50 protein-coding genes (2 of these 50 cut by a window edge) are annotated in these 57671 nt (G+C 38.7%); 36 read left to right on the top strand and 14 right to left on the bottom strand.

Translation table 11 applies throughout. From position 1 onward, the window contains the following. From OB69_RS07725 to OB69_RS07715, 3 genes are all read left to right on the top strand, one after another. Positions 1-314: the 3' end of an amidohydrolase family protein gene (locus tag OB69_RS07725; protein WP_053223133.1), read on the top strand. 2950 nt of this gene lie to the left of the window's left edge; 314 of the gene's 3264 nt are visible here — the last part of the coding sequence; its start codon lies beyond the left edge, outside the window; it ends in the stop codon at positions 312-314. A gap of 135 nt (positions 315-449) precedes the next feature. Beyond that, entirely contained in the window at positions 450-860 is a 411-nt protein-coding gene (locus tag OB69_RS07720; RefSeq protein WP_053223132.1) for an antitoxin Xre/MbcA/ParS toxin-binding domain-containing protein, read from the top strand. Continuing rightward, positions 860-1330 carry an RES family NAD+ phosphorylase gene (locus OB69_RS07715; RefSeq protein WP_053223131.1) on the top strand — a complete coding sequence of 157 codons (471 nt, stop codon included), beginning with the start codon at positions 860-862 and terminating at the stop codon, positions 1328-1330. Before OB69_RS07720 ends, OB69_RS07715 begins: the two co-directional genes overlap by 1 nt. Positions 1331-1419: 89 nt before the next feature. Here the strand turns inward: OB69_RS07715 and OB69_RS07710 are convergent, their stop codons facing one another. Continuing rightward, positions 1420-1920, bottom strand: coding sequence for a PRC-barrel domain-containing protein (locus OB69_RS07710; RefSeq protein WP_053223130.1), 501 nt, complete (start codon positions 1918-1920; stop codon positions 1420-1422). A 247-nt stretch (positions 1921-2167) separates the two neighbouring features. On the opposite strand from OB69_RS07710, the gene OB69_RS07705 reads away from it, so the two are divergent. Next, on the top strand, positions 2168-2359 hold the full coding sequence (locus tag OB69_RS07705) for a hypothetical protein (protein ID WP_053223129.1): 192 nt from the start codon (positions 2168-2170) through the stop codon (positions 2357-2359). Here the strand turns inward: OB69_RS07705 and OB69_RS07700 are convergent, their stop codons facing one another. Next, positions 2360-4774, bottom strand: coding sequence for an ABC transporter permease (locus OB69_RS07700; RefSeq protein ID WP_071426749.1), 2415 nt, complete (start codon positions 4772-4774; stop codon positions 2360-2362). It abuts the gene before it with no gap. Positions 4775-4955: 181 nt separating this feature from the next. On the opposite strand from OB69_RS07700, the gene OB69_RS07695 reads away from it, so the two are divergent. Both OB69_RS07695 and OB69_RS18945 read left to right on the top strand, forming a co-directional pair. Continuing rightward, positions 4956-6023, top strand: coding sequence for a fatty acid desaturase (locus OB69_RS07695; RefSeq protein ID WP_053223127.1), 1068 nt, complete (start codon positions 4956-4958; stop codon positions 6021-6023). A gap of 115 nt (positions 6024-6138) precedes the next feature. Then, positions 6139-8334, top strand: coding sequence for a helix-turn-helix domain-containing protein (locus OB69_RS18945; protein WP_053223126.1), 2196 nt, complete (start codon positions 6139-6141; stop codon positions 8332-8334). 51 nt (positions 8335-8385) lie between these two features. On the opposite strand, the gene OB69_RS07685 is transcribed toward OB69_RS18945, so the two are convergent. From OB69_RS07685 to OB69_RS07675, 3 genes are all read right to left on the bottom strand, one after another. Next, positions 8386-9246: a murein L,D-transpeptidase catalytic domain family protein gene (locus tag OB69_RS07685; protein ID WP_157608511.1), complete on the bottom strand. Its 861-nt coding sequence runs from the start codon at positions 9244-9246 to the stop codon at positions 8386-8388. Positions 9247-9514: 268 nt separating this feature from the next. Further along, entirely contained in the window at positions 9515-9994 is a 480-nt protein-coding gene (locus tag OB69_RS07680) for a PepSY-like domain-containing protein (protein ID WP_157608510.1), read from the bottom strand. Between the two features lie 186 nt (positions 9995-10180). Beyond that, complete coding sequence (locus OB69_RS07675; RefSeq protein WP_053223125.1) at positions 10181-11929, bottom strand: L,D-transpeptidase family protein; 1749 nt, start codon at positions 11927-11929, stop codon at positions 10181-10183. A gap of 489 nt (positions 11930-12418) precedes the next feature. Here OB69_RS07675 and OB69_RS07670 point away from each other — a divergent pair, with 489 nt between their 5' ends. From OB69_RS07670 to OB69_RS07650, 4 genes are all read left to right on the top strand, one after another. Continuing rightward, entirely contained in the window at positions 12419-13093 is a 675-nt protein-coding gene (locus tag OB69_RS07670; RefSeq protein WP_053223124.1) for an OmpA family protein, read from the top strand. Between the two features lie 92 nt (positions 13094-13185). After that, positions 13186-13416 carry a DUF3820 family protein gene (locus tag OB69_RS07665; protein ID WP_053223123.1) on the top strand — a complete coding sequence of 77 codons (231 nt, stop codon included), beginning with the start codon at positions 13186-13188 and terminating at the stop codon, positions 13414-13416. A 421-nt stretch (positions 13417-13837) separates the two neighbouring features. Next, positions 13838-14275: a hypothetical protein gene (locus OB69_RS07655; RefSeq protein ID WP_062303017.1), complete on the top strand. Its 438-nt coding sequence runs from the start codon at positions 13838-13840 to the stop codon at positions 14273-14275. A gap of 116 nt (positions 14276-14391) precedes the next feature. After that, the gene (locus OB69_RS07650; protein WP_053223120.1) at positions 14392-15600 is read left to right on the top strand and encodes a CynX/NimT family MFS transporter; all 1209 of its coding nucleotides are present in this window, start codon (positions 14392-14394) and stop codon (positions 15598-15600) included. Between the two features lie 19 nt (positions 15601-15619). Here OB69_RS07650 and OB69_RS07645 read toward each other — a convergent pair whose 3' ends face one another. After that, positions 15620-16408 carry a glycerophosphodiester phosphodiesterase gene (locus OB69_RS07645; RefSeq protein WP_053223119.1) on the bottom strand — a complete coding sequence of 263 codons (789 nt, stop codon included), beginning with the start codon at positions 16406-16408 and terminating at the stop codon, positions 15620-15622. A gap of 151 nt (positions 16409-16559) precedes the next feature. Here OB69_RS07645 and OB69_RS07640 point away from each other — a divergent pair, with 151 nt between their 5' ends. The 8 genes from OB69_RS07640 (at position 16560) to OB69_RS07605 (ending at position 31911) form a co-directional block, all read left to right on the top strand. After that, positions 16560-17228 (top strand): response regulator transcription factor, encoded by a 669-nt coding sequence (locus OB69_RS07640; protein WP_053223118.1) that lies wholly within the window; start codon positions 16560-16562, stop codon positions 17226-17228. After that, positions 17225-18610, top strand: a complete 1386-nt coding sequence (locus OB69_RS07635; RefSeq protein ID WP_053223117.1) for a sensor histidine kinase — start codon at positions 17225-17227, stop codon at positions 18608-18610. Before OB69_RS07640 ends, OB69_RS07635 begins: the two co-directional genes overlap by 4 nt. 67 nt (positions 18611-18677) lie before the next feature. After that, positions 18678-23015 carry a CusA/CzcA family heavy metal efflux RND transporter gene (locus OB69_RS07630; RefSeq protein WP_053223116.1) on the top strand — a complete coding sequence of 1446 codons (4338 nt, stop codon included), beginning with the start codon at positions 18678-18680 and terminating at the stop codon, positions 23013-23015. After that, entirely contained in the window at positions 23012-24175 is a 1164-nt protein-coding gene (locus tag OB69_RS07625) for an efflux RND transporter periplasmic adaptor subunit (protein WP_053223115.1), read from the top strand. Before OB69_RS07630 ends, OB69_RS07625 begins: the two co-directional genes overlap by 4 nt. 370 nt (positions 24176-24545) lie before the next feature. After that, positions 24546-24989, top strand: coding sequence for a response regulator (locus tag OB69_RS07620; protein ID WP_053223114.1), 444 nt, complete (start codon positions 24546-24548; stop codon positions 24987-24989). An 11-nt stretch (positions 24990-25000) separates the two neighbouring features. Continuing rightward, entirely contained in the window at positions 25001-27514 is a 2514-nt protein-coding gene (locus OB69_RS07615; protein ID WP_053223113.1) for a PAS domain S-box protein, read from the top strand. A gap of 120 nt (positions 27515-27634) precedes the next feature. Then, positions 27635-30802 carry a PAS domain S-box protein gene (locus OB69_RS07610; protein WP_053223112.1) on the top strand — a complete coding sequence of 1056 codons (3168 nt, stop codon included), beginning with the start codon at positions 27635-27637 and terminating at the stop codon, positions 30800-30802. Between the two features lie 98 nt (positions 30803-30900). Beyond that, positions 30901-31911 carry an LLM class flavin-dependent oxidoreductase gene (locus OB69_RS07605; RefSeq protein ID WP_053223111.1) on the top strand — a complete coding sequence of 337 codons (1011 nt, stop codon included), beginning with the start codon at positions 30901-30903 and terminating at the stop codon, positions 31909-31911. Positions 31912-31959: 48 nt separating this feature from the next. On the opposite strand, the gene OB69_RS07600 is transcribed toward OB69_RS07605, so the two are convergent. Together OB69_RS07600 and OB69_RS07595 are read right to left on the bottom strand one after the other, a co-directional pair. Then, positions 31960-32655 (bottom strand): hypothetical protein, encoded by a 696-nt coding sequence (locus OB69_RS07600; RefSeq protein ID WP_053223110.1) that lies wholly within the window; start codon positions 32653-32655, stop codon positions 31960-31962. Positions 32656-32746: 91 nt separating this feature from the next. Further along, the gene (locus OB69_RS07595; RefSeq protein WP_053223109.1) at positions 32747-33901 is read right to left on the bottom strand and encodes a serine hydrolase domain-containing protein; all 1155 of its coding nucleotides are present in this window, start codon (positions 33899-33901) and stop codon (positions 32747-32749) included. Between the two features lie 500 nt (positions 33902-34401). Between OB69_RS07595 and OB69_RS07590 the strand changes: the two genes are divergently transcribed. The 11 genes from OB69_RS07590 to OB69_RS07540 all read left to right on the top strand — a co-directional run bounded on the left by OB69_RS07590 (position 34402) and on the right by OB69_RS07540 (position 45450). Then, positions 34402-35082 carry a response regulator transcription factor gene (locus OB69_RS07590; RefSeq protein WP_053223108.1) on the top strand — a complete coding sequence of 227 codons (681 nt, stop codon included), beginning with the start codon at positions 34402-34404 and terminating at the stop codon, positions 35080-35082. 1 nt (position 35083) lies between these two features. Then, the gene (locus OB69_RS07585) at positions 35084-36454 is read left to right on the top strand and encodes a sensor histidine kinase (protein ID WP_053223107.1); all 1371 of its coding nucleotides are present in this window, start codon (positions 35084-35086) and stop codon (positions 36452-36454) included. Positions 36455-36584: 130 nt separating this feature from the next. Next, positions 36585-36929, top strand: a complete 345-nt coding sequence (locus OB69_RS07580) for a hypothetical protein (RefSeq protein ID WP_185096881.1) — start codon at positions 36585-36587, stop codon at positions 36927-36929. A 118-nt stretch (positions 36930-37047) separates the two neighbouring features. Then, entirely contained in the window at positions 37048-38622 is a 1575-nt protein-coding gene (locus tag OB69_RS07575; RefSeq protein ID WP_053223105.1) for a SulP family inorganic anion transporter, read from the top strand. A gap of 11 nt (positions 38623-38633) precedes the next feature. Further along, positions 38634-39230: a carbonate dehydratase gene (gene can / locus OB69_RS07570; RefSeq protein ID WP_053223104.1), complete on the top strand. Its 597-nt coding sequence runs from the start codon at positions 38634-38636 to the stop codon at positions 39228-39230. Between the two features lie 112 nt (positions 39231-39342). Beyond that, positions 39343-40158, top strand: a complete 816-nt coding sequence (locus tag OB69_RS07565) for an enoyl-ACP reductase FabI (protein ID WP_053223305.1) — start codon at positions 39343-39345, stop codon at positions 40156-40158. Between the two features lie 91 nt (positions 40159-40249). Then, positions 40250-41059: a 4-(cytidine 5'-diphospho)-2-C-methyl-D-erythritol kinase gene (gene ispE / locus OB69_RS07560; RefSeq protein ID WP_053223103.1), complete on the top strand. Its 810-nt coding sequence runs from the start codon at positions 40250-40252 to the stop codon at positions 41057-41059. Between the two features lie 84 nt (positions 41060-41143). Beyond that, a complete protein-coding gene (locus OB69_RS18920; protein ID WP_053223102.1) occupies positions 41144-41965 on the top strand; it encodes a M23 family metallopeptidase in 822 nt (273 codons plus the stop codon). Positions 41966-42018: 53 nt separating this feature from the next. Then, positions 42019-42480, top strand: coding sequence for a (2Fe-2S)-binding protein (locus OB69_RS07550; RefSeq protein ID WP_053223101.1), 462 nt, complete (start codon positions 42019-42021; stop codon positions 42478-42480). Then, the gene (locus OB69_RS07545; RefSeq protein WP_053223100.1) at positions 42473-44743 is read left to right on the top strand and encodes a xanthine dehydrogenase family protein molybdopterin-binding subunit; all 2271 of its coding nucleotides are present in this window, start codon (positions 42473-42475) and stop codon (positions 44741-44743) included. The genes OB69_RS07550 and OB69_RS07545 overlap by 8 nt, the downstream gene beginning before the upstream one ends. A gap of 8 nt (positions 44744-44751) precedes the next feature. Continuing rightward, positions 44752-45450 carry a hypothetical protein gene (locus OB69_RS07540; protein WP_157608509.1) on the top strand — a complete coding sequence of 233 codons (699 nt, stop codon included), beginning with the start codon at positions 44752-44754 and terminating at the stop codon, positions 45448-45450. Positions 45451-45492: 42 nt separating this feature from the next. Here the strand turns inward: OB69_RS07540 and OB69_RS07535 are convergent, their stop codons facing one another. From OB69_RS07535 to proC, 3 genes are read right to left on the bottom strand one after another with little or no spacing between them, the layout of a single operon-like run. Continuing rightward, positions 45493-46692, bottom strand: a complete 1200-nt coding sequence (locus OB69_RS07535) for a glutamate-5-semialdehyde dehydrogenase (protein ID WP_053223098.1) — start codon at positions 46690-46692, stop codon at positions 45493-45495. A 9-nt stretch (positions 46693-46701) separates the two neighbouring features. After that, positions 46702-47481: a glutamate 5-kinase gene (gene proB, locus OB69_RS07530; protein ID WP_053223097.1), complete on the bottom strand. Its 780-nt coding sequence runs from the start codon at positions 47479-47481 to the stop codon at positions 46702-46704. A 2-nt stretch (positions 47482-47483) separates the two neighbouring features. Next, complete coding sequence (proC, locus tag OB69_RS07525; RefSeq protein ID WP_053223096.1) at positions 47484-48311, bottom strand: pyrroline-5-carboxylate reductase; 828 nt, start codon at positions 48309-48311, stop codon at positions 47484-47486. Between the two features lie 268 nt (positions 48312-48579). On the opposite strand from proC, the gene OB69_RS07520 reads away from it, so the two are divergent. From OB69_RS07520 to OB69_RS07490, 7 genes are all read left to right on the top strand, one after another. Then, on the top strand, positions 48580-49026 hold the full coding sequence (locus OB69_RS07520; RefSeq protein ID WP_053223095.1) for a hypothetical protein: 447 nt from the start codon (positions 48580-48582) through the stop codon (positions 49024-49026). A gap of 157 nt (positions 49027-49183) precedes the next feature. After that, positions 49184-50653: a tRNA (N6-isopentenyl adenosine(37)-C2)-methylthiotransferase MiaB gene (gene miaB / locus OB69_RS07515; protein WP_053223094.1), complete on the top strand. Its 1470-nt coding sequence runs from the start codon at positions 49184-49186 to the stop codon at positions 50651-50653. 17 nt (positions 50654-50670) lie between these two features. After that, positions 50671-51948: a sigma-54 interaction domain-containing protein gene (locus tag OB69_RS07510; protein ID WP_053223093.1), complete on the top strand. Its 1278-nt coding sequence runs from the start codon at positions 50671-50673 to the stop codon at positions 51946-51948. Beyond that, positions 51935-52468, top strand: coding sequence for an LptE family protein (locus tag OB69_RS07505; RefSeq protein ID WP_053223092.1), 534 nt, complete (start codon positions 51935-51937; stop codon positions 52466-52468). Before OB69_RS07510 ends, OB69_RS07505 begins: the two co-directional genes overlap by 14 nt. 37 nt (positions 52469-52505) lie before the next feature. Then, positions 52506-53348: a hypothetical protein gene (locus OB69_RS07500; protein ID WP_157608508.1), complete on the top strand. Its 843-nt coding sequence runs from the start codon at positions 52506-52508 to the stop codon at positions 53346-53348. Continuing rightward, positions 53341-53703, top strand: a complete 363-nt coding sequence (gene secG, locus OB69_RS07495; protein ID WP_053223090.1) for a preprotein translocase subunit SecG — start codon at positions 53341-53343, stop codon at positions 53701-53703. The genes OB69_RS07500 and secG overlap by 8 nt, the downstream gene beginning before the upstream one ends. A gap of 170 nt (positions 53704-53873) precedes the next feature. Beyond that, a complete protein-coding gene (locus OB69_RS07490; protein WP_053223089.1) occupies positions 53874-55781 on the top strand; it encodes a M61 family metallopeptidase in 1908 nt (635 codons plus the stop codon). A 180-nt stretch (positions 55782-55961) separates the two neighbouring features. Here the strand turns inward: OB69_RS07490 and OB69_RS07485 are convergent, their stop codons facing one another. The 3 genes from OB69_RS07485 to OB69_RS07475 all read right to left on the bottom strand — a co-directional run. Further along, positions 55962-56486 carry a hypothetical protein gene (locus OB69_RS07485; protein ID WP_053223088.1) on the bottom strand — a complete coding sequence of 175 codons (525 nt, stop codon included), beginning with the start codon at positions 56484-56486 and terminating at the stop codon, positions 55962-55964. 89 nt (positions 56487-56575) lie between these two features. Then, positions 56576-57115 carry an ATP-dependent protease subunit HslV gene (gene hslV / locus OB69_RS07480; RefSeq protein ID WP_053223087.1) on the bottom strand — a complete coding sequence of 180 codons (540 nt, stop codon included), beginning with the start codon at positions 57113-57115 and terminating at the stop codon, positions 56576-56578. 57 nt (positions 57116-57172) lie between these two features. Beyond that, positions 57173-57671: the end of a pyruvate dehydrogenase complex dihydrolipoamide acetyltransferase gene (locus OB69_RS07475; protein WP_053223086.1), read on the bottom strand. It continues 1133 nt past the right edge of the window; 499 of the gene's 1632 nt are visible here — the last part of the coding sequence; its start codon lies beyond the right edge, outside the window; its stop codon occupies positions 57173-57175.

Below are 57671 nucleotides of genomic sequence, written 5' to 3'. Positions count from 1 at the left end.
AACTTTGGGCGATGCAGTCTGGGGGGTTGAGTGAACTGAACACACTTAAAGTGGCCACTATTTTAGGAGCAGAAGCCATTGGTTTAGACACTGACCTAGGCTCTATTGAATCGGGAAAATTAGCTGATTTGGTTATTTTGAATAGTAACCCTCTAGATAACATCAAGAACTCTAAAGACATCAGTCATGTAATGAAAAATGGCAGACTGTATGATGGAAATACGCTTGATGAACTTCACCCAACTAAAAAGCCACTTCCTAAAATGTGGTGGATGGATGTAACTCCAAAAAATTTACCAGGAGTGAAAAAATAGCCCCATAACTTAAAGCGAATTGAAAAATGGCCACAGCAGACAAATGTTGTGGCTATTTTTTTTGAATAAATGAAACTAACCCTGATGAAAAAGTGTATATTTACATGAATATTAAAGTAATTTTACACCAAACATATGAAAGAACAAACGCAAAATTCGTCCAACGTTCTCAATGAACCCGCAGTAATGTATGGGCATACAAATTACTATTCTTTGGCCGACCATGATATTTCAAAAAATTACATCAAAGCAATTCTAGACATCTCAAAACTTACTCTAAATGAGCTGATGGCTATTATTCCTATCTCCATAGATACCTACAAGCGTAAAACAGAGTTTAACCCGGCAGTTACTGAAAAAGTACTCGAGATAGAAGAGGTTTACCGAACAGGGCTCAGCGCCTTTGGCGAGGGCTTTCACACTTGGATGTCTACCGAAAACGTGGCCTTAGGGGGAGTTATTCCTAAAAAACTGCTCTCCAATAGTTTCGGAGTACGCAAACTTCTCGATGAAATTGGCCGCATGGAACACGGAGTACTTGCCTAATGCTTGTTTACAGAATTAGTAAACAAATCTATGCAAACGACCTAAGTGGAACGGGCGCTGGATTATATGGTGGTAGGTGGAATCCAAAGGGTGTCAGCCTTGTCTACACGGCAGGAAGTACTTCTCTGGCATGTTTAGAATATTTAGTACATAATTTCCATGTTATGGAAAAACAAGAAATATGTTTATCGGAAATATTCGTTGCAGACGATTCTTCAATCGAGGAAGTTTCGCTTAATGACCTTCCTGCCGACTGGCAGACGAAAAAATATACTCCTCTTTCTACACAGAAAATAGGTTTCAACTTCTTTCATAGAGCAGAAGCCTACTTACTCAAAGTACCTTCGGCAATTGTTCCCAACGAATTCAACCTCTTGCTTAATCCTTCCCACAAATTCCACCGAGAAACATATATATTTAATCAAATCACCCCTTTCAGTTTTGACGAGCGACTGTTTAGTAAAAGATAAGCAAGGTTGTTCTTCCTCCGTAATTTCCTTTAAACAAAAAACCATGGCAGAAGGCTCTACCATGGCTTAAAATTAGCAAGCGAATATTCTTAGAGTCCGTAATGCGATCTATGTCTATCTGTTACACTTTTGTGGCTACTATCGATTCTACTGGTTTTAAAACTAGCCTGTTCAATTGTAGCAGGGCCAGAATTTGTTGGTGTGTCGAGCACTACATTCGGTTCCACTTCTGTCTTAAATAAATAAGGCTGTAGGTCATAATAATTGTACATGTTCCAAATAAACTGTGTGTACTCATCAACACCCGACTTGGTACTATCAATGGAAGGAGCCTTTTTCAGTTTATCCACATCTGCATTTAATATCACCTTTTTTTCTTCGTCAGAATCTAGGTAGAAAGCTCCAAAAGGAACAGGGATATGCTTTGAATCCATTCCCCAAAAACCTGTGCTCACTTTTAATAAAACATAGGCCACTCTTTCTGAACCTTGATGAATTATAACATCCTCAATTTTACCAATATGTTCGTGGGCGGGTGTTAAAACATCGCTGTTTTTTAAATCGGTAACTGATATAAAATAATTTGCCATTTCTCTTTTGTTTAAGTCCTACATTAATTTCATAGGCCTATTAAAGCCCTTCTTACTAATAGAAGCAAAGACCATGAAAACAATTTAAAATATCGGTTTTAGCGCTGTATAGACACTTTTTCAATTTTTCATTGAAGAAAATCTGTGGAATGATGATCATTAACCGATTGTTATTGGGTAAATAATTACACAAATTAGAGCTGCAGTAGCACACAGAAACTTTTAAAAACTTCTTATATTTTATAACATGGGATTATTCTGGGACCTTATTCAACACAGTCAAATATCAGATCAACAAAGCAAAACAAGTTCACTGGAAGATCGAGTAAGTCATTTGGAACTCGAGTTGAGACACACCCAAGAACTTCTAGTGAAAACACTAAAAACTTTGGAAGAAACTATTGGCAAAGATATTAACGGAGATGGCCATGTAGGCTAATCATTCCGCATGTAAAGTATCCGCTGGGTTATTCAACGCTGCTCTAATACTGTGGTAGGAAACTGTTATTAAGGCTATTAAAATAGAACCAATAGCAACAAATACAAAAGTGTACCCATTCACATCAATGGAATAAGCAAAGTTTTGCAGCCATTCTTTCATAGCTAAATAAGCAATAGGAACAGCAATTAAATTGGCAATCAGTATAAGCTTCACAAAATCTTTTGAAAGTAACTGAACAATGCCAAAAGTAGATGCACCCAATACTTTTCGCACTCCTATTTCTTTAGTACGTTGGGTAGCTAAAAATGCAGCAAGCCCAAAGGCGCCTAGGCAAGCAATGATAATAGCTAAAACGGAAAAGGAGGTAAACACCTTTCCGCTACGCTGTTCTGCTTGATAAAGCGCTCCAAATTCTTCATTTACAAAACGGTAAGCCAATGGGCGATCAGGAATAAACTTTTTCCATTGTGCATCCATAAAATCGAGTGTTGACTTTACATTGGCCGAATTGGTTTTTACAATTATCAGGTTAGATGCTCTCGCATTCAAATTACTTGCAAAAATGGCCAGTGGGCCAATTTCTTGATGCAGAGATTCAAAATGAAAATCCTTTACCACTCCTATTACATTGTAAATTGGGCCATTAATAGGTTGTAGCTGTTTGCCAATTGGATTTTCCCATTTGAAGATTCGAGCTGCTGCTTCATTGATAATTACGGCAGAAGAGTCTGAAACCACTTCTGGATTAAAAGCTCGCCCTTCTACCACTTCTAAGCCCATGGTAGAAATTAAATCATAATCGCCACGCAAATTTGGCAAAAGAAAGCGGTCACTGGCATCACCTGTAACATCTGTAAAAGTACCGCCAACCACCTGCCTGCCTGGGATGGTATTCACTCCGCTGACTTCCAAAATATTTGGATTATTAAGCAAGGCACTTTTAAAAGGATTGCTCTGCCCTCGAAGTAAATTAGCTCGCTCAATAACGACCAATTGATCCTTATCAAAACCTAAGCTCTTCTCATTCATATATTGTAACTGCTGATAGATTACAATTGTGCCCACTACTAAAATTGCAGACACAGCAAACTGAAAAATCACCAGCCCATTTCTTAACCAAGAATTCTTTGCACCGCCCGTAAGCTTTCCTTTCAGTACCGTAACAGACTTAAAAGCAGAAAGGTAAAATGCCGGATAAAGCCCAGCCGCAACACCCAACAGCAGCGAGAACCCAAGCATTGAAAACAGAACGAGAGGAGTAAAAAAAGCATTCAACTCAATTGATTTTCCAGCCAATTCATTAAAAAAAGGAAGCAATAAGGCTGTCATTCCTACAGCTAACACCAGCGCGAGCAAACACATAATTATTGATTCGGCCAAAAACTGAAAAACGAGCTGACCTTTTAATGCTCCTAAAACCTTGCGCATACCAACTTCCTTTGCTCTATTGGCAGAACGAGCCGTAGCGAGGTTAATAAAATTTACACAAGCAATTAGTAAGATAAAAGCAGAGATACCTGCAAATAGATAAACCGTAGAAGCACTTCCGTTTGGTTCTAGCTCCCATTGCAAATTAGAGTTGAGATGTATTTCAGATAAAGGTTGAAAAAAATAGCGATGTGCATTACCGGCTTCCTCATATTGCTGCCAACTTATTCCTAAAATACTCTGAATTTGTGGCTCCATATTTCGCTGTAAAACCTCTTGTAATTTTCGTTCTACAATAGGTACCGAACTTGCTTCCATTTTTACATAATTGTAAGCAACGTATGAGCCCCAAAATTGATTGTTATATAAACTTGGAATGGTGTTAAGAGAAAAAAGAAAATCGAAATGAAAATGACTGTTGCTAGGCAATGGCTCAACAACTCCTTTTACCAGCATTTGACCTATATTTTGCATTTCTAGCTGCTTGCCAATCACATCTGTTGATCCGAAATATTTTTCAGCCATTTCTGTAGTGATTACCAACGAATTAGGTTCGTTCAAAACCGTTTCTACATCACCTAAAATTAGCTTTGCTCCAAAAAAGTCAAAGAAGTTCGAGTCGGCCGCAATTACATTTCTCTCATCAAAATACTGGTCGGCCTTTTCGATGGTTACCGAACCAAAGCTATTGTAGAGTCGAGTAGCTGCGGTGATTTCAGGTAGTTCGTTATAGAGTGTCATACCCATTGGCATAGGGCTTCGGGCGTATTGAAAACCGTTATCGGGAAACTTTCGATCCAAAGCTATTCGAAAAGTACTTTCACTGTTCGGATGAAATTTATCATAACTCAACTCATCTACCACAAAGCTCACTATCAATAGACAGCAGCACATGCCAATGGCTAAACCAAAAATATTAATAAAAGCATAAGCTTTCTGTCTGAAGATACTCCTGAGTGCTACCTTAAAATAATTCCTTAACATGTTCACATACATTTTGACCTAAAATGAAGATATGGAACAAATAAATGTAAGCAGTTACTATTATTACGAATGGTCGGATTATTTGACAGAAACGACACATTGGCCGAACTAAAATGGTGGATCGGAGTTTGTATTGAGTAGATTGCGGCCTTAAAGGTTAGCATAATTCAAACCCTTTTAAATGAAGAAAATTACAGCTGAAAAAATCACCTTAGAAAAAGAGCAAGTTTTAGCGCTTCGGAAGTACGCAGAAGAGCACAAAACCAAAGCAACCATTCAAATTATCAATTCATTTCTACCTTTTATTGGCATCTGGATTTTAATGTATTTCTCCTTAGACATTAGCTACTGGCTAACCTTTGGTTTAGGCATTATCAATGCTTTTTTCTTGGTAAGAATTTTTATTATTCAGCACGATTGCGGGCATCAATCTTTTGTGAAAAACAGAACCGCACAAAAAATTATTGGCTACGCTTGTAGCTACTTCTCTACTATTCCTTTTAACTATTGGGCTAAATCACACAGCGTACACCATAAATTAAATGGTCAGCTTGAAATGCGCGACATTGGAGACGTGACTACCTATACTGTGGCTGAATTCAAAGAGTTTAGTAAAGGCAAAAGACTAGGTTACAGAATTTACCGCTCTCCAATTGTAATGTTCCTTTTAGGGCCAATCTACTATGTTTTCATTCATAATAGATTGGCTAAGATTAAACTTCCTGCCTTTAAAAGCGCCAAGAAAGGTGTAATCGTGAACAACATACTTTTACTTACCGCCTTTACGATTTTAGGCTTCACCTTAGGTTGGGTCAAATTTCTTTTGGTTCATCTTACTATTTTAGTCATGTTTTCGATCATCGCCATTTGGTTTTTCTATGTGCAGCACCAACATGAGCACGGTTATAAGCAATGGAAAAAGAACTGGGATTATGTTACTTCGGCCTTAAAGGGAAGTACTTATTATAAAATCCCAAGGGTGTTCAATTGGTTGACTGGCAACATTGGAATTCACCATGTGCACCATTTAAACCCGTTAATTCCAAATTATAATTTAAAGAAGTGTATTAAAGAAAACCCTTGGTTAAATCAGTTTCCAACTATAATTGGATTTAGAGATAGCTTAAAACTTGCTTCGAATAAGCTTTGGGATGAAACACAACAGCGCATGATTTCTTTCCGAGAATTCTACGAAATGGAAAAGCGCGGTCTAATTCCGGTACCTATACCAAATAAGTCAAACCACTAAACAGTATTTACATTTAATAGTATAGCTCAACCTTCAGGGTTTTGCTCACAAGCACCAAATTGAACAAAATTAAAAATTTGTTTGATTTGGTGTTTTTATATAATTATTATTAATCATGAATTACGAACTGACTGGGATTGCAAAAACTACTGCGAACTATATTAACACCACCAATCAACATGTTTTTTTAACTGGTAAAGCTGGAACTGGAAAAACCACTTTCTTAAAATACATTGTTCAAAACACCCATAAAAAGGTGGTAGTGGCTGCACCAACCGGAATTGCCGCCATTAATGCAAATGGAGTGACACTCCATTCTCTTTTGCACTTGCCATTCGGTGCTTTTATTCCCGAACGAATAACACCCCCAAATACTGGTAGTCAGGTAACCACCTTACTCAACCTGTTTTCGAATGTAAGGTTTAATGCCTCAAAAAGGGCAATGATTCGTGAGGTAGAACTTTTGATTATAGATGAAGTCAGCATGCTGCGTTCCGATTTACTGGATTGCATCGATCACATGTTGCGCTACCTCAGAAAAAACAGAAATGAGCCTTTTGGTGGTCTTCAAATATTGTTCATTGGCGATTTACTTCAGCTTCCGCCCGTGGTGAAAGATTCAGAGTGGAATGTGCTTTCGGCATATTATAAAAGCAGTTATTTCTTCGATGCACATGCCCTTCGCGAAGCCCCTCCTATTCATGTAGAATTAGATAAGATTTACAGGCAAACCGATGAAAACTTTATTCAAATCTTAAATCGTTTTAGAGACAACGAACAAAATACTGAGGATTTAGCTTACCTCAATTCGTTTTATAAACCTGAAGTAAAAGAAAAGTATGAAAGTGGATATATCTACCTTACCACGCACAACAGGAAAGCCGATGAAATTAACGCCAATAGGTTGGCAAACCTACAGTCGAATTTACATGAGTACAAAGCCGACATTAGTGGCGATTTTCCTGACAATGCGTACCCTACCAACCCCAAGCTTTCACTAAAACTGGGGGCTCAGGTTATGTTTATTAAGAATGATGCTTCAGGACAAGGCCAATTTTTCAATGGGAAAATAGGAACAGTTTCACAATTGCGTTCTTCTGAAATTTGGGTAAAGTTCGAAGACGGAAATGAGGTAGAAGTAGGCAAACACACTTGGGAAAATAAACGATACAAACTCAACGAAGCTTCAAACGAAATAGAAGAAAAGATACTTGGCAAATTCGAGCAATACCCATTAAAACTGGCTTGGGCGGTTACTATTCACAAAAGTCAAGGCCTTACGTTCGAAAAAGCAATTCTGGACCTTACGGATGCTTTCACCCATGGGCAAGTATACGTAGCACTTTCAAGATTGACTTCTTTAAATGGATTAATTCTCGCTTCTAGGTTGCCTGAAGATAGTTTTGAAAGAAGTCAAAGCATGAACGCCTTTATGGCTACAAAAAGTAGTGAAGACCAACTGGCCAGCGAACTACCTAACTACCAAAAGCGATATTACGCTAAATTAGCCGATACAACCTTTGACTTTGCCGGTATTCTGTATGCCCTAAGCCAACACGTTCAAAGCTTTGACAAGGACGAAAGTAAATCGGCCAAACAAGAATTTCTGGGTTGGAATAGAAGGTTTTTAGAAAGCACCCTTCCTTTACAAAAAGTGGGCGCTACATTTATTGGCGAAGTTCAGCGAATATTGACCATGGAGGTTTACCTGCCTCATTTGGCTGAGCGAGCAGAAAAAGCAAAAGGGTACTTTAATAAGGAACTAGAAAAACTCACCGACCTTTTAGACGAACACCAAACTGATATTAAAGCAAAGGTTAGAATTACAGAATACAAAAAAGAGCTTAAGGCTTTAGAGCAACTGTATTTTAACAAAAAGGCTGAAATTCAGCGTTTTCATTTATTGGTAGGTAATGCGTTGAAAGGTAAAACCCTTACAAAGGAAGAAATGCTCAGTTCTAACTTGTATAAAGAACGAAAAGTAGAAGCCGTTTCTAAAGGCAAAAAGTCGAAAACACCTACTGCCGAAATCAGCTTTGAGTTATATCAGCAGGGGAAAACCGTTGAGGAAATTGCTGAAGCCAGAGGTTTAGTTCCGAGTACAATCGAAGGCCATTTAACGCAATATATTTCGAGTGGAGAAGTGGACATCAAACGGTTGTTAAGTGAAACAAAACTTAACAACATTCTTTCGCTTATAACTCCTGAAACCACTGGCACACAAGAAATAAAAAGTAAACTTGGAGATGATTATAGTTATGGGGAAATAAGAATGGCCTTAGCTTTTCATAATGCTTCCCATTCTAAATAAACGGTACTTTCTCCAAGTCAAATCACAAACTTAAGTCTGGCGTTTGTAAGCTTATATCGAAGTTAAAGCTTTGTGTTGACTTTCTAGCTTCTGCATCAACTTTTCAAGGTTTAAATACTTTGAGGATTTCAAATAACCATCATCTTTATAGTAGGCAAAAATCACCGTTCGATCTTTAATAACATCAATCACCTTTTTTGAAATTTCCACAGGCAGTGCAGGACAGCCTTGACTACGACCAAGCCTTCCATACTTCTTTATCCAATCATCACTTACATATTTAGCATTATGCATTACTACAGCCCGTTTTCTCATTTGGTCATTATAACCTTTATCAAGTCCATCTAAACGCATAGAGTATCCTTTGCTGCCAACATAAGTTTCTGCAGTTAGGTAAAAGCCTAAGCTACTCGCATTGCTACCTGATTTGTTTGAGAAAACACTCGATTTATTACCACCTGTTGTCCGCCCATGGCTTACAAGTGTATTAAACAGCACCTTCTTTTTAGCCAAGTCAATGGTGTAAAATCGTTTCTCAGTACTGGTTTGAGTGAAGTCTATTATTGATATTAAATCCTTGGTATTCAAAAGTCCGTCTTGTTTCAAATTATAGAAACCGATCATGGCATATCGGAATGGCTCATAATCTAAATTCATCTCCTTCAAACCAACTGCCTGATAAAGAGAGTAGAGAGAATCTTCAAAATTTATTCGATTTAGGTTTCTTTCAAAGGTTTGGTGATAGGCAGGTATTAGAGCACCTCGGCTATCGCCTTCATCGAAATTTACATTGGTAATTTGGGGCTGTGTTTGTTCTTTAAGCTTTGGGTTACTTTTTTCAACTTCTTTATCAGTGTTTTTGCACGAGCAAACAGAAAGCAGTATTGCTACTGCTAATAGATTATATCTCATAAATTTTTAAGGGGTAGTAATTGGGAATTTTTCAATACAGATTCAAATTGCTTCTTAGCTACTAATTCAGGATCTCGACACCTGAACGGAAAACTAATTAATCTTATTGCCCTTTAAAAATGTTCTTTGTGAATCTACGTTAAATCAAAAATACATGCCCCTTTATTCAATCAACCTACTGGGTAGGTTGTAGTCAAACTTTTTATCGAAAAAAGAAGCCCCTCAAACATTAAGCTTGAAGGGCTGAATTAAAAGACCTAACTGTTTTTTATTCCATTATTTTCTGTCCTGAAAAGCTGTATTCCACATCCATATTTTTGCCTTTTCGCTTAAACTCTACATCATAGAATTTACCTTTTGTTTTGTGATCAACCCATTCAATTTCTGTAATATCATCTTTGTCGTATTCTTCTTCGATCTTATTCTGAACAACTGAAGGTAAGTCGGACCACTTAACACTCTTTTCGGTCTCAATCCAATTTCCATTCAAATCGTAATCAGCCCTGTACTTCTCACCTTTCAGTTTAAAGTTCACCTCTAAGTTACCTTTGTCATCCTCCTCCCAATCGGTGTCTTTACCGTTAGGGTATTGTCTCTGAAAGGTCTCAACCGCCTCATCAAATTTGCCCTTATTACCGTTGCTAGGGGCGCAAGCCGATAAGTAGAAAAAGTAAAGCAATATCATTAATTCCGGACGGTAAATTCTTTCAAAAAACTTATATGCAGCGTGTGATTTTATATGTTCCATGGTTATGTGATCTTTGATTCAAAACCTATAATTGCAAATGATTGACCAAAAGAAAAAAGCCTCTCTGAGGCCTTTATTAATGATTTATGAATTTCACTTAGCTCAATATGTGGAAAAAATTACTCAATAAACTCTCCCTATTTACTTCAAATTTTACTCACAAATTTAGTTTTCAGAATCATCTCTTTATTGAATAGCATACAAGTGTTTCAATTTATCGGCCTGAGACTTGTCATGACCATAAATATCTTTTCTAAAGTTCATCAATCCGTTTTCATCAACGAAAGCGGTTAAATAAGTAATCTGAACATGATAGTCCTTTTCTAAGTACACCTTTTTAGGCGTATTACTGAACATAGCTTTGTTGATTTCTTCTGAAGTCCATTCGGTTTGATCACGCAACAAGTATTCAGCTAATAACTCTGGTTTTTCTACTCGAATACACCCGTGACTAAATGCTCTATCGTAGCGGTTAAAAAGATGACCGCTAGGAGTATCGTGCAAATAAATACTTAAGTCATTGGGCATTATAAACTTGACCCGCCCTAAACTATTCGACCCACCTGGCTGCTGAACCACATTAAATGGAAAATTACTTGATGAATACTCAGACCAATCTACTTTTGAAGGGTCGATCTCTGTTTCTGTACTCCAACCTCTATAAAATTTGTAATTCAGCCTTGTGTAATACGCAGGGTCTTCTTGAAGTTTAGGCAGCATTTCTTTAGACTTAATACTGAAAGGCACCGTCCAAGTTGGGCTAAACACCAAGTACTTTAAAGTATCGGAAAAAATAGGTGTAGAAGTAAATTCAGCTCCAACAATCACCTTCATTTCAAGCGATTTTTCATTGTCTTGGTATACTTTCAAACTGTAATCAGGAATATTCACTTCGGCATAATTTGCTCCATATTCACTTGGCAACCATCGCATTCGCTCAAGGTTTAGTTCAATCTGACTCAGCTTATCGGCAACAGGAATGTTTAAAGCTGCTATAGTTTCCTTCCCCAAGCGACCATCTGGAGCTAAACCGTGTCGCTGCTGAAACTGCTTTACCGATGCCTGCAAAATTTCATCATAATATTTTGCATCTAAGTCGAAGTTGTTAAGATCATAACTCATTTCAAATGAATCTGTCGGCTTAGGAGTATTAAAAAATGGATCTGTAACAGATAACCTCTCTCTAATTTGCGGAATTGCTTCATGCATTTCGCCTGGCTCAATTACTTTGGTGTCACCTATATTAATGGCTGACCAACCACCGCTGGCTTCAATCTCACGGTATTTATTTAAATGTTCTAGAAGTTCAGCATACTTATGGTGTGTAGGAAAAGTATTTTCTAATTGAGCCTTGAGTTGTTCAGGAGTTTTTATTTTAACCAAATCCCTCAAAAATCCTTTGTTCTTTTTGTCCTTATGCCAATAACCACTCATTAGCTTTTCAGGCAAACGTCCGTTTTGAATATGGAAATTGTAAAGTAGATAATTGGCCGTCATTTCAATTTCCATTTCCATAACATGCTCTTTGCTAATACCTCTTTGAAAAAGGGAATCCACATTTTTAAGCTCGTCTACTCCATAATAATGAGGACTCAAACCGTGCGTATTACCAGAATTAATTTGCCTTAAGGCCTCGTAGAATATAGGTTTAGGGCTATCAGAGTAAAACCAAATGGATTGATTATTCCGCTGGGAGTATAAATTCCTGAGCCCATCTTTTATCTCCTCATAATAGTCCGAACCTTTTATTTTATGAAAAACAGTGTTTTCAAGCTCTAGTTCTGAAGGAGCTACTTTAAATGATCTATATTCAAATTCATCTTCAAGTTCATTCTCGATTTCGGTATTTTTTGAACCCACTATTAAAGATGAAACACTGAGAAGCACCGTGGCACCCATCAAAATTGCCAATAAACTAAGTATTCTATATTTCATAACTAGTGATTTTTAAGGTTAGTAGTTGTTCACCACGGCACATCATAGAGAAATACTATACCAACTAAGAAATTGGCGCTGAAGGGCAGTTTTAAAGAAAAGTTTCAATCAAAAAGGACAAAGCTTTACACGTTTTGAGGATTTTTTTACCCAAATAAATTTGGAGGGAGCTTGATAATGGAAAAACAAAGCAGAAGATATCTATGCTTTTAAACGAGACGAAATAAGAAGGAAAACAGACTATTTATAATGTGAACAATTTGGTGAAGTACCTGCTCAAAAAATAAAGGCAATAGCAATTGGGAAGAATGAGATCAATTGTGCTCATATTTGCGCAAATACCGTCTCTATTCATTACCAAATTGAGTATTCTTTTACCCATATGGGAAAGATTGGAACAACTTCAACCTCAAAAAACGGCTTTAATTAAGCTTTTCGCAGGTGGTACAAGAATTGAATATTAACAGCCAAATCAAATAACACTAAATCATGAAATCATCATTTAAATTAATAACAGCTATTTTTCTTTCGGGCGCTCTTTTATTCGGCTGCCAAGCAAGTAACTCAGTTAAAGGTGGAGCCATTGGCGCAACTGCTGGTGGAGTAATTGGGGGAGTAATTGGAGGTAAAGACAATACCGCTCTAGGAGCAATTATTGGAGCTACTGTTGGTGGTACCGCTGGTGCTTTAATTGGACGTAGAATGGACAAACAAGCCGAAGAATTAAGGAATGATTTGGAAGGAGCAAAAGTAGAACGTGTAGGAGAAGGAATTAAAATCACATTCGATTCAGGCTTAATGTTCGCCACCAACCAATCCACTTTAAATGTAAACACTAAGGAAAACCTTAAAGATTTAGCCGCTACGCTTCAGAAATACGAAGATACAAACGTGCTTATCGAAGGTCATACTGACAATACTGGTACTGACGAATATAACATGACCCTTTCTAAGAAAAGAGCAGCTTCAGTACAAGAGTATTTAGTAAGCCTTGGTTTAGATTACCAAAGGTTGGAAATAGCAGGCTATGGCGAAAGCCAGCCAATTGCCGAAAACGACACGAATGCAGGCAGACAAGCCAACCGCAGAGTGGAAGTTGCGATTTACGCTAACGACAAAATGAAAAGAATGGCCAAAAGAGGCGAACTTGAAGGAGGTGAATAAGCCCCTTCTATTCAAAAATAAAAAAATGCTTTGTGAGAAATCGCAAAGCATTTTTTTATGCGCTAGCTTCTCTGTTTTGTTAACTTGCAACAATGGAAGGCCCTAACCCCCAACTGCTAGTCGACTTGGTGACAATGAAAATGCCTTTCGGCAAATACAAAGGCACCACCCTGTGCGATTTACCCACTTACTATTTAGAATGGTTTGCCAAAGAAGGCTTCCCAGATGGCAAACTAGGCATGCTCCTTTCCACCATCTTTGAAATCAAAATCAACGGTTTAGAAGACTTACTTAAGCCGTTGAAGAATAAGAGAAGGTTTTGAAAGAGATTTATTTTTTCCATTTTTCAACCTATACAAAATGGTTCTTGATAATTTATTGAGTTTAGAATTGATTGTTGTCTTAACCTTGTTTTGCTTTCGCAACTTCTCCAATTTCCTTATTTTCTATAAAGAAGAAAAAATCAAAATATTGAGTTCAGCCTTGACTGACAACTTTAAGTTCATAGGTATTATGTTTAAAAGTGTTTTTAAGCTCTGGTGGACTGGCGATCAATTTAAGTTTGAAAAAAAGATAGCAAATGGATTGTCTTCATTGTTCTACTTTTCAATTATAGTTCTCACTATAACATTCTTGATTGGTTACATAATTTAAAACCCGATAAATCTAAAGAACTAGCTCCCCCCCCCTCTCCCAACCTTTCCAACCTAAGGCGGGTCTAACCGAGCAGAAAACCATGAAAATATGAAAAATTTATTATTTGCTTCTGCCATCCTCCTTTTCTCCTTTTCTTCTTGTTCCGATGAGCTAGACTGCTGCGTTCTTGAAGGTAATCCACAGAAATGGGAATTGGTTGAAATGACAGGTAGTTTTTCGCCTTCCATTACCACAGGGAACGACATGGATTGGCAAGAATATTATATTTTGAATACCAACACTGGCAAATTTACCAAATCCAGAACAAGAGAAGGTGTTGAAACCTCTGCCTCTGGCACGTTCGTTTTTAATTCTACAGAAGAAGAACATTCAATCAAACTTACCTACCCAAGCGACAACGAGCTTATCGCCAATTGTACAGGCGATTTAACCGAGGTGTTAATTATAGAATCAGAAAACACATTAAAAGGCACTTGGGCTCCTTGCGATGGGCCAGGTTTGAAATACCAGAGAACGAATAATTAAAAAGAGGATAAACGCTGAAAAACAATTCAGTTATTCAGCGAACTTTTATTCGAACTTGGCCATTAGGGTATGATATGATTACTCATGCAGAGTATTTCATTCTGTAAGCGCTAATAATGTTAAAACCTAATTTAAAAGCTTCGAGTACTAATCAACCCAAGCAAGCTTTACTTATCGCTGGTATTTTATTTATTGCCATCAACTTACGCCCAGCACTGGCCAGCGTGGGTCCATTGGTAAGCACTATTAGAGAAAGTACTGGACTATCGAATTCAATGCTGGGTTTGCTTACAGCCTTACCCCTTTTGGCATTCGGAGTAGTTTCAATGCTCACCACTCTTTTTACCAAACGGTTTGGAATGGCTGCTACTTTAGCTGGCGCACTCTTATTAATTACCATCGGCATTCTGGTTCGTTCAATTGATTTTATACCCGCACTGTACATAGGAACAATTTTATCAGGCATTGGCATTGCCTTTGGCAATGTACTTTTACCCAGCTTGGTGAAAAGAAATTTTGAGTCTAATTCTGGTCTCATCACCAGTTTATACTCTGGAGTTATGGCTATTGGAGCCGCTACTGCTGCTGGCATTAGCGTCCCCCTAGCTCAAAACGAAGTCTTTGGTTGGCGAGGCGCACTGGGCGTTTGGGCTCTTCTTTCTTTCGCAGCATTTTTTATTTGGTTGCCTCAAGTTTGGCGTATTAAAAAAGCGAAAAAACATCGTAATTTCTTAAAGGCCATGAAACACCTAACGCGCTCGGCCTTGGCTTGGAAAGTGGCAATTTTCATGGGTTTACAATCCTTCGCTTTTTACGTTATTTTGGCTTGGGTACCCGATATTCTTCAAAGCCGTGGTTTTGACGCTTCCTATTCAGGATGGATGCTTTCTCTATCTCAAGGCACTGGCGTTTTAGGCTCGTTGCTAATTCCCATTTGGGCGGGAAGAAAAAAAGATCAACGAAGTATTATTCTTATTCTCGTGCTTTTAGAAGCCATCAGCCTAGTTGGACTCATGTTCCCACAAGCAGGCCTTGTTCCCATTTGGGTTTCGTTAATAGGTTTTGCTTTAGGGGGAAGTTTTGGTCTAGTATTAATGCTTATAATTTTCCGCTCAGAAGATTCTGAAACCGCGGCAGAGCTTTCGGGAATGGCGCAATCAATTGGCTATTTGATAGCCGCCACAGGGCCAATTCTATTTGGTAGCATTTTCGATTTAACTGGAAACTGGTCTTACTCCTTGGTTTTTTTACTAGTTATTGCTTTACTAAAGCTTTATATGGGTTTAGGTGCAGGAAAGCCGGGAAAAATATCGCAGGAAAACTAGACGATTATTGCATTGTAGCCTATTCCTTTAGTTTAACACCTGGCAGCTTCACCAATCGATTAGGAAAATTAGAGATAATGCCATCAACACCAACTTCAATCAGTGCTTTCATGGTTTTTTCATCATCCACAGTCCACCTCCACACTTCAAGTCCAGTTTTGTGAGCCTTTTCTATATACTCCTTTGTAATTGGATTTCCACCCCCAGCACCAATCGCTTGAGCGTTGATAGCTTTAGCCATATCAATTGATCGTTCATTGGCAGAGCCTACCAAAAATAGAATCGGAATATCTTCGTCTAGCTGACGCACTTTTTCCAATGCTTCATAATAGAATGAAAAAACAATTACTTCGTCTTTCATACCCAAGTCATTGATAATATCGAGCATCTCTTTCTCCACTCCTTTCACTTTCAGTTCAACACACACCTTGATTTTCCCTTTCGAAATGGTCAGTGCTTCTCTGAGCGTAGGCACTTTTTCACCCTTAAACTCCTCACCAAACTTAGAAGAATAGCCCACCTTCACTTTACTCAGTTCTTCATAAGTCATTTCAGCAACCTTTCCTTTCATTCCGTTAGAAGAAGTTCGGTTAACCGAAGCGTCATGAATAACCATTAAAGAATCGTCTTTAGTTTTGTGAATATCTAACTCGTAATACTCAAACTGATGATCAATGGCTTTCTGAATGGCTGCCAAAGTATTTTCTGGCGCAATACCTGAAAAACCTCGATGGGCAATTACTTTAGTTTGGGCTAGAACGTTGGTGGTGAAAAAAAGCAGAACACAGAGAAAGGTTAACTTATTCATTTTACGAATGTGTTTTTATGAAGTAAGTGCAAATATAGAAAACTCAAATTGCCTGAATATTAACTGGGGTTTATGATACAACAACCCTTTTTTAAGGAAACTTTAAGGAAGTTCAGCATGCTCTATAATTTAACAAAGCATAAATTAGAGCATGAGAATTCTGATTGTTGAAGACGAGGTCGGGATTTCCAGCTTTGTTAAGCAAGGTTTGGAAGAAGAATCCTTCGTGGTAGATACAGCGGCAGATGGCAACCAAGGACTTATTTTAGCCCTAAGCAATGATTATGACTTGCTCTTGCTCGATTGGATGCTGCCCGGCCTAAGCGGCATAGAAATTTGTAGGCAATTCAGAAAAGAAAATAGCGCTACTCCTATCATTTTTCTAACCGCCAAAGATACAGTTCAAGAAACAATTTTCGGTTTGCAATCAGGTGCCAACGATTACATTAAAAAACCCTTTCACTTTGAAGAACTCTTAGAAAGAATCAGGGTTCAACTGCGTTCCACACCAAGTTCTTCGGAAAAATTGAGCATTGGGAACATAGTTTTGGATGTGAATGCCCACCAAGTGCATAAGGGAAATGAGGAGATTTTCCTTACGAAAAAGGAGTTCGCATTATTAGAGTATTTGCTCCGAAACAAGAACAAAGTTTGCCGCAGAACGAGGATTATTGAATCGGTTTGGGACATTCATTTTGAATATAATACTGGAGTAATCGATGTATACATTAACGCGCTTCGCAACAAACTAAAATTGAGCGAAGCTGAAAACTACATCCAAACTGTAAGAGGTATAGGCTATATCGCTAAGGAATTATGAAGTTGAATTTCAAAAATAGAATTGCCCTATATTATACCGTAGCAACAGCTGTTATTACAGCATTGGCTTTTCTTATTGTATTTCTAAGCGTAAAGAAAACGGTTTTCAGTAATCTAGATAAAGAGCTTTCTTATCAGGCCCAAAAGCACTCTAAGGAAATTATTATTGAAAATGACAGCATTCATTTTATGAACAAAGCCGAATGGGCCGAAAGAGAGCATCGTGAGGTGCAGGTAAACCCGGTATTTATTCAGCTAATCAATAATCAAGGGGAGTTAATGGATAAATCGCCAAACCTTAAAGAACAGCAACTCACTTTCCTTGAAGCGGTAAACAGCAACGACCACTTTAGCACATTCCTTGTAGATAGGGCCATTAGGCAAGCACAAATTCCAATTGAAAAAAATGGAAGAAAGCAAGGCTACATCATTACAGCTATTTCAATGGAGAGTTCCACAATGGTGATTAAGAACTTACAGAACACTTTATTGATTTCCTTTCCTATTGTGCTTTTTGGGCTTTATTTAATATCAAGTTCTTTGGCAGGCCGAAGCATCACTCCGCTTCAAGCCATTATAGATACCACAAACACCATTACAAAAAACAACCTGAACGAACGGGTTCCGCTACCGCCTAACAAAGATGAAATCTTTGAGCTTTCTTCTGCCATCAACGAACTTTTACAGCGTATAGAAAACGCCATTCAGCGTGAACGACAGTTTACTTCAGATGCTTCGCACGAACTGCGCACCCCACTTTCAACGCTCAGAGGCACTTTAGAAGTACTCATTAGAAAACCACGAACACAATCAGAATATGAACAGAAAGTGCAGTATGGCTTAAACGAAATAGACCGTATGGGCAATATTGTGGAGCAACTTTTATTACTGGCTAGGTTTGATTCTAAAAGTGAAATTGAAGAAAATCACCTTATTTCATTGGTAAGTTTGGTTGATGAAGTGCTCACTAGAAATGGCAACACCATTAGTCAGAAGAATTTAAAAGTAAATTTTGAAGTAAAGGCCGAAACCGAAACTCTAGTACCTCAATATTACGCCAGTTTGATACTGGAAAACATCATTATAAATGCCATCAAATATTCGCTTGAAGGCAAAACACTATCAATAGAAATTTCAGAAGAAGGAAAATATACGCTTTGTAAAATAAGCGACCAAGGTATAGGGATTAAGCAAGAAGACCTTAGTTCGCTGTTTAATCCATTTTTTAGGTCCGATGCTTTAGAACATAAACAGATTACAGGAGCTGGCTTGGGATTATCTATTGCTAAAAAGGCAGTAGATGCTATTGGTGCGCAAATTACTGTAGAAAGTAAAATCAATAAAGGCACCACTTTTACGATTGCATTTTTAAGGAAACCTTAAGTTTCTCTTATGAGAAGCCTAAGGAAACACATTATAGATTTGAGAAGTCAATTTTAGACCAATAGTAATGTTAGAACAGATTATTCAATACAGCATTCGAAACAAACTCATTGTGATGATTTTCACCGCAATCATGGTGGGTTTTGGCATTTTTTCACTTAACAACATCCCCATTGGAGCCGTGCCCGATGTCACCAACAATCAGGTTCAGATCATCACCACATCGCGTAATCTGGCAACTCAGGATGTGGAGAAATTTCTGACCTACCCTGTAGAATTGGAAATGGCCAACTTGCCTGGGGTATTAGAAATTCGCTCTATATCTAAGTTTGGGCTTTCTGTAGTAACCGTTGTATTCGAAGATAAAATGGGCACCTACTTGCCTCGCCAGCTTATTGCGGAAAAAATTAAAAGTGCCGAAGAAAGAATTCCCGCAGAATTTGGCAAACCCTTTATGGGGCCTGTTTCTACTGGTTTAGGTGAAATCTATCAATATATAATAGATGTAGAGCCTGAATACCAAGATCAATACTCAATTACCGATTTAAGAACCATTCAGGATTGGATTGTAAAACGACAATTATCTGGAATACCTGGCGTAGTGGAAGTAAACACTTGGGGCGGCTACCTCAAGCAATACGAAGTTGCTATTAATCCAGAGCAGTTACGTGCACTAAACTTGTCACTTTCAGAAGTATTCGATGCCTTAGAAACGAACAACAGCGTAGCAGGTGGTAGTTATATCGAAAAAGGAAATGAGGCCTTTTTTATTCGTGGTGAAGGTTTAGTAAGCTCTCTTGAAGACATAGAAAACATTATAGTTACCAACAGAGATGGCAAACCCATTTTTGTACGCGATGTAGCCAAAGTCGGTTTTGGTCATGCCAATCGTTTTGGAGCAATTACTGGAAATGGCGAAGGCGAAAAGGTGCTAGGTCAAGTGATGATGCTGAAAGATGCCGATTCCAAAGCGGTAATAGAAGCAGTAAAAGAACGAGTAGAAGAAATTCAAGGTTCACTTCCTGAGGGTGTTAAAATAAATGCCTTTTTAGAGCGAAGTGAGCTGATTGGAAAAACCACTTTCACTATTGCTGAAAACCTAATCCTAGGTTGTTTAATTGTAGTTTTTGTAGTGGTGCTCTTGTTAGGGAATCTGCGTTCTGGCTTGGTAGTAGCCTCTGTAATTCCTCTCTGTTTACTTTTTGCGCTTTCATTAATGTACATTTTTGGTGTAGATGCCAACCTAATGAGTTTGGGGGCGATTGACTTCGGAATTATCATAGATGGGGCGGTGATTATAGTGGAATACATTGCTTTTAAAATTACAGCCGAAAGAACTCAAATCATGAGTTTACCAAAGTCTGAAAAGCAAAGCCTGATTGATAAAATTACATTTAGCGGTTCTACAAAAATGATGCGTTCCGCAGTTTTTGGTCAGCTCATCATCATCATTGTTTTCATTCCAATCCTCTCACTTTCTGGTGTAGAAGGCAAAATGTTTAAGCCTATGGCCATGGTGTTTTGCTTTGCTTTGATTGGCGCAATGATCCTCTGTTTCACTTATGTTCCGGTGGTTTCTTCAATCTTCCTAAAACCATCCGACCCAAATAAAAAGAATATCTCTAATCGACTAATTGGATTTTTGGACAGGATTTACACCCCTTCAATCACTTGGGCCTTGAAAAGTAAAGGAATTGTATTGGCTGCCGCTACGGCACTACTCATTGCAGTAGGTATACTATTCTCAAAAATGGGTGGAGAGTTCGTGCCTACTTTAGATGAAGGTGATTTTGTGATCCAGCCAGTGTTTAAAACAGGAACATCTTTAAGTAAAACCATAGAAGCTACAACCCAGATAGAGCAAATTCTTAAGAAATTTCCAGAGGTAGATCAGGTAGTGACCAGAATTGGTGCGGCAGAAGTACCTACCGACCCTATGTCGATGGAAGAAAGTGATGTAATCATTAAACTTAATCCAATCAAAGAATGGACTTCGGCCGAAACCAAAGATGAATTGGCCGACAAGTTTAAAGAAGCCCTTTCGGCCAAAATACCTGGGGTAGATTTTGAGTTCACTCAACCGATTGAGATGCGCTTTAACGAGCTGATCACCGGTGTTAGGGCCGATTTAGCCATCAAAGTTTTTGGGGAAGATTTAGATATTCTCTACCAAAAAGCCTTAGAAATAGAAAAGGCGATTGCCAATGTAGATGGCGCAGCAGACATTATTGTAGAGAAAGTGGCGGGTTTACCTCAAATGTCTGTGAAATTTAACCGCCAAAAGATTGCACGCTACGGGCTGAATGTAGAAGAATTAAATAATATTATTACAATGGGCTTTGCAGGAGCAACTGCAGGATCTGTTTTTGAAGGCGAAAAGCAATTCGACTTGGTGGTTCGGTATGACGCAGAGCACCGAAAAGACATTCAAGACATAGAAAGAGCATCGGTGCTTTTGCCCAACGGAAACAAAGTGCCGCTTAGTGAATTTGCCGAAATCACTTATAATAAAGGGCCAGCAAAAATATCGCGAGATGATACCAAAAGAAGAGTTGTGGTAGGTGTAAATGTTCGTGGCAGAGATTTAGAGTCAGTCGTAAACGATGTTCAGCAAATTATTAAAAGCAAGGTAAAAGTACCAGTGGGTTATAGCATCGAATACGGTGGGCAGTTCGAAAATCTAAGATCGGCCAGGGCCAGACTAATGCTAGCAGTGCCTGTTGCTTTAGTCCTTATCTTCTTCTTACTCTATTTCGCTTTCAACTCTGTAAAAGAAGCCCTCATGATTTACAGTGCTATTCCGCTATCAGCTGTGGGTGGTGTTTTACTGCTTTACTTTAGAGATATGCCCTTTAGTATTTCAGCTGGCGTAGGCTTTATCGCTCTTTTCGGAATCGCGGTACTCAACGGAATCGTATTGATTGAGCATTTTAAAGAATTGAAAAAACATGGTCATGACGATATTAATACCAGAGTGATTTTGGGTACAAAACAAAGGCTGAGACCAGTACTACTTACCGCAATGGCCGCAGCTTTGGGTTTTCTACCTATGGCCATTTCTACTTCTGCTGGTGCCGAAGTTCAAAGACCATTGGCCACAGTTGTGGTTGGTGGACTAATTTCCGCCACCATTCTTACGCTAATTGTACTGCCCGTTTTGTACTCTATTTTCGATAAAAAAGAAGCTAAAAAACCAATGAAAGCACAACCGCTTATGATTGTCATTCTGTTGATGTTTGCCTTTAATAGCAACGGAATAGCACAAACCAAACCTGTAAGTCTTAATGAAGCAATCGACATTGCGTTAAAGAACAACAGTGAATTGAAAGCTTCTTCTGCTAAAATAGATCAGAATAAATCTTTGGTAGGCAGCTCATTCAACATTGAAAAAACGCAGGTGTATTATCACTTTGACGAAAACAACATTGCCGAAAATAATCAGGCGCTCAATGTATTTGGCCTTAGTCAATCTTTCGCTTTTCCAACGGTGTATGGAAACCAGAAAAAAGTACTTCAAGGCATTACCTCCCTTTCGGAACAACAACATTTACTCGATCAGAATAGAGTTACAAAAGAGGTTTCAAAGGCCTACTACACTGTTGTTTACTGGCAGAATGTAGCCCAGAACTACGCTTATTTAGACAGCCTATACAAAGACTTTTCCAGAGCAGCTTCGCGCAAATTTGAAGAAGGGGAATCTAATTATTTGGAAAAACTAACTGCGGAAGCCAAACAGAGAGAGCTTGATTTGGCCCTAAAACAGAGCAAAGAAAGCGTTCAAAAATCTTATGCATTACTAAACCAATGGCTTCAGTCCGACTCTGAAATTGAAATAGAGCCGCAGCAAATGCAAATGCTTGAGTACAGCCCATTAGACACCGAAAACCATTTGGGTATTCAGTACTTTGAAAAGGCGGAATTACTATCTCAACAATCTTTGAAACTTGCGCAGCAGCAGCTATTGCCCGATTTACATTTTAATATTTTCAGAGGCACCAACAATGGCATAAATGCAAAAGCCTATATGGGCTTTCAGGCGGGCATTGGTATTCCCCTCTTTTTTGGAGCCGATAAGGCAAAAATAAATGCGGCCAAAATTCAGTCGCTTATTTCGGAATACGAGTCGGAGAATTACAAAACGCAGTTAAAAGCGAATTACGAAGCTCAGCGCGCTGATTTGCAACAATACCAAGAGGCCATAGGCTATTATGAAAATGCTGGAAAACAGCTTGCTCATGAACTAATCAATAATGGAACAAAAGCTTTTAAAGGTGGAGAGATCGACTTCTTACAATACATTCAGCTACTCGATAATGCTAAAGGTATTGAGATTACCTACTTAGAAAATCTCTACAATTACAACATGATCTTATTGGATATCAAATATTTAACAATTCTGAAATGAACAGTTCTAAACATACATTCAGTATCAGCTTATTTTTAGGCAGTCTTGCCCTAGTATTTAGCGTATTTTCTTGCGGCTCAGGCGCTTCTAACGAAACGATGGTAATTGAAGAAAACACTGATGAGAATATCATAAGCGTGAGTAATTCTCAATTTCAAGCTTCGGCCATGCAACTTGGTAGAATGGACACGTTCCAGTTTTCAGAAAAGGTGCATACCACAGGCATGTTTGATGTACCTCCGGGACATAAAGCTTCTGTAAGTGCCTATTTTGGTGGATATGTAAAAGAGAGTGAATTATTGCCAGGTGAAGTAGCCACGAAAGGCCAAACCTTATTCACGCTAGAAAACCCTGCTTACATTCAGGTACAACAGGATTTTCTGGAAGTTAAAAACCATATTTCCTTTTTAAAGTCAGATTACGAAAGACAGAAGAGCCTTTCTGAAGAAAATATCAGTTCTCAGAAAAAATTTCTTCAGGCAGAAACAGAATACAACAATGCTCTGACCCAATTCGAAGCCTTAAAAAAGAAGTTAGTGCTAATGAACATTGACCCAAAAAGCCTAACCGCAGAAAGCATGACCTCGGTGATTCCAGTAAAATCACCCATTAGCGGTTTTATCACCGCTATAAATGCCTCTAAAGGCATGTTTCTAAACCCTTCAGACATTGCTATTACAATTACCAATACAGAACATATGCATATGGAATTGAAGGTTTTTGAAAATGACCTTCATAAGATAAAAGTAGGGCAAAAAGTAATATTCAAGCGCCAAAACGATCCAAACAAAACATTTACCGCTACAATCAACCTCATCAATAAAGCCATAGACGAAGAAAACAGATCGGTATTAGTGCATTGCCATTTAGACAGTGAAGAAGATGAAAGGCTCTTTATTCCGGGTATGTATGTAGAAGCCGAAATATTAACCTCGAGCCAAACTCAAATGGCTTTACCAGAAGCAGCCGTGGTAGAGATTGAAGGCAATTATTATGTTTTGGTAAAAACAAACACCGAAAATGAAGCTTCAACCTTTGAAAAAAGAATGGTGAAAGTGGGAATTACGGAAGAAGGCTACACCTCCATTTTAAACCCTCAGGACTTTAAGCCGAATACTGAATTCTTGATCTCAGGGGCTTTCAATTTGATTATGGAATAAGGCAGTAGTGTTTCCAGCAAAATATTTTTCAAATATTGATTAACGGTAGTACCAACCTAAAAAGCAGTGATAATTGTAAAAAGCTGATGAAACCACTTCTGCCAGTTCATATTTAAAGTATCAGATTTTCAGATAGCTAGTCCTTTTCAACGATTATATATAGCCTTACTGCAAGAATTAGGTTCATTGTGCAGTTTTCCATTTATGGTTTAAGAGCTTTATGTAAAGACATAAAGGTCTTAGGCCATTTTTGTATAACAGATAATTTTTATTGACCTTTATTTTAAATAGGGGATAACTTCTAAAAACCGAAAGAGACTCTTTAGCCAAAAGTTTGTTCTAACTGTCATTCATTTTTTAAATAAATACTATGGGCAATGGATTTGAACTTTTACTCGCAGATGACGATCAGGATGACTGCCTTTTTTTTGAAGAGGCTTTGCTTGAACTCTCAGTATCGGCAGGCTTAACCACCGTTAATAATGGAGAAGCGCTTCTAAAACTATTGTCAGAAAACAATAGAAAGCTTCCAAACGCCCTCTTTCTAGACCTAAACATGCCTAGAAAAAATGGTGCGGATTGCTTGGTTGAAATTAGGCAATGTAACAACCTTAAAGAACTACCCATTATTATTTACTCCACATCCTATAACCCAGAAATTGCAAATATGCTTTTTGAGCAAGGAGCAAACTATTATATTAGAAAGCCAAAAACCTTTTCAAACCTAAAAAAAGTTATCCTTCGTGCAATTGAATTAGTTAAAGGAGAACACAATAGACCACCTACGAAAGATTTATTTTTAATTCAGCCGTAAAGTGATAATCAATGGGTAAAGAAACAACATATAACTTCCTTTCTGGCGGAGGTGAAATGGGTAAACTAACCCGATCAAAAGACTGGAGCAAAACCTCACTTGGCTCCCCCGACACATGGTCGCAAAGTTTGCGTACCACCTTAGGAATTATTCTTAACTCTAAATTTCCAATGTTTTTATGGTGGGGGCCTGAGTTATTATGTTTTTATAATGATGCATATAGGCCTAGTTTAGGGAATGAAGGAAAACACCCATCTATATTGGGCATGAAAGCCGAAGAGGCTTGGAGTGAAATATGGCACATTATTAAGCCATTAATTGACCAAGTTTTAGAAGGAGGACAGTCTACATGGAGTGAAGATCAGCTAATTCCAATTTATAGAAATGGCGAAATACAAGATGTATATTGGACCTTTAGTTACAGCCCTGTACATAATGAGCAAGGCAAAATTGCAGGTGTTTTAGTTACTTGTACTGAAACCACTCAAAAAGTAAACAGCCTTAAAAGTTTAAAAGACAGCAATCAGCGTTTTTGGCAGAATATTACCCAATCACCAATCGCAATGTGCATATTCAGAGGGCCAAATTACGAAGTTGAAATTGCCAACGACCTAATGCTCTCGCTATGGGGGAAAAGCGAAAAAGAAGTTCTAAAAAAACCAATTTTCGAAGGCTTACCAGAAGCTAAAGGGCAAGGGCTAGAGAAATTATTAGATCAAGTATATACTACTGGGAAAAAATTCACGGCCATAGAAAGACCCGTAGACTTACCAAGAAATGGTAAGATGCAAACCATATTTATCAACTTTGTTTATGATGCTTTAAGAGAGTCTGACGGAAGTATTTCAGGTATCGTGGCCATTGCCTCTGACGTTACAGATCAGGTATTGGCTCGAAAAACTATAGAAGAAAGTGAAAAAAGATTTAGGACTTTAGCCGACAACATGCACCAATTGGTGTGGATGGCCGATGCAAAAGGTTGGATTTATTGGTACAATCAACGTTGGTACGATTATACCGGAAGTACCTTTGAAGAAATGCAAGGATGGGGCTGGCAAAAAGTACATCACCCTGATCATGTAGATCGGGTAACCCAAAAAATTCAGCACTCATGGGACACCGGAGAAATTTGGGAAGATACTTTTCCTTTGAGAGCTAAAAATGGCGAATACAATTGGTTTTTATCACGTGCCCTACCCATTCATGATGAAAAAGGAAATATTACTCATTGGTTAGGCTCCAACACCGATATTACCTCACAAAAAATTGCTGAAGAGCAAATACAGTCTTTTGCTTCCGAGCTAGAGAAAAAAGTAGAGTTGCGTACAAAGGAATTAAGAGAATCTAATAACTCTTTGAAAAAGAGCGAAATGCGTAATCACCTTATGGTAGATGAAATTCAAGATTACGCAATCATTTACCTAGATTCCGAGGGCAACATAGAAAACTGGAACAAAGGGGCTGAAAAGATAAAAGGCTACCACGAAAAAGAGATAATCGGCAAACACTTTTCAGTATTCTACATTCAAACCGATAAAGAAAACAACGTACCACAAAAATTACTAACGCTTGCTAAAGAAAAGGGAAAAGCCGTTCAAGAAAACTGGCGAGTTCGTAAAGACGGCAGTCTGTTTTGGGCTAGTGTAGTAATAACCGCCATTAAGGATGGCAATAATAGCATAATAGGTTATTCAAAAATTACGCGTGACCTCACGGAAAAAAAGGCTGCCGATGACAAATTAAAAGCAAGTGCTAAGCAACTGAAGCTTAAAAATCAAGAGCTCAAAAAAATGAACAAAGAGCTTCAATCGTTTGCTTACGTTTCTAGCCATGATTTACAAGAACCGCTACGAAAAATTCAAACTTTTGCTTCGCGAATAGCAGATAAAGAAAAAGAGGTTTTATCAGAAAGAGGCTTAGACTATTTAAATCGCATGCAAAATGCAGCAAACCGCATGCAAATTTTGATAGACGACCTTTTGCAGTACTCCCGAACTACAACAGCCGAACATAAATTTGAGCTTACATCTTTCAATAAAATCGTTGAAGAAACTCAACAAACATTCAAAGAAGAACTAGAGCAAAAAGGAGCCAAATTTAACCTCAGTGAAGATGTCAACCTTGAGATAATCCGTTTTCAGTTTCGACAATTGCTGTCAAACCTTATTAGCAACGCGATTAAATTTGCAAAAAAAGACACATCACTCGTTGTCGACATTAAAACTAAAACAGGTATTGGAAATTCTTTCGGAATAGATAGTCTTTCGCCCAAAAAACAATACTGCAATATTACTTTTTCTGACAATGGCGTAGGTTTTGACCCTCAACATAATGAAAAAGTGTTTGAGATATTCCATCGTTTACATGGTAAATCTGAATACAATGGCACCGGTATAGGCTTGGCCATTGTTAAAAAAATTGTTAGCAACCATAACGGTATAATCATGGCAGAAGGAGTGCTTGATCAAGGGGTTACATTCAATATTTACATACCGATAAACCGCCCTAAACCAAAAGCAAGATAATGTCGATATCTAAACAAAATCACTTACTCGAAGTTTATTAATCCGGCAAACACCCCTTAAAAACACAGCCAACGATCAATAACATTTACGAACTTTCTCCATGGACAGCACGCACACTTTATGAAAACAAACACGGAATTTAGCTTTCTTCAGGGTGGTGGAGAAATGGGGAAACTCACTAGAGAAAAAGATTGGTCTAAAACCCCTCTGGGCTCACCTGATACTTGGCCCCAAAGTTTGCGTACCACTTTAAGTATTGTTATACATTCTAAATTTCCCATGTTTCTTTTTTGGGGATCCAACCTTATTTGTTTTTACAATGACTACTACCGACCAAGTTTAGGCGAACAAGGAAAACACCCAGCCATATTGGGCATGAGAGCAGAAGACGCCTGGCCCGAGATATGGCATATCATCAAACCACTCATCGATCAGGTTTTAAACGAAATTGAGCCTACTTGGAGCGAAAATCAGTTGATTCCTATTTTTAGAAATGGGAAAATGGAAGAAGTATATTGGACATTTGGTTACAGCCCTGTTTTTGATGAATCAGAAAAACCAGCAGGTGTTTTGGTAACCTGTACCGAAACTACCGAAAAGATTAAGGCCTTAGAAGAAGTCAAATCTAGCGAACAAAGATTCAAGAACATTACTGAAAGCACCGATATCTTAATTGGCTTAAGTGATGAAACTAGTAAAGCCACTTACTTCAATACGGCATGGGTAGAAATTACGGGTAAATCATTGGAACACCTATTAGCATTTGGGTGGGCAGACCTAATTCATCCTGATGACCGCGACAGTGTATTGAATGACTACCTAAAGGCCTTCGAAAGTAAAACAGAGTTTACAAGTGAATTCAGGGCTTTAGACCGCAACAATGATTATCGTTGGTTTCTTTCAAAAGGCACCCCCTGCTATTCGGCAGAAGGTAAATTCACTGGGTATATTAGTTCTTCATTAGACATTACCTCTAGAAAAAAAGCAGAAGTAGAAGTAGAAAGATTTAAGTTCATTGCCGATTTCGCCAGCGACCCCTTTATCTTAATGCGTGAAGACGGATCTTTTGAGTATTTAAATGAATTGGCCTTAGAAAAATGGGGGTACACTGCCGAAGAAGCCAAATCATTGAAAGTGCCTGATGTAGACCCTATATATCACGAAGAACTGTTCAAAACCACTTTTCAACGAGCTCAAAAAGAAGCACTTCCACTCTTTGAAACCCTACACAAAAAGAAGGATGGCACTATCTATCCAGTTGAAATTCAAATGAAAGGGCTGTCTATTCAAGGGGTTCCTTACATGTTCGCTATTGCTAGAGACATTACTGAACGGAAACGAATCGATAGAAAATTAAAAGCCAGCGAGCGTAACCTCAGGCTAATGATTCATCAGGCACCAGTGGCAATAGCTATCTTACGTGGTTCCAATTACGTGGTAGAAATTGTGAATAAGCATTCTTTAGAGCTTTGGGGCAGAAAAGAGAATGAAGTATTAGGTAAAGAAATACTAAATGCCATGCCCGAACTTAATGAGCAAGGTATAAAAGCTTTACTGGATGATGTATACCAAACAGGTAACAGATTTGTAGCCAAAGAACTTCCGGTTGAAATACTAAGGGGAAATCAGCTCGAAACCGTATACATCAACTTTTCCTACGAACCTCTATATGATGACAATAAGGTGATCAACGGTATAATGACCGTAGGATTTGATGTAAGTGACCAGGTGAAAGCTCGTTTAAAAATAGAGGCCAACAGAGAAAAACTAAATGTAGTTATTCAAGCCAGTGAATTGGGTACTTGGGAGTATAATTTAAAAACCCATGAAATCAATTATTCAAACCGCTATTTAGAAATATTTGGCTATGAAAAAGATAGCAAGCTACCACATAATACATTCCTTAAACAAATTCATAAAGAAGACCTTCCTATTAGACAAAAAGCTTTTGAAGAAGCTTTTGCTATAGGCTCTTTACACTACAAAGCCAGAATTTTTTGGCCTGATAATTCGCTACATTGGATGGAAGCAAAAGGCACTGTTTTCTATAAAAACAATGAGCCTTATCGTATGATTGGAACAGTTCGTGATATCACTGAAGAAAAAAACATACAGCAACAACTTATTGAACGCGAACAAAAATTTAGACTGTTGGCGGACTCCATGCCACAACATGTTTGGACATCTGACCCAATGGGTAACCTGAATTATTTTAATCAGTCTGTTTTCGACTTTTCTGGTTTAACACAAGCACAAATAGATAAGGATGGCTGGATTCAGATTGTTCATCCAGATGACCGTGAGGAAAATATCAAACAATGGAAGCGATCGATTGAAACAGGTGAAGACTTCCTTATTGAGCATCGTTTTAAAAGATACGATGGCACTTACCGTTGGCAACTTAGCAGAGCTATTCCACAACGAGATGAAGATGGAAACATTAGAATGTGGGTAGGGTCTAGTACCGATATTCAGGACCAGAAAATGTTTTTACAAGAACTGGAAAAACAAGTAAAACAACGTACATCTGAACTCGCTAGGAAAAATAAAGACCTTGAAAAAATGAACAAAGAGCTACAATCCTTTGCTTATATTTCAAGCCATGACCTACAAGAACCTCTGCGTAAAATTCAAACCTTTGCCTCTCGAATTATAGATAAAGAAAAGGAAAATCTTTCTGAAAAAGGGGTAGACTATTTATCAAGAATGCAGAATGCTGCCAACCGAATGCAAACCTTGATTGAGGACTTACTTGCTTATTCGCGAACCAGTACTGGCGAATTAAAGTTTAAGCGAATTCCGCTTGATCAAGTAGTTAATGAGGTGTCGGAAAATTTAAAAGAAGAAATAGAGCAGAAACAAGCCAAGTTAGAAGTTTCTGCACCTTGCAAGGTGCATATCATCCACTTCCAGTTCCAACAACTGCTTACAAACCTAATTAGCAATTCATTAAAGTTTGCAAGACCGGGCATCGCTCCTATTATAAAAATATCGAGTAAAACAGGAACAGGAGAGCAACTTGAGCCTAAAAGATTACAATCAAATAGAACCTACTGCCATATTCGAGTCCAAGACAATGGTGTTGGTTTTGATAAAAAACATAGTGAAATCATATTTGAGCTATTTCAGCGGCTATACGGCAAATCAGAGTATAAGGGTACGGGTATTGGATTGGCCATTGTGAAAAAAATCGTTGAAAACCATAACGGAATAGTTAATGCAAGTGGCGAAAAAGACCAAGGGGCTACTTTTGATATTTATATACCTACGCTCCAACAAATAGACTGATAGCTACTTACAATCCATTGTAAAAACTCTAGTAAGAGGGAATTATTCTCTTCTATTTCTCATTACCTACTCGGTTAAAGAAACTAAAAAGAGAATCCATGTTTAAGCATTCTGAACATATAAAATATTCTATCCTAGAATTGGCTTCTATGGGCATAGGGTCTACCCCTGCCGATACCTTTTCAAATAGTCTTGATCTTGCACAGCAAGCAGAACAAATGGGCTATACTAGATTTTGGTTGGCAGAACACCACAATATGGTAAGTATTGCAAGTTCGGCTACTGCTGTGCTCATTGGGCATATTGCTGGAGGTACAAAAACCTTAAGAGTTGGTTCTGGAGGAATTATGCTCCCCAACCATTCTCCCCTTATTGTAGCAGAACAATTTGGCACCTTAGGTTCACTTTTCCCAAATAGAATTGACTTGGGTTTAGGTCGAGCACCTGGCACCGACCAAGCTACAGCTTATGCGATCAGGTCTGACAGAGCGAGATCGGTAGTAGCCTTCCCCGATGAAGTTGCGCAAATTCAAAAGTATTTCTCTAAAGAAAATAAAAGCGCTCAGGTAAGGGCGTCAGTAGCCGAGGGCGTAGAAGTTCCTATTTACATTTTAGGTTCTAGTACCGACAGTGCTCATTTGGCTGCAAAAATGGGATTACCTTATGCTTTTGCTAGTCATTTTGCACCTGCTCAGCTTTTTGAGGCTTTTCATATTTATCATAATAATTTTCAACCTTCAGCATTTTTGAAGGAGCCCTACACCATTGCTTGCATCAATGTGATTGCCGCTGATACAGACCATGAAGCAGAGCGCTTATCTACTTCACTCATAAAAATGATGTATGGTGTGTTGACAAATAATATCGACTATATGCAGCCTCCGCAAGAAATGACTGCTGAACTGAAATCCTTAGCACAACACGAGGCTTTTCAGCGCATGCTTAAATATGCGTTTGTAGGTAGTAAAGAAACTGTGCAACAAAAAACAAATGACTTTATTGAGGCCACAGGAATTGATGAAGTGATGGTGGCTTCGCATATTTTCCACCATGAAGACCGAGTGAAATCATATAAGATTTTCTCAGAAATAATGAAAGACCGGAAATAATTCCAGTCTTTCATTATTATTAATCAGGTGAGGTTGAGTTCTTTTCAATCAATTCAACTCTGCAAATAAATCCATATACTCGTTGTCCCAACTGTTGGACATCTCCTCAAAATTCTCTTCAGTAACTTCTTTATTTTTGATTTCAGAAGCTGCCCTAGTAAAAAGCGCTTCTGCCTTTTCGAAGAACTTTGTCATTTTCTGAATTTGAGCATAATCTTTATCCTTCAAGAACATTAAATAGTGACCATCCTCTTCCTTCACTTCAAGATCAGTTTCTCTATCTACCATCCTGCACTTAATAGTCACCACACCATCATCATTTGGTTCTGAAACTGAAATTACTTCATAATCTTCTGGTGAACGATTTTGCAATTGAGGGCGAATAAGCGAAGCAGAAAGCGAAAGTGATACGGTAGAGAACATTTTTTCATCTTTATAAAACTCTATTTTGTCTTTAGAGCTACGCTTAATTTTAGTTTGAAAACTATCCATCATGGCATTTTTAAAAGCCTCAAAAGCATCAAGTGCCTTGAATCCAGCCTCGTCAAAATTAGTAATGGCAATTCCATCTTTCTTCACATAAAAGTACGGAACAGGGTTGTGATCTACAGGTTGAGCAGAAACTAAACCTAGTGAAAGAAGCATTTTTTCTGGTGTGCTAGTGTCATAAGGACTTTTAGGTTTACAGCCCATCAATGCAAAAAAGGCTAAAATTGCTAGTAGATATTTAGTTCTGTTCTTCATGTTAAAGTATTTTAAAACGAAGAACCGAGATTTATCATAGTGAAAGAATACCCTCTAGCTCGGATATTCCTGTAGGTAATATTGGGCAGGGTTATTTTGTGGCTTCTAACACTAAACTCATCATAGGTCCAATTTTATTAGGCTCTAGCCATCGTGTCACTACTACCAAATCATTCTTTTTATCGATTACAATAAAGTTTCCTCCAAAACCAGCGGCAAAGTAAATGGACTCGTCATCTACTTCTTTCCACTTTCTTGGGCCTCTATTCAGCCACCACAAATAGCCGTAGCTGGCATTCGCCTCAGAAGATTTCTGCACCTCACCTACCCATTTTTTGGAAATGAGTTGGTTTCCATTCCAATTTCCTTCGTTTAAAAACAACAGACCAAAACGAGCATGATCTAATGCACTAATAAAAACACCTCCACCAGAATGACCGCCCCCCGTAACGGATTGCATATTTATACCATCAACATTTACCCAAGAGTTTTCATAACCAAACCAACGCCAGGTAGTAGACGCCCCAATGGGGTCCATAATGTATTCCTTTAAGACTTGTGGAAGTGGTTTTCTCCACACCTGAAGTAGCGAATAAGCCAGTACATTCACACGTACATCATTGTATTCCATTACAGTACCAGAAGGCACTGGTTTTTCGAAACGCCAATCATCAATCCCTCCCCTTCTTGGCGGTCTGTCTGCCCAATCTTGCATTCCAAACAAAGTACCCGACCAAGCCGAAGACTGATTGAGCAAAGTATGCCATTCTATTTTTTGATTGTGAGCACCATCAAAAGTATTGTCCCAAACATAGTCACTGACTTTATCATGAACACTACCAATTAACCCCTCGTCCAATGCCAAACCAGCTACAGTTGATAAATAACTTTTAGTTACGCTGTGGGTCATATCTACCCGTTTTACATCGCCCCATTGCGCTACGATATAACCGTTCTTCAAAATCACTCCTGCCGGCCCTCCTCTTTCTCTTGTGGGCCCGACTAATTCATGATACGGCTCGCTGCTAAAGCCTTCATAAGAAGCTATTCTAGAATCTTTAGAGCCTGAATACTCATTATCTAGGGCAAATTTTACAGCAATATCAATTTTAGCAGCATTCAAGCCTAAGGACTGTGGCGTTCGGGTTTCCCATTTGCCTCTGGGCGGAAAGTAATTTTGAGCTGATATGGGAATTGAATCAAGAAGTACTATAATGATGCTGAGGGCTAAGGCAAATCTATTCATTCTATGAGAGGTTTAATTCGAGTTAAACAGAAAGGGGAAGATATACAAGCCAACTTTGACTGGAGGAAAAAATGAAAGGAGGCCATCACACCTCCCTTCTACCTAATCAAAAACATGTAATCCCTTACATGCCTTCGTTTTCTTTGTTCTAAAACTGGCTTGAAGATAACATTTATTTAATATTTAGATAATAAGGGTTCAGAAAAAAATAAAGGCGGTTCCCTTACGGATCCGCCTTCACCTCAATTAACTAGATTCATAACTCCACACGAAATGAACCACTCTACTATTTAATTCCAGTTTCAATAAACATTATTGAAACTTAACCGATATACGCAGGTAGCACTCGCAGCGGATTTAGGACAATGAAGAAATTTTCATTTTTCTATATTCCTAGTTCAACCTCTGACCTATAAGTGTGAAATTATTCGGGCTTAATTATCCATCTGAATCTCTATTTTTGTAATTGAGCATAATTGATTACACCTCTTTATAACATCATGAAAAACATACTCTTAGTTGAAGATGAACAGAACGTAGCAGCTTTTATAAAAAAGGGGCTCGAAGAGGAAGGTTATGTTGTTGAGGTAGCGCACAGTGCTGAATCTGCCAGAAACACAATAACCACTAGTCAATTTGATATGTATATACTGGATGTAATTCTGCCGGGTATTAGTGGTTTGGAATTATGTAAACAGCTCCGCAAAGAAGGTGTTCAAAAACCAATATTAATGCTTACGGCTTTGAGTTCTACAGAAAACGTAGTTCAAGGTTTAAACTCAGGCGCAGATGACTACTTGGCCAAACCTTTTAAGTTTCAAGAACTACTTGCTCGAATTAACGCCATAGCCCGAAGATCTCAGAAATATCAAAACAGTCAATTGTTAACCGTGGGCAAGCTGGTGTTAGATAAAGACTCAAAAACTGCAAATAGAGCAGGAACCGAAATCAAACTGACATCGACAGAATACAAGTTGTTAGAATACATGATGGTAAATTCTGGCAAAGTACTTTCGAGGGTTGAACTGCTTAAAAACGTTTGGGACTTACACTTCGATGTAGGCACTAACGTGGTTGATGTGTATGTGAATTACCTCAGAAATAAAATCGATAAAGAGTTTAAGGTAAAAATGATTCAAACTGTAATTGGAATGGGGTACATTTTAAAAGACGAAGCTTAAAATGAGAATTAGAAGTAAAATCACCCTCATTTTCACCCTAACCACCTGCACCTTGCTTCTGGCAACTTTTGTGTCCATTTATTATTTCGCAAAAGTATATTCTGAAAAAGAATTTTATGATCACCTAAGCAGAAGAGCTAAGATTGAGGCCGACTTCTTTCTTAAAGCCGAAGAGCTCGATTCTTTAACTTTCAATGAAATTCAAAAAGAGCATTTGCTTCACCTTACCAGTGAAACCGCCTATGTAGTACCAAAATCAGACATAAATACTTTACCTGTTCCTGTTAGATCTTTTGCTTCATCTATAACAAATAACGAAGCACTTACCCAAAAAATAGATCATGTAGCCTTCTACGGAATGATACATTCCCATCATAATAAAGACTATATCGTAATTATTTCTGCTATTGATGAGCACGGAATCAAGCTTATTCAGAGCCTCAAAAGTATATTAATCATTGCCTTTATTACATGTTCGGTGGTCATTTTTATTGTCGGTATTTTTCAAGCAAAACAAGTACTCATTCCTATTTCAGGCATTGTAAAAAGGGCGAATGAAATTAGGGCCTCTAACCTTCACTTAAGGCTAGATACCGGTGAGAATAATGATGAGCTAGCAGAGCTGTCTTCCACTTTCAATAATATGTTAGACAGGCTTGAAACTTCGTTTGAAATCCAAAGCAACTTTGTAAGCAATGCTTCGCATGAACTTAAAAACCCGCTTACCGCTATTTTGGGTGAAGTCGAAGTAGCACTTCGCAAACAAAGAACGGTTGACGAATATATTGCTTCATTAAACACTATCGAAAAGGAATCCAACAGACTTGAGATTCTTGTAAAGTGCTTACTAGAGCTAGCTCAAGCCGATCACGATAACAAAGGACTAATCATCGAGAGTATCCGTATTGATGAGTTGATGCTGATTGTAAAAAGCGACATCGACAAGATCAAGCCTGAAAACCAAATCAGTTTCGATTTTTCAGAATTACCCGAAACAGCAGAGTGCTTAATTATTCAGGGGAGCCAAAGCCTACTGCGAATGGTTCTGAATAATATTGTAGAAAATGCATGCAAATTTTCAATGAATAAGCCTGTAACTATAAAAGTTTCTGCCAATGAAACCTGGGTAGAAATAGAGGTAGATGACAAAGGCATTGGTATTCCTCCTCAAGAATTAAAAAACATCTTCGAACACTTTTACCGTGCTTCAAACGCCAGAGCTTTCAACGGTTTTGGAATTGGCTTGCCTTTAGCTCAAAAAGTAATTAAAATCCATGGCGGAAGTTTAATTATCAACTCAAAAGAGGGTGAGGGTACCAATGTAAAAATTAGCCTACCCAACTATAGACAAGCCGTTTCAATAGACCGTTAGGAAATTCTAATGGTATTCTAATCTTGAGATTCAGCCCTAGGCTTTCATAGCCCGTATATTTGAAGAATATTTATTATTACAACTGTAATTTTTAATGCGTAAACACCTCCATACATGCTTTATAATCGTAATGAGTTTTCTCGTTTCGATACAGGGTTTCGGGGTGTATTCTTTCAATAGAGTTGTAATGGCGCCTAGTCAGAGTATTGCGGTTGACATAAACCAAGACGAGGAGCATAATACTGAGGATCAAGAAAATTCAGATTCTGACTCGATCCCACTCCCTCTAACGCTACCAGACGAAGAAACTAAAGAGGACTGCGTTGATATTGATGACTTAGTAGTCAGTCATTCATATTACCATAAAAACTGGACTCTCGTTGACTTCGTGAAAAGAGATTTTTACTTCTTTATTTTAGATGGAGAGTTTATAAAAGAGAAAATACCAACCCCACCCCCCGAATTGATAGCTTAGGCTTAAAAAATCAATTCTAATCAATTTTTACTTTATCAAAAACACTGTTGCTAACGCACAGTAAATCAGGCTTATTCTTTACATAAGGGCAAGTCGAAAAATTTTTAACAATCCGTTTATGAGTATTAAAAATATGTTTTCAAAAGAAAACTTGAAAAGCGATATGCTATCAAGTGTGGTAGTTTTCTTAGTAGCACTACCGCTTTGTTTAGGTATAGCACTCGCATCAGGAGCCCCACTCTTCTCAGGCTTAATTGCTGGTATTGTAGGCGGTATCGTGGTGGGAATGTTAAGTAAGTCAAGTTTGAGCGTAAGTGGGCCAGCCGCTGGCTTGGTGGTTATCGTTCTTTCAGCGATTGACGACCTCGGTGGTTTTCAGGGTTTTTTACTTGCTGTTGTAATGGCAGGAATAATTCAAGTAGCACTAGGTTACTTAAAAGCCGGAATTATCGGTTTATACTTTCCTTCACCAGTAATTAAAGGTATGCTCGCAGCAATCGGGTTAATCTTAATTCTGAAGCAAGTGCCACACCTTATTGGTTTTGACGCTGATGCCTTTGGTGAAATGGAGTTTATGCAGCAAGATGGCAGCAATACGCTTTCATTCCTTGTTTCTTCCTTCGACCATATTTACTTAGGCAGTTTAATTGTAGGATTAATATCCTTGTTTATTTTAATTGCTTGGGGTAGTAACTTTATAAAACAAAACAAATTCCTTAAGGGGGTTCCGGGGGGTATCATTGTAGTAACCATAGGTGTATTAATTAACTACCTTTTTGGCGCATTCTACCCAGACCTTTCGATTAGCGGAGATCACATGGTAAATATCCCTGTAATTTCTGGCTTAGATTCACTTGGTGCTGTATTCCAATTTCCAGACTTTTCTCTACTGACGAACATTAACGTATACATCACCGCGTTTACTCTTGCCATTGTAGCCAGTTTAGAAACATTACTGTGTGTAGAAGCAATGGATAAGCTTGACCCACATAAAAGACGTACGCCTCAGAATGCTGAATTGAAAGCTCAAGGGGTAGGTAATATTGTATCTGGCCTGATTGGAGGTTTACCAATTACAGCAGTAATCGTAAGAGGTTCGGCCAACATTGAGGCAGGAGCAAAATCAAAAATGTCGGCTGTTTTTCATGGTATTTTATTATTGATTGCCGTGGCAATTTTTCCAACAATAATGAACATGATTCCATTGGCATCATTGGCGGCAATCCTAATTGTGGTTGGTTTTAAATTAACCAAACCAGCATTATACAAACAACAATTTAAGCTGGGGCGCGAACAGTTTGTTCCATTTATCACCACAGTAGTTGCTATCCTTTTCACCGACCTTTTGATTGGTATTTTAATCGGTATGGCTGTAGGTATATTCTATATTCTAAAAGCCAACTACAAAGTACCTTATCATTACGAAGAAGAGAAGCAAGTAAGTACCAACAACAGTAAAATTAGACTAGAGTTAAGCGAGCATGTATCGTTCTTAAATAAGGCCAGTTTACAACTTACTTTAGAACACTTACCACACAATAGCAATGTAATTTTAGATGGGTCTCGATCAACCAAAATTGATTACGATGCACTTGAAGTTATCTATAATTTCAAGGAGTCAGCCCATGAAAAGAACATTACACTAGAACTCATTAACATTCCAACAGGATCAACAGTAACCGTAAAACATTAATCTTAAGAGATATGACATTAGCTAAAGAATTATTAGATAACAATCAGAAGTGGGTAGAAGACAAGTTAAACGAAGACAAAGACTTCTTTAACAAATTGGCAAATGGCCAAAAACCACCAGTATTGTGGATTGGTTGTGCCGATAGCCGTGTGCCTGCAAACCAAATTACGGGTACTGAACCAGGTGAAATCTTTGTTCACAGAAACATTGCTAACATGGTGGTTCACACCGACATGAACATGCTAAGCGTACTAGATTACGCAGTAAACATCTTAAAAGTGAAGCATGTAATCGTTTGTGGCCATTATGGTTGCGGTGGAGTTATGGCAGCAATGGACGACAACCAATATGGTTTAGTAGACAATTGGATTCGTCATATTAAGGATGTTTACAGACTCCATAAAACAGAATTGGAAGCTATTGAAGATCAGAAAGCAAGAGCCGACAGGTTTGTAGAACTCAATGTAATAGAACAGGTATACGACCTTACCACTACCAGTATTATTCAAAACATGTGGGCAAAAGGAGATTCACCAAAAGTTCATGGTTGGGTATACGACATTAAAAACGGTTTACTTAAAGACTTAAACGTACCAACAGAAAATTAAATTAAACCAGATTAGATTATTTGCCAGGCATGTCTCATTATTCGAAAACACATTTCGTATCGGTTTATTAAATTGAATGCCTATTTTTACAGCCGAAATAAGAAAACGTACTATGGCAAATAATCTATTAAAAGGTAAAAGAGGAATCATATTTGGCGCATTAGACGAACGCTCTATTGCTTGGAAAGTAGCTGAAGTAGCAAAAGATGAAGGCGCCACCTTTACCCTAACCAACGCTCCGATTGCGATGAGAATGGGTGAAATCAATAAATTGGCTGAAGCCTGCGGTGCAGAAATTATTCCTGCCGATGCAACTTCAATCGAAGATTTAGAAAACCTTTTCACCAAGTCAGTGGAGATTTTGGGTGGTAAAATCGATTTCGTTTTACACTCAATAGGCATGAGTCCGAACGTAAGAAAAGGCCGTGATTATGGCGATTTGAATTACGATTGGCTCACTAAAACCTTAGATGTTTCTGCCATTTCTTTTCATAAAGTAATGCAAACAGCCGAAAAACTTGACGCCATGAATGAATGGGGCTCAATTTTAGGTTTATCATACATTGCAGCTCAACGTACTTTCCCAGATTATTCAGATATGGCACACGCAAAAGCCATGCTTGAATCTATTGCCAGAAGCTACGGTGAGCGTTATGCTAGATTGAAAAAAGTAAGAGTAAACACTATTTCTCAATCTCCTACCATGACTACTGCCGGAACAGGTGTTGGAGGTTTTGATGTATTCTATTCTTATGCCGACCAAATGAGTCCATTAGGCAATGCAAGTGCTTTAGATTGCGCTAAATATTGCGCCATGATGTTCTCTGATTACACGAGAATGGTAACCATGCAAAACTTAATGCATGATGGAGGTTTCTCTACTTCTGGAATTACCGATGCATTAATTGAGCAGTTGAAAAAAGATTAATTAATAGTCATTAGGACAATAGATAACAGCCTGCCGATTAAGCGTTTCAAACGAAAATCAGCAGGCTGTTTTTAATTCACCAATTTGCGCTATGGTTACCTTCCCCAATGCTAAAATCAATTTAGGACTTTCCATTACTGGGAAGCTTCATACTAGCTACCATAGCATTGAAAGCTGCCTCTACCCTATTCCTTGGTGCGATGTATTGGAGTTTATTCCAGGTAAGAAAATCTCTTTTTCTTCTAGCGGAATTGCCATTCCGGGTGATGAAAAAGACAACTTAGTTTTAAAAGCATACAAGCTACTTCGTAAAGATTTTGGGCTTCCTGAGCTTAATATTCACCTGCATAAAATTATTCCGATGGGCGCTGGATTAGGTGGCGGTTCTGCAGATGCCGCTTTTATGCTGAAAATGCTGAACAGCGAATTTCAATTATTCTTAGATGATTCTGTTCTAGAAGATTACGCAGCCCAACTAGGAAGTGATTGCCCCTTCTTTATTCAAAACAAACCAGCCATTGCTACAGGAACGGGTACCGATTTAGAGGTTTTCGACCTAGATTTAGCTGGCATGTGGATGCTTTTGATTAAACCTGAAGTTCACATTTCAACCCAAGAAGCATACGCCAATGTAACGCCAAAGCCCAATGAAGTAGACTTGAAAGCACTTCTAGAAAGCAAAGACTTTAGTCTCTGGCGCGAAAAGTTGATCAATGATTTCGAAGCATCCATCTTTCCTAATCACCCTGTTTTAGGTAAAATCAAAGAAGCCCTTTATCAAAATGGAGCGGCCTATGCTGCCATGAGTGGCTCAGGTTCTACCCTCTTTGGATTATATACTGAGAAACCTGAGATTTCACCAGCTTTCGAAACATACACGCATAAACTGATCGAGCTTTAGGAAAAGAGTTGAAGCTGTTTTCAAACTACCTTTTATAATAAATCGTATATTATCTCCGTCTTTAACTCATTGGTCTGACCACTTATGCACATTCGGTTAATACTCTGCTTACTCTTTCTTTCAAGTTTTTCTACGCTTTCTTTTGCCCAAGAAAAAGAGATCAATGTATACGATGTTAGAGAAGATGGTAGAATCGGCATTTACGCAGACAACGATAAACCCTACCCACAAACGGTTACATTAACGCTCAAACTAAAAGGTTTAAGGCCTTCAAAAGAGGTTCCTGACTTTATTGTAGTTCCTGCCAACACCAAAGAATTTAGGCTCACCAGTCTTATAATTCCCTTCGAAAGATCATGGCAGTATTCATTTAGCTATATCTATCGTTTTGGCGATGCAAATGCACAACACGATCCTAAACAAGAATATTTACTTCCTTTTGAAGAAGGAACAAGCTATAGGCTTACTCAAGGTTATAATGGCGATCGAACTCATCAAGGAGAAAATGCACTCGATTTCACGATGGATGAAGGCACTAGAATTTTTGCGGCTAGGGCCGGAAAAGTGATTAGAATTAAAGAAGATTCCAATCAAGGTTGCGCAAGCAAAAGGTGTAACAACATGGGTAATTACGTAACCATTCTACACGAAGACGGTACTTATGCAGACTACCTCCACTTACAGTTTGAAGGAGTTACAGTACAACTGGGTGATTTAGTGGAAGCTGGTGACCCAATTGCGTTGAGTGGAAATACAGGATGGAGCACAGGACCTCATCTACATTTCATCGTACGTAAAACTGAAAAAGATCGACAGGTTTCACTCCCTACTTTATTCAAAACTTCGAGCAATAAAACTGAACTTCTAGTAGAAGGAAAAATCTATACGGCCATCAAAAACCAGTAAAGTTTTTCACCTCCACTTTCTTTTCTTAAATTCCAAAACGGATAAATTTTGCTATGAAGATTAACGTGAATGGTATTGACCATGAAGTGGATGTGGAACCCAATATGCCTTTGCTTTGGGTGTTGCGCGATGAACTTAACCTCACAGGAACCAAATACGGTTGTGGAGTTGCCGCTTGTGGTGCCTGCACTGTTCATTTAGACGGACAAGCCGTTCGATCTTGTGTATTACCCATTGCTGCACTGCAAGGAAAAGCCATTACTACCATTGAATCCATTGCAAAAGATGACCAGCTGTCACGCGTTCAACAAGCTTGGATCGACCATCAAGTACCGCAATGTGGTTATTGCCAATCGGGAATGATTATGGCCGTAGAAAGCCTTTTAAATAACAATAGCCAGCCTACTGAAGAGGAAATTGACGCTTCCATTTCTAACATTTGCCGCTGCGGAACTTACCAAAGAATTAAAGAAGCCATTAAAGAGGTGCTGACTCAAAATCAAGAAAATGGCTAAAGAACGAACCAGAGGACAGAAAATAAGTCGCAGGGCGTTTATCATTTCCGGAGCTGTAATCGGAGGTGGTTTTGCATTAGGCTTGGGCGGAGTCGCATTTTCCAATTATAAGAAAAAGCAGTTCAGCGGAATGGGCTTTGAAGGCGCAGAATCGCTCAATGCTTTCATTCATATTACACCAGATAACAAAATCAAACTGGCCATTGCTCGGGCGGAAATGGGACAAGGGGCACATACCGCATTGGCCATGCTAACTGCCGAAGAACTGGAAGTAGATTTAGAGCAAATCGAAGTAATTCACCCGCAAGTAGAGTCGCCTTACGCCAACGTGAATTTGGCTACCCACTACGAAAGAACCTCAAGCTCCACTGGTTTCCATTTCATGGAAAAGGTGGCCTATATTCTTCCATATATCGCTACTGGCGGAAGTACGACCATTCGTGATGGCTACGAGCATTACCGCATTATGGGGGCTTCGGCCAAGGAAATGTTGATGAAAGTAGCCATGAAAAAATGGTTTATTGACATTGATAAATTAAAAGCAGAAAAAGGCTTTTTTCTCAATACTGAAACGGGAGAAAAAGTCTCATACGGGTCTCTTGCGCCTTTTGCAGCAGAAGAAAAACCCAATAACCGACCAACTTTAAAAGCGAAGTCTAATTTTAAAGTCATTGGCAAACCTACTCAACGCATTGACCTGAAAGAGAAGGTGACGGGAGCTGCCGAATTTGGCATTGATGTGCGTTTACCGAACATGCTTTTTGCTGCAGTAAAACACTGCCCAATTATTGGAGGAGAGATCACGAGCATTACGAACGAGCCAGAAGTGCTTGCCATGCGAGGCGTAAAACACATCGTGCAGTGGCCTACTGGTGTGGCTGTAATTGCCGACAACACTTGGCGAGCACAACAAGCCGCGAATGCACTCACTTTTGAAATTGACAACAAAGGAAATGAACAGCTTTCATCAGCTCATATTTCTAAGCTTCTAAAAACAAGGCTCAACAAAGAAATTGACCATGTAAAAGAGAAGATTGATAATACTGCCACAGCATTTAAAGCTGCTAACAAGGTTTTCGAAGCAGAATATGAAGTTCCATTTTTAGCGCACGCCACCATGGAGCCGATCAACTGCACGGTTTTGGTGGAAGAAGACAAAGCCAAGGTTTGGGTGGGGCATCAGGCGCCATTTTTGGTCACCATGGCCACCGCCAAAGAAGCGGATGTAAATAGCAGTAATGTTGAAATCGACATTAAATATTTGGGAGGTGGTTTTGGCAGAAGGGCCGAAAACGACTTTGTGACTGAAGCTGTACGCATTGCCAAAGCCATGAAAGGCAGGCCTATTCAAATGGTTTGGTCGAGAGAAGAAGACACACAATTTGACACCTACCGCCCAGCAGCCATGGCCAGTTTTAAGGCAGGAATGAATAATGATGGAAGAATAACCGCATGGGAAAATCATTTATCGCTTCAGTCGGTTTTACGAAGTAGCATTGGGCGAAACTTTCCGCTAATGACTCCACCGGAATCGCAGGACACCACCGCAGCCGAAGGTGCTTTAGGTTTAGCTTATAATCTGGGTGCACGAAAAGTTGGATATTCGTTTATTGAAAGCCCAATGCGTTTGGGTTTTTGGCGAAGTGTAGGTCATTCTTACAATGGATTTTTCACTGAAAGCTTTATAGATGAACTGGCCAATGAAGCCGATACCGATCCTTATGAGTTTAGAGCAAAGCTTCTTCCTTCAAACTCTAGACAGAAAAAAGTGCTGGACAAAGTAGCTAAAATCAGCAATTGGAATTCCCCTCTTCCCGAAGGAAAAAGCCGAGGCATTGCCTTTCACGAATCCTTCGGTTCTATCGTAGCACAAGTGGCCGAAATCAGCATCAACCCCCATAAAGAATTTAGTGTGGACAAAGTGTTTTGCGTGATTGACTGCGGCAATTATGTGAACCCAGACACCATTATAGCGCAAATGCAAAGCGGAATTGTTTTTGGGTTAACTGCAGCTGTTTATGGAGAAATCACCATTGAAGAAGGCAAAATTCAGCAGTCGAATTTCCCTAACTATGAAATGTTGAAGTTGAAACACATGCCTGAAGTGTTCACACACATTATGGAAAACAACGAAGCCCCAGGTGGTGTTGGCGAACCTGGCACTCCTCCAATTGCTCCTGCTCTGACCAATGCTATTTTTGCCGCTACTGGTGAACGTTTACGTTCACTCCCTTTGAAAAATCACGGTTTTAAATTGGTCTAACCCATTCCATGAAATCACTCAAGTTATTCGCACTCCTTTTTCTGGTTTGCAGTTGCACTCAATTAACGGTGAATAAATCGGTTCAAGAGATGCGATTACCTACCTCATTTTGCGAGACAAGCCCGATAGAAATCAAGCATAATATGCCTTATGGAAACACTCCTTGGCAAAGAACCATCAACTTACCAACAAGTGGGAGATTTGTAGAAGAAAACCATTATATCACTCAATCAGATAAGTTCGACAACCTAGTGCCTTGGCCCAAAACCATAACGGAGAACATTCAGCAACACCTTCAGCGCAGCTTTCTTCTTTACCAATCCTTCGACCCAAAAATGACTTTTGAGGAATTGTATTCCAAAAAGTGGAACAAAGAATGGACACCTGAAGAAGGCGGCCATTTTGGGCAGGGTTCTGTGGGTGAAGTACAGCGAAGCGAGTTAACTCCAGAAGATGAAATGTGGTTTATGTGCATGATGTGGGCCAGTGAATCCAAACCAAAAAGGGGCACTAAGTTTTTGCTTACAGCCAATAACAAAAGTGTAGTCGTAATTGCAGGCTACGAAACAGGGCCTTCATCTAAAGATCATATTGGAGGAATTACCAGAGAAGTTCATGCTTGGCTGGGCACAAATCCAAATTCTTTAATAAAAGTAGGCTTGCTAAAAAATCAGGAGCAAAAAACAGGGCCTGTGGTTTGCAAATAATTGCTATTTACAAACTACAGACCCTAAAATCAACCATTCAACTTAGACTCTTACCTGCCCGTTTCCGAAAAAATAGTATTTATTAGTCACCAATTGTTCTAGCCCCAATGGGCCACGGTGATGCAACTTATCGGTACTGATGGCCAGTTCGCCACCAATTCCCATTTGACCTCCATCTGTAAAACGGGTAGAAGCATTGTGATATACTGCTCCACTATCCACTTGCTCCATAAAGCTCTGTGCAAGCACTTTATCGGTTGTAATAATGGCTGAAGAGTGGCCACCAGAATATTTATTAATCTTCTGAATGGCTTCTTTTTCGTCACCTACAAGGGCTACGCATGCCTTGAGTGCCAAAAACTCTTCAAACCAAATTTCTTCATTTTCTATGACTTGCTCTTCAGGCAAAACCTTCTTCACTTCTTGATCTACCACAAGCTCTACCTCAAATTCATGTAAAGCTTTTTGTAGTTGAATGAGTTTATTCTCCAAATCTGGCAAACGCTTATCGAGCAAAATTTTATCGAGGGCGTTGCAAGCTGAAATCTTATCCGTTTTAGCATTTAAAATCACTTTCAATGCTTGGTTCCAATCTGCTTTATGATCTACATAAATGAAATTATTTCCTCTTCCGCTTACCAAAACAGGGCAAGTAGCGTATTCCTTCACAAAAGCAATCAAACGCTCGCCTCCTCTTGGAACAATCAAATCAATTTTCTGATCTGGATTTTTCAAGAACGCTTGCGTCTCAGTTCTCGACATTTTGAGCAGCTGCACCCAATCTGAATCTAAACCATTAAGGTGTAAAGCCTGATGCCAGCAATCAATGAGTATTTGATTGGAGTGAATAGCTTCCTTCCCTCCTTTTAAAAGAATTCTATTATTGGCTTTGAAGGCCAAAACCGCTGCTTCCACTGTTACATCTGGTCGTGATTCATAAATCATCATGATGGTACCGAAAGGTGCAGTTTTGTTAATAATCTCCAGTCCATCTTCTCTTTTGAAAGTAGATTTCGTTTGCCCTACGGGGTCATCCTTTTCCATTACTTCTTCTACGGCCTTCACCATACTGTCGATCTTTGCATTGTCGACCACGAGCCTATCGTACATGGCACGGTCAGACTGATCAAAAGCAGCCAAATCCAACTGATTTGCCGCAATGATTTGAGCTCTATTCAGGCCTAAAATTTTTATAAATGATGCTAATACTTTGTTCTTCTTATCTGTCTTTAATAATTCCATTTTTACTTTTTATGCTGTGAATTTGGTACCTACCGTTTTTCCATCAATAATGTCTAAAATCACATTGTCTTGTTTGCCATTGGCTATATATGCAGTAATGTTCTTTGCTGCTGCTCCCTGAGCAATCTTTAGTTTAGACCCCATTCCTCCTCTACCTTCGGCTTCGCCTTTTTCGCTTTTCTGTATGTACTTTTCTAGATTCTGCTGGCCATTTACTTCTCTGATAATTGAAGTATCACTATGATTTGGATGACCATTATATAGACCATGCGTATCGGTCAGAAGAATGAGCATATCAGCATTGATCAATTCAGCCACCAAACTCGCCATTTCATCATTATCTGTAAACATGGTGTGCGATAGCGATGTAGCGTCATCTTCATTTGCGATGGGAATGATGCCTTCAGACAATAACCCTTCGTAACAATTGATCATATTTTCGCGCCAAACACCTGGATTGAAATCCCTTTTAGTAGCCAATACTTGAGCGCACTTCATTCCATAATCATGAAATGTCTCATAATAGGTTCTCATCATTCGCGGTTGGCCTACAGATGAAAAAACCTGCCTTCTGATGGCTTTATCTTCAATTTCAGAATGCCCAAGCACTTCTTTTCCTGCAATTACAGATCCTGATGAGATCAATACAGAAAGGATATCTCTTTCGTAGAGTTCAGCAATTTGCCTTACAATCCCTTGAATTACAGGCCTTACAATGCGGTTATCTTTATTTGTCAGTACGTTGGTACCTACTTTTATTACTACTCTTTTCTTAGTTGATTTTACCACGACTATTTTTCTTGTAATTCGGTTGATTCTTTCCCCAGTTCCACGGCCCTGTTAAAAGCGGCATAAGCGGCATCGTGAATTAACTGTTGCACATTATTATCTATTAAAGAATCGAGAGCAGCCTGTGTAGTACCTCCTTTAGAACTCACCCTTTTCATCCAACTATCTGGCGAAAGCTTATTTTTATTGAAGAGTTCGATTGCACCTTCAAACGTGGCACTTACCAGCACTTTTGAATCGTTATCTGAAAAGCCCATGCTTTTAGCGGCTTCCATCATTGATTCCATAAAATAGAAAACATAGGCCGGCCCCGAGCCAGAAATACCTGTAGAGGCATCGATAAACATTTGTGAATCGACCCTTACGGATTTACCAGTGGTATTGAGCAAGTCTTCCACCATCCAAAGTTCAATACGAGATATTTCAGGTGCAGCCAAATAAGATGTCATTCCCTTGCCCACCTGAGCCGGTAAATTGGGCATGGCCCGTACTACTTTTTTTATTCCCAAGCCCAGTTGAATGGTTTCAATAGTAACACCAGCCATAATTGAAATCACCAACTGTTGATCGTTCATCATAGCCCTCATTTCCTGCATGAGTTCATCGTTATGGTAAGGTTTTACAGCTAGAAAAATAATATCTGCTATGGGCAGACAGTCCTCTAGGGTATCGTAGACTTCAAAATTCTCTGTAGATTTTTTTAAGGTTTCTCTCAACTCGAGAGATTTGTCGAAGATGATCAGGTCTTCCTTCTTTAAATAACCTGATTTTGCGATGGAAGAAGTATAGGTCAACCCCATATTTCCTGCACCAATTACTAGCACTTTCATGATTGTGTTTATTAAATGAATTTAAAGATTGCATATAGCAATATGCCCCAGGTGAATACCTTGGAAGCGACAACTAAATAGATTTCAGTGAATTAATTAACGAACACGCAGAAGACCACAGGAAGGGCCTGAAGGTTAGAAAAAATGATTTTTCTAGGGTATTGAATATGTTTTGCGTAGCTCATTATACCTTACCAACAACTGTAGTAGCTTAATGTTCCGAATAATTTAAAAAACCTCCTATCTTGAGAATGACACCTCATTACCAATGAAAAACAACTTCATACATCAAGATCTTTCCATTCTTCCCTGTACTGAAATTACATGCGACATTCATGACCACAAGGAAGAAAGCATTCTTTGGGTAGAAATAAAAGGCAAATGTAGCCACGGATCTCAAGGAGAAGATTACGGCAAGTTTCTGTATCAAAAAATAGGATTAGCGCTTCTCTCATTTCAACCCTTAGCCATTCTGATTGACATGCGAGAATTGGAATATAGTTATGGAGACAGAATCATTAACCTCTTTCAAATTTTTCAAGATGTTGTTATCTATCCTGATAAAGGTTTTATCACATCCTTCGTTTTATCAGATAAAAACAGATTTGGGCTTTCTTCTTTGATGAAAATAGATTTTGAGGAAGCTGAAAGCGATTTTCACCTAGATTTAAATTCAGCTTACAAACACTTAATCAAACGCTATGACGAAATCTAAAACTCAGAAAACAGATTGATTTTACCTTAGAAACACCAACACTTCAACACCCAAACACCCAAACACATTCGTCCAACACTTCGCTGCCAAATTGGCGCTTCTTCGGTCAAATCACTTATATTTGCGGTTCAATTTTGTAGAATAGAGATAGAAGTAAATGGATAACATTATTCAGGACATAGACATTCTAGATAGAAATAGTCGGGAGGCGACAGACACGGTAATCACTTCAAAAGAAGAGAATACTGGTAAAGCAAAGAAACTCTACATTGAAAGTTATGGATGCCAAATGAATTTTGCTGATAGCGAGATTGTAAGCTCCATTATGAAAGACAATGGTTACGATACCACCTCGGAGTTTGAACAAGCCGATGTTATCTTTCTGAATACTTGTTCCATAAGAGAAAAGGCTGAACAAACGGTTAGAAAGCGTTTAGCAGACTTCAATAAAATAAAGAAAAGAAAGCCAGAACTCACCATTGGGGTTTTGGGTTGTATGGCTGAAAGGCTAAAAGACAAACTTCTGGAAGAAGAAAAATTAGTAGATGTAGTAGTAGGGCCTGATGCCTACCGTGATTTACCAAATTTAGTAGGTTCGGCAGAGGAAGGCTTAAAAGCCATCAATACATTACTGTCAAGAGAAGAGACCTATGCCGACATCTCTCCTGTTCGGTTAAACTCAAACGGAGTTAATGCATTTATCTCTATTATGCGAGGTTGCGATAACATGTGTTCTTTCTGCGTGGTGCCGTTTACCAGAGGTCGAGAAAGAAGTAGAGACCCACATTCAATTGTTCGCGAAGCACAAGACCTTTTCGATCAGGGCTACAGAGAGGTGACACTTCTAGGCCAAAACGTAGATAGCTACAAATGGTCTCCTGAAGAGAATAATAAGGCTTGGTTAGAGAAAAAAGAAAAACAAGGCGAAGCCGAAGCCATTGTCAATTTTGCAAACCTGATTGAAATGGTGGCTCAAGTATCTCCCGACCTTAGGGTTCGTTTTTCTACTTCGCATCCAAAAGACATTACCAACGAGGTGCTCCATACCATGAAAAAGTATGAGAACATTTGTAAGTACATTCATTTACCTGCGCAGAGCGGAAACAGCCGAGTATTGGAATTGATGAACAGAACTTATACGCGCGAATGGTATATCAATAGAGTTGACGCCATCAGAGAAATTTTGGGCGAAGAATGCGGTATTTCTTCCGACATGATTGCTGGCTTTTGTTCAGAAACAGAAGAAGAGCACCAAGATACCCTAAGCTTAATGGATTATGTAAAGTTCGATTTCTCCTACATGTTTTTCTATTCGGAAAGACCCGGAACTTTAGCTGCTAAAAAGTTAAAAGATGATGTTCCACTGGAAGTTAAAAAAAGGAGACTTCAGGAAATAATTGATAAGCAACGACAATATTCGTTCGAACGAAACAAACTTGACCTGAACAAAGTACATAAAGTACTAGTAGAAGGCACTTCAAAACGTTCGGAAGAACACTTAAGCGGAAGAAACTCTGCAAACAAAGTGGTGATTTTCCCTAAAAAGAATTTCAAAAAAGGAGACTATGTGAATGTTTTTGTAGATGACTGTACCACAGCCACACTTCTAGGAAACTCTGTTGATTAACCCGCAACCCCTACACCTTGAATAGCAACGAAATATTAAGCATAAAACAGCGGTTTGGTATTATTGGCAATAGCCCTCAGTTAAACCACGCCATTCAGGTAGCGGCACAAGTTGCTCCTACCGATATGACAGTATTGATTACTGGCGAAAGTGGTAGTGGTAAAGAATCCTTTTCAAAAATTATCCATCAGCTGAGCCCAAGAAAGCACGGTAAGTTCATTGCCATCAACTGCGGAGCAATTCCTGAAGGCACTATCGATTCCGAGTTATTCGGTCATGAAAAAGGCTCATTTACAGGGGCATACGATGCCAGAAAAGGTTATTTTGAGGTTACTGATGGCGGAACCATTTTTCTAGATGAAATTGGAGAAATGCCAATGTCTACCCAAGCGCGTTTGCTACGCGTTTTAGAAAATGGAGAGTTCATTAAAGTTGGTTCTTCTAAAGTTCAAAAAACCGATGTGAGAGTGGTAGCCGCTACTAATGTCGACCTGCTCGATGCGGTGGACAATGGTAAATTCAGAGAGGATTTATATTACCGATTAAGTACCGTTCCAATTTCTGTTCCTCCGTTACGAAATAGAGGTAATGATGTTGATTTGTTGTTCAGAAAATTTGCTTCTGACTTTGCGGAAAAATATAGAGTGGAATCTATAAAGCTAGATGACGATGCCAAAGCCATTCTTTTGCGCTACAATTTCCCTGGTAATATACGTCAGCTCAAGAATTTAGTAGAACAAATTTCTGCATTAGAAATGGAAAGACATATTTCCGCAGAAACTTTGGTCAAATATTTGCCTCAAAACAGAACTAGTTTACCGGCACTTTATAAAGCTCATAACGGACAAGGAGGAGATAGCTTGAGTGAAAGAGATTTGCTCTATAAAGTTTTGTTCGATATGAAAAAGGACATGACAGAGCTTAAAAAGTTGGTTCACGATATTTTAGAATCTGGTGATTTGAGTGAAAAGACGATTAGCGAGCATGCAAATTTATTTAGAAACATAGATGATGACAGCAGTGCCCTACTAAGTGACCAGCTAGAAAAGCAAACAAATGAAAGCTATTACTTAGAGCCTAAACCTATTGTTGACGACTACGATTACGAGGAAGATAAAGTAGAAGACATTACGCATGAAATGGAAGACGAGTCGTTATCCATAGAAAAGAAAGAGCAAGAACTCATTATTAAAGCCTTGAAAAAGAATAACAATAAAAGAAAGTATGCCGCTAGAGATTTAGGTATCTCTGAACGAACCCTGTATCGTAAAATCAAGCAGTATGAAATTGAGTAAATCATTAATACTGAGTATAGCACTATTGGCTTCCACGCTTTTTGGCTGTACCTATGGCTTTTCAGGGGCTTCAATAGATTACAACACTACAAAAACTATATCTATTGCTAATTTCTTTAATGATGCTGTAGATGGAGGACTTCCAAATATGGGGCAACTGTTTACGGAAGACATGAAGGATTATTTTCAGCGGAATACTAAGCTAGAATTAGTACCTTCAAAGGGTGATTTACAGTTTGAAGGAGCAATTTCTAGATATAACATTTCACCTCAAGCGGTTGTTTCATCCGGAAATCAGAATGTAGCCGATAGATCAGGTTTAATGCGACTAACCATAGGTGTAGAAGTAGCATTTACCAATGTAAATAAGGAAGAAGAAAACTTTAAACGTACCTTTAGTTTCTATGCTGATTATGACCCACAAACTACCTCATTAACATCTGTCGAGCCAGAATTGGTAAGTCAGATTTTTAAAGAGATTATTTTTGAAATTTTTCAGGCCTCAGTTGCCCAATGGTAATTTTCATTCTATTTTAGACATCCCAAAACAAAAACCAGTGAACAGAGAACGGTTTAATCAACTTCTTGGAAACCTACACCAAGTCACCAATGAGGACATTAAATCGCTCAATGATCTGCGTAAAAAGTATCCTTTTTTTCAAACACCCTACGTAATAGTTGCCAAGGCACTTAAAGATCGAGATCATCCAAAAACAGATGCTTTCATTAAAAAAGCTGCCATCTACTCTCCTAACAGAGCCCATTTAAAGAAAATAATTCTTGGCGAAATAAGCTTTGAAGCCCCTCAAGAGAATACAATCCAGAAAAAGCAGGTTAAGGCAATTGAAACCCCAGAAACTGCAAAGGAAATAGTTACCCCAAAAGCTGAAACTGAGACAGAAACGGTAACTAAAGAAGCTATTTCTAAGACCGACAAAAATGAACAACAAGAAGAACCTCTTGCTACTCAAACATTAGATCAGAAAAACCCAGAGATCAATCAGTTGGAAAAAGACTTATTGGAGATTAAAGAACGAAAACTCCGATTGGCAAAGATGTTTGAAGGACAAGAAAACACAAAGAAAATCAAACCCCAGACAACTCCGCAAAGCAACAAGTCTCAGGTAGAATTGATAGAAAAATTCATTCAAAATGAACCTCGTTTTGAAAACAAAAAGGGTATTAACGAGGAGAATGAGTACACGCAAGAAGACCTCGCAGCCAAGCACATGAAGTCTAAAGACGAGTTCGTTACTGAAACTTTAGCCAAATTATTACTGAAACAAAAAAAATATACCAGGGCTATTGACATTTATAAAAAACTAAGCTTGAAATTCCCTGAAAAAAGAACTTACTTTGCGAGCCAAATTCAAAAAATAAAGGAAGTACAGAATGTTTAAGCTATTAATAATCCTTGCCATCATCGTTGCCATACTTTTAATTTTAATCGTACTGGTTCAAAACTCTAAAGGTGGCGGTTTGTCAAGCCAGTTCGGTGGCGCAGGTGCTACTCAAGTAATTGGAGCAAAAAAGACAACCGATTTATTAGAAAAAGTGACTTGGGGTTTTGCACTAACCTTATTAGCGCTTAGTCTGGCATCTGGAATGATGGTAGACAATAGCAATAGTGATTTTTCAAATAATCCTAACATAGACAAGGCACTTCAAGAGATGCCAATGCAACAACAAGCTCCTGTAACGCCAGAGGCTGGAGGCACACCTCAAACTGCTCCTGACACAACAGGTAACCAGTAAGAGCACAAAGACTTTATAAAAAAGACCATCAATTGATGGTCTTTTTTTTTGCCTTCAAACTAAAATCAATACTTTTCATTAATAGTATTTACACAATAGCCTTAATATTGCAGTTATAGTATAAATCAACGCTAGAGCATGTCAAACCTCTGGCGTTTAAATTCAATATCATGAACAAACTCAAATTTATCTGTTTAGGTCTCCTATTCACAACAATCACATGGGCAGCAAACCCATACAAATACATCATCGATCTTTCCCGCGTGTCGGACGATAAAGTATATGTAGAGCTCGCCCCACCCAAAATAAAACAAGACGAGATCTTGTTCTACCTACCAAAAATCATCCCTGGCACCTACGCTATAGCCGATTATGGCCGAATGGTTTCAGACTTTGAAGCTTTCGATAAAAAAGGGAACCCACTTCCGGTAAAAAGGCTTGATGATAACACTTGGAAAATCAGTGATGCTAAAAAAATTACCAAAATAAGCTATTGGGTAGACGATACTTATGATAACCCAAAAGAAGGCCCTGAGATATTTCAACCAGCAGGAACCAATATTGCTGAAGGCGAAAATTTCCTTTTAAACACAAGCGGTTTCTTCGGCTATTTTGAAGGCATGAAAAAAGAAGCTTTCGAGATTAATATCATTCGTCCTATGAACTTTTATGGAGCCACTGGATTAAAAGCAGAAGCTACAAACACAAGCTTAAGCCGTAAATTAATAAAGAAAGACTTCAATACACCTGATGCCAACAGCACCATTGATAGGTTCGAAGTTTCAGATTACGATCGCTTGATTGACTCGCCATTAATGTACAGTAAGCCTGATACAGCCATAGTTAAAGTAGCAAATACCGAAGTGCTGGTTGCTAGTTATTCCCCTAACAAAAAGGTTACGGCTAAAGAAATTGCAGCCAGTATTAAAGAAGTGCTCGCAGCACAAAGCACTTTCTTAGGCGGAAAGTTGCCTGTTGAAAAATATGCGTTCATTTTCTACTTCACAGATCAGCCAGTTTTATCTTATGGTGCTCTGGAGCATTCTTTCAGCTCACTCTATTTTATGCCTGAGCAAACTATTCAGCAATTGAATCAGCAACTGCGTGACTTTGCTGCTCATGAGTTCTTTCATATTGTAACTCCATTAACTATTCACTCAGAAGAAATTGGAAGTTTCGATTTTAACGATCCTAAAATGTCTCGTCACCTTTGGATGTACGAAGGCATGACGGAGTATTTTGCTGGTAGCGTACAAGTTAAATACGGCTTGGTAAGCCCAGAGGAATACTTGGACATGCTATCTGAAAAAATTCTTACCTCGGCACAGTTTAAGGATGATTTGCCTTTTACAGAGTTGAGCCTTGGCGCTTTAGACACCTACGCTGACCAATACTACAATGTATACATGAAAGGTGCACTTATTGGTATGGCCTTAGACATTAAGCTTAGAAAACTTTCTGACGGTGCTTATGGCGTGCAAGAAATGATGGCTGATCTTTCTAAGAAATACGGTATGGAGAAATCCTTTAAAGATGATCAACTGTTCAGTGAAATAGTAGCCATGACCTATCCTGAAATCGGAAAATTCCTCAACACTTATGTGGCAGGAAACACACCTATCAACTATGAAGAAGTATTGGCCGAAGTTGGTGTAAAAGTAGTTAAAGACGGCACCAAGAAACAGTACTCATTAATCATTAGTCAGGAAAGCATAGCTGCAACCGAATACAATGGGAAAAGAATGTTAGCGATAGGTAATCAAGATAAACTTGATGCTATTGGTAAAGCGCTTGGATTACAAAACGGTGATATCATCTTGAAAATGAACGGAGACGAGCTCCCAGAACTTGGGCCTGAAATCAATAACTTCTTAGGCGGACAATTTCAAAAAATTCCAAGTCTTGAAACCATGAGCGTAACGGTTATTAGGGCTGTAGATGGCGAACCTAAAGAAATAACCCTTACAACTCCTAACCAACAAATTGACGTGCCTGTAGCCTTTAAATTGGCCTTTGACGAGAACGCTACACCAGCCCAGCTTAAGCTGAGAAAGGCTTGGTTGGAGCCAAAGAATTAAGAGTGAGTGTAAAAAAATTAAGACGATGTAAAAGGTCACCGAAATCGGTGGCCTTTTTCGTTTCTCCAACCACCTAGAAGTTTACTTCAATCAAGTATAAAACTTATTAGGCACCAGACTTCAAATAAAAAAAGCGACCAATAAGTCGCTCATTTTATACTATTCTAATAAGGGTACGGACTAGCGGTTATTTCCATTCACCTTGTAGTCTGACTGCTCTAATATTTTGACTTTGTCATTGCCGTCCACAACGTATTCTACCCTAAACTTACTAATGTCGGTTATGCTTCCTCTACAAATCAATAAGGCCGCTTCGCAACCAATGGTAATGCATTTTTCCACTTCATTATCGCGAATGGTAATGTTAAACGGCTTTGCATCGGCTCTGGCCAATACAATTCCAGAGTTACCTAATTCAGTCTTCTTAAAAGGATAAATATGATATTCAGAACTTAAGCGATCTACTTGAAATTTAGAAAAGTCAAGCTTTTTTGAAGCACCATCTGCTAACAAGGTAACGTAGCCGTCCTTTACAGCCAAAGCTGCATTTTCAATTACCTCTCCATCTCCTAAGTGTACAGTAGCCCCTAATAGGAGTCTTCCTTCACTCCCTTCAGTATATGAGGGAATCTTGGTGTCAATACAGCTATTGCTCATGACAATTAAAGCCATTAAAGCAAAGAGCTTTGAGATAGGAGTACGCATTGTTTCAGTTGGTTAAATTGAATTCTCGCTCAACAATTAACTACTACAAAAGCAGCTAAGTGATTGAAAATCTTTTCTTTATTACGAAATTAAGAAATTTTCTCTATAATCAAATTGTGATTTGTGTATATACAGATGTCAGCAGCAATTTTAAGACTCTCTTCAACAATTGCGAAGCTGTCTAAATCTTTCGCATGAGTTTTTAGCGCTTGAGCTGCAGCTTGAGCATACATACTTCCAGAACCGATGGCCGCAATACCATTGTCTGGTTCTAAAACATCACCCGTTCCGGATAAGATCAGAATATCATCTTTGTCTGCGACAATCAGCATCGACTCTAGTTTTCTTAAGTAGCGATCAGTACGCCAATCTTTAGCTAATTCTATCGCAGCCCTTTTCATGTTTCCTCCGTAAGCACTCAGTTTTTCATCAAACCTTTCTAGTAAAGTGAAGGCATCGGCAGTAGAGCCTGCAAAACCTGTTACTATCTTCCCATCCTGAAGCTTTCTGATCTTCTTTACGTTACTCTTGGCTACGGTATTACCCATAGTAGCTTGTCCATCGGCACCAATTGAAATTGAACCGTTATGTTTTACCGCTAATACGGTGGTTGATCTAATCTTAGTCATGTTATTTCTAAATAAAAAAAGTCCCGTATGAGAACGGGACTTGAACTTAATAAGTTTCTAAACCAGCAACCTAACTGGATCTTCTAATAAAGATTTGAAGGTTTGCAGGAATGCTGAGCCAACTGCACCGTCAACTACTCTGTGGTCGCATGACATGGTTACTTTCATGATGTTACCAATAGCCAACTCACCATCTTTAACAATTGCGGTTTGCTTAATACCACCAACGGCCATAATACAAGCGTCTGGCGGGTTAATAATGGCTGTAAATTCTTCTATACCGAACATTCCTAAATTAGAAATGGTGAAAGTATTTCCTTCCCATTCAGCAGGCTGTAATTCTTTATTCTTTGCCTTTGCTCCTAATTGCTTTACCTCGGCAGCAATATGAGAAAGTGGCTTATTGTCTGCAAACCTAACTACAGGTACTAGAAGACCTTCTTCCACAGCTACTGCTACACCGATATGGATATGGTGATTAATTCTAATTTTATCGCCCAACCAAGATGAATTTACCTGAGGATGTTTTCTTAAAGCTGCGGCTGCGGCCTTAATT

It is taken from the genome of Roseivirga seohaensis subsp. aquiponti, from assembly GCF_001267955.1.
GTDB lineage: Bacteria > Bacteroidota > Bacteroidia > Cytophagales > Cyclobacteriaceae > Roseivirga > Roseivirga seohaensis.
The sequence above is the reverse complement of the archived record's forward strand: the minus strand, read 5'-3'. Positions and strand labels throughout refer to the sequence as shown.

Coding starts and splice junctions, on each gene's coding strand:
- miaB (WP_053223094.1), top strand. CDS start 49,184: ATGGATAACATTATTCAGGACATAGACATTCTAGATAGAAATAGTCGG.
- OB69_RS07705 (WP_053223129.1), top strand. CDS start 2,168: ATGGGATTATTCTGGGACCTTATTCAACACAGTCAAATATCAGATCAA.
- OB69_RS07655 (WP_062303017.1), top strand. CDS start 13,838: ATGAAAAATTTATTATTTGCTTCTGCCATCCTCCTTTTCTCCTTTTCT.
- OB69_RS07600 (WP_053223110.1), bottom strand. CDS start 32,655: ATGAAGAACAGAACTAAATATCTACTAGCAATTTTAGCCTTTTTTGCA.
- OB69_RS07605 (WP_053223111.1), top strand. CDS start 30,901: ATGTTTAAGCATTCTGAACATATAAAATATTCTATCCTAGAATTGGCT.
- OB69_RS07645 (WP_053223119.1), bottom strand. CDS start 16,408: ATGAATAAGTTAACCTTTCTCTGTGTTCTGCTTTTTTTCACCACCAAC.
- OB69_RS18945 (WP_053223126.1), top strand. CDS start 6,139: ATGAATTACGAACTGACTGGGATTGCAAAAACTACTGCGAACTATATT.
- OB69_RS07665 (WP_053223123.1), top strand. CDS start 13,186: ATGGAAGGCCCTAACCCCCAACTGCTAGTCGACTTGGTGACAATGAAA.
- OB69_RS07535 (WP_053223098.1), bottom strand. CDS start 46,692: ATGGAATTATTAAAGACAGATAAGAAGAACAAAGTATTAGCATCATTT.
- proC (WP_053223096.1), bottom strand. CDS start 48,311: ATGAAAGTGCTAGTAATTGGTGCAGGAAATATGGGGTTGACCTATACT.
- OB69_RS07625 (WP_053223115.1), top strand. CDS start 23,012: ATGAACAGTTCTAAACATACATTCAGTATCAGCTTATTTTTAGGCAGT.
- OB69_RS07485 (WP_053223088.1), bottom strand. CDS start 56,486: ATGCGTACTCCTATCTCAAAGCTCTTTGCTTTAATGGCTTTAATTGTC.
- OB69_RS07505 (WP_053223092.1), top strand. CDS start 51,935: ATGAAATTGAGTAAATCATTAATACTGAGTATAGCACTATTGGCTTCC.
- OB69_RS07685 (WP_157608511.1), bottom strand. CDS start 9,246: ATGAGATATAATCTATTAGCAGTAGCAATACTGCTTTCTGTTTGCTCG.
- OB69_RS07490 (WP_053223089.1), top strand. CDS start 53,874: ATGAACAAACTCAAATTTATCTGTTTAGGTCTCCTATTCACAACAATC.
- OB69_RS07550 (WP_053223101.1), top strand. CDS start 42,019: ATGAAGATTAACGTGAATGGTATTGACCATGAAGTGGATGTGGAACCC.
- OB69_RS07675 (WP_053223125.1), bottom strand. CDS start 11,929: ATGAAATATAGAATACTTAGTTTATTGGCAATTTTGATGGGTGCCACG.
- OB69_RS07700 (WP_071426749.1), bottom strand. CDS start 4,774: ATGTTAAGGAATTATTTTAAGGTAGCACTCAGGAGTATCTTCAGACAG.
- OB69_RS07640 (WP_053223118.1), top strand. CDS start 16,560: ATGAGAATTCTGATTGTTGAAGACGAGGTCGGGATTTCCAGCTTTGTT.
- OB69_RS07720 (WP_053223132.1), top strand. CDS start 450: ATGAAAGAACAAACGCAAAATTCGTCCAACGTTCTCAATGAACCCGCA.
- OB69_RS07615 (WP_053223113.1), top strand. CDS start 25,001: ATGGGTAAAGAAACAACATATAACTTCCTTTCTGGCGGAGGTGAAATG.
- OB69_RS07590 (WP_053223108.1), top strand. CDS start 34,402: ATGAAAAACATACTCTTAGTTGAAGATGAACAGAACGTAGCAGCTTTT.
- hslV (WP_053223087.1), bottom strand. CDS start 57,115: ATGACTAAGATTAGATCAACCACCGTATTAGCGGTAAAACATAACGGT.
- OB69_RS07610 (WP_053223112.1), top strand. CDS start 27,635: ATGAAAACAAACACGGAATTTAGCTTTCTTCAGGGTGGTGGAGAAATG.
- OB69_RS07580 (WP_185096881.1), top strand. CDS start 36,585: ATGAGTTTTCTCGTTTCGATACAGGGTTTCGGGGTGTATTCTTTCAAT.
- OB69_RS07565 (WP_053223305.1), top strand. CDS start 39,343: ATGGCAAATAATCTATTAAAAGGTAAAAGAGGAATCATATTTGGCGCA.
- OB69_RS07540 (WP_157608509.1), top strand. CDS start 44,752: ATGAAATCACTCAAGTTATTCGCACTCCTTTTTCTGGTTTGCAGTTGC.
- OB69_RS07670 (WP_053223124.1), top strand. CDS start 12,419: ATGAAATCATCATTTAAATTAATAACAGCTATTTTTCTTTCGGGCGCT.
- OB69_RS07710 (WP_053223130.1), bottom strand. CDS start 1,920: ATGGCAAATTATTTTATATCAGTTACCGATTTAAAAAACAGCGATGTT.
- can (WP_053223104.1), top strand. CDS start 38,634: ATGACATTAGCTAAAGAATTATTAGATAACAATCAGAAGTGGGTAGAA.
- OB69_RS07695 (WP_053223127.1), top strand. CDS start 4,956: ATGAAGAAAATTACAGCTGAAAAAATCACCTTAGAAAAAGAGCAAGTT.
- OB69_RS07520 (WP_053223095.1), top strand. CDS start 48,580: ATGAAAAACAACTTCATACATCAAGATCTTTCCATTCTTCCCTGTACT.
- ispE (WP_053223103.1), top strand. CDS start 40,250: ATGGTTACCTTCCCCAATGCTAAAATCAATTTAGGACTTTCCATTACT.
- OB69_RS07575 (WP_053223105.1), top strand. CDS start 37,048: ATGAGTATTAAAAATATGTTTTCAAAAGAAAACTTGAAAAGCGATATG.
- OB69_RS07620 (WP_053223114.1), top strand. CDS start 24,546: ATGGGCAATGGATTTGAACTTTTACTCGCAGATGACGATCAGGATGAC.
- OB69_RS07585 (WP_053223107.1), top strand. CDS start 35,084: ATGAGAATTAGAAGTAAAATCACCCTCATTTTCACCCTAACCACCTGC.
- secG (WP_053223090.1), top strand. CDS start 53,341: ATGTTTAAGCTATTAATAATCCTTGCCATCATCGTTGCCATACTTTTA.
- OB69_RS07715 (WP_053223131.1), top strand. CDS start 860: ATGCTTGTTTACAGAATTAGTAAACAAATCTATGCAAACGACCTAAGT.
- OB69_RS07635 (WP_053223117.1), top strand. CDS start 17,225: ATGAAGTTGAATTTCAAAAATAGAATTGCCCTATATTATACCGTAGCA.
- OB69_RS18920 (WP_053223102.1), top strand. CDS start 41,144: ATGCACATTCGGTTAATACTCTGCTTACTCTTTCTTTCAAGTTTTTCT.
- OB69_RS07595 (WP_053223109.1), bottom strand. CDS start 33,901: ATGAATAGATTTGCCTTAGCCCTCAGCATCATTATAGTACTTCTTGAT.
- OB69_RS07650 (WP_053223120.1), top strand. CDS start 14,392: ATGTTAAAACCTAATTTAAAAGCTTCGAGTACTAATCAACCCAAGCAA.
- OB69_RS07680 (WP_157608510.1), bottom strand. CDS start 9,994: ATGGAACATATAAAATCACACGCTGCATATAAGTTTTTTGAAAGAATT.
- OB69_RS07630 (WP_053223116.1), top strand. CDS start 18,678: ATGTTAGAACAGATTATTCAATACAGCATTCGAAACAAACTCATTGTG.
- OB69_RS07545 (WP_053223100.1), top strand. CDS start 42,473: ATGGCTAAAGAACGAACCAGAGGACAGAAAATAAGTCGCAGGGCGTTT.